This is a genomic window from Variovorax sp. 10N412 (assembly GCF_056394985.1).
On the sequence record NZ_JBFTIO010000002.1, the window covers coordinates 447,739 to 502,442 of the forward strand.

54 protein-coding genes and 2 tRNA genes (2 of these 56 only partly in view) are annotated in these 54,704 nt (G+C 66.9%); 27 read left to right on the plus strand and 29 right to left on the minus strand.

The genetic code is table 11. The features are described 5' to 3' along the window. The 3 genes from AC1DJH_RS07615 to AC1DJH_RS07625 all read left to right on the plus strand — a co-directional run. Nucleotides 1-1,153 carry the 3' portion of a TonB-dependent siderophore receptor gene (locus AC1DJH_RS07615; RefSeq protein ID WP_478185280.1) on the plus strand. The gene continues 974 nt to the left of window position 1, outside the view, so the window shows 1,153 of its 2,127 coding nt (coding positions 975-2,127); its start codon lies beyond the left edge, outside the window; it ends in the stop codon at nucleotides 1,151-1,153. 83 nt (nucleotides 1,154-1,236) lie between these two features. Continuing rightward, nucleotides 1,237-1,312: transfer RNA gene (locus AC1DJH_RS07620), tRNA-Asn, on the plus strand. Between the two features lie 153 nt (nucleotides 1,313-1,465). After that, nucleotides 1,466-1,541, plus strand: a tRNA-Asn gene (locus tag AC1DJH_RS07625). 87 nt (nucleotides 1,542-1,628) lie between these two features. On the opposite strand, the gene AC1DJH_RS07630 is transcribed toward AC1DJH_RS07625, so the two are convergent. Then, entirely contained in the window at nucleotides 1,629-1,946 is a 318-nt protein-coding gene (locus AC1DJH_RS07630; protein ID WP_472115093.1) for a YnfA family protein, read from the minus strand. A gap of 351 nt (nucleotides 1,947-2,297) precedes the next feature. On the opposite strand from AC1DJH_RS07630, the gene AC1DJH_RS07635 reads away from it, so the two are divergent. The 4 genes from AC1DJH_RS07635 to AC1DJH_RS07650 all read left to right on the plus strand — a co-directional run bounded on the left by AC1DJH_RS07635 (nucleotide 2,298) and on the right by AC1DJH_RS07650 (nucleotide 6,559). Beyond that, nucleotides 2,298-2,699, plus strand: a complete 402-nt coding sequence (locus AC1DJH_RS07635; RefSeq protein ID WP_478185281.1) for a GreA/GreB family elongation factor — start codon at nucleotides 2,298-2,300, stop codon at nucleotides 2,697-2,699. 161 nt (nucleotides 2,700-2,860) lie between these two features. After that, the gene (locus AC1DJH_RS07640) at nucleotides 2,861-3,748 is read left to right on the plus strand and encodes a CsgG/HfaB family protein (protein ID WP_478185282.1); all 888 of its coding nucleotides are present in this window, start codon (nucleotides 2,861-2,863) and stop codon (nucleotides 3,746-3,748) included. Nucleotides 3,749-3,960: 212 nt separating this feature from the next. Further along, nucleotides 3,961-4,665 (plus strand): response regulator, encoded by a 705-nt coding sequence (locus tag AC1DJH_RS07645; RefSeq protein WP_478185283.1) that lies wholly within the window; start codon nucleotides 3,961-3,963, stop codon nucleotides 4,663-4,665. A 1-nt stretch (nucleotide 4,666) separates the two neighbouring features. Beyond that, complete coding sequence (locus AC1DJH_RS07650; protein ID WP_478185284.1) at nucleotides 4,667-6,559, plus strand: sensor histidine kinase; 1,893 nt, start codon at nucleotides 4,667-4,669, stop codon at nucleotides 6,557-6,559. 20 nt (nucleotides 6,560-6,579) lie between these two features. On the opposite strand, the gene AC1DJH_RS07655 is transcribed toward AC1DJH_RS07650, so the two are convergent. The 5 genes from AC1DJH_RS07655 to AC1DJH_RS07675 all read right to left on the minus strand — a co-directional run bounded on the left by AC1DJH_RS07655 (nucleotide 6,580) and on the right by AC1DJH_RS07675 (nucleotide 11,411). Then, a complete protein-coding gene (locus tag AC1DJH_RS07655) occupies nucleotides 6,580-6,882 on the minus strand; it encodes a hypothetical protein (protein WP_435446310.1) in 303 nt (100 codons plus the stop codon). Between the two features lie 127 nt (nucleotides 6,883-7,009). Further along, the gene (locus tag AC1DJH_RS07660; RefSeq protein WP_478185285.1) at nucleotides 7,010-8,494 is read right to left on the minus strand and encodes a DegQ family serine endoprotease; all 1,485 of its coding nucleotides are present in this window, start codon (nucleotides 8,492-8,494) and stop codon (nucleotides 7,010-7,012) included. Between the two features lie 95 nt (nucleotides 8,495-8,589). Beyond that, nucleotides 8,590-9,921 (minus strand): ATP-binding protein, encoded by a 1,332-nt coding sequence (locus AC1DJH_RS07665; protein ID WP_435483883.1) that lies wholly within the window; start codon nucleotides 9,919-9,921, stop codon nucleotides 8,590-8,592. Further along, nucleotides 9,918-10,577, minus strand: coding sequence for a response regulator (locus tag AC1DJH_RS07670; protein WP_056518096.1), 660 nt, complete (start codon nucleotides 10,575-10,577; stop codon nucleotides 9,918-9,920). Before AC1DJH_RS07670 ends, AC1DJH_RS07665 begins: the two co-directional genes overlap by 4 nt. Nucleotides 10,578-10,640: 63 nt before the next feature. Beyond that, nucleotides 10,641-11,411 carry an IclR family transcriptional regulator domain-containing protein gene (locus AC1DJH_RS07675; protein ID WP_472115075.1) on the minus strand — a complete coding sequence of 257 codons (771 nt, stop codon included), beginning with the start codon at nucleotides 11,409-11,411 and terminating at the stop codon, nucleotides 10,641-10,643. A gap of 163 nt (nucleotides 11,412-11,574) precedes the next feature. On the opposite strand from AC1DJH_RS07675, the gene pobA reads away from it, so the two are divergent. Continuing rightward, the gene (gene pobA / locus AC1DJH_RS07680; protein WP_478185286.1) at nucleotides 11,575-12,756 is read left to right on the plus strand and encodes a 4-hydroxybenzoate 3-monooxygenase; all 1,182 of its coding nucleotides are present in this window, start codon (nucleotides 11,575-11,577) and stop codon (nucleotides 12,754-12,756) included. Here the strand turns inward: pobA and AC1DJH_RS07685 are convergent. Genes AC1DJH_RS07685 through AC1DJH_RS07695 form a run of 3 tightly spaced genes read right to left on the minus strand, consistent with a single transcriptional unit; the run spans nucleotide 12,753 to nucleotide 15,809 of the window. Further along, on the minus strand, nucleotides 12,753-13,175 hold the full coding sequence (locus AC1DJH_RS07685) for an SRPBCC family protein (protein WP_478185287.1): 423 nt from the start codon (nucleotides 13,173-13,175) through the stop codon (nucleotides 12,753-12,755). The genes pobA and AC1DJH_RS07685 overlap by 4 nt on opposite strands. A 13-nt stretch (nucleotides 13,176-13,188) precedes the next feature. Continuing rightward, nucleotides 13,189-13,443: a hypothetical protein gene (locus tag AC1DJH_RS07690; RefSeq protein WP_478185288.1), complete on the minus strand. Its 255-nt coding sequence runs from the start codon at nucleotides 13,441-13,443 to the stop codon at nucleotides 13,189-13,191. 35 nt (nucleotides 13,444-13,478) lie between these two features. Further along, nucleotides 13,479-15,809 carry a xanthine dehydrogenase family protein molybdopterin-binding subunit gene (locus AC1DJH_RS07695; RefSeq protein ID WP_478185289.1) on the minus strand — a complete coding sequence of 777 codons (2,331 nt, stop codon included), beginning with the start codon at nucleotides 15,807-15,809 and terminating at the stop codon, nucleotides 13,479-13,481. A 225-nt stretch (nucleotides 15,810-16,034) separates the two neighbouring features. On the opposite strand from AC1DJH_RS07695, the gene aat reads away from it, so the two are divergent. From aat to AC1DJH_RS07710, 3 genes are read left to right on the plus strand one after another with little or no spacing between them, the layout of a single operon-like run. Beyond that, nucleotides 16,035-16,802, plus strand: a complete 768-nt coding sequence (aat, locus tag AC1DJH_RS07700; protein ID WP_478185290.1) for a leucyl/phenylalanyl-tRNA--protein transferase — start codon at nucleotides 16,035-16,037, stop codon at nucleotides 16,800-16,802. Further along, nucleotides 16,799-17,548 carry an arginyltransferase gene (locus AC1DJH_RS07705; protein ID WP_478185291.1) on the plus strand — a complete coding sequence of 250 codons (750 nt, stop codon included), beginning with the start codon at nucleotides 16,799-16,801 and terminating at the stop codon, nucleotides 17,546-17,548. Before aat ends, AC1DJH_RS07705 begins: the two co-directional genes overlap by 4 nt. A 30-nt stretch (nucleotides 17,549-17,578) precedes the next feature. Beyond that, entirely contained in the window at nucleotides 17,579-18,409 is an 831-nt protein-coding gene (locus AC1DJH_RS07710) for an IclR family transcriptional regulator (protein ID WP_472115058.1), read from the plus strand. 81 nt (nucleotides 18,410-18,490) lie between these two features. On the opposite strand, the gene AC1DJH_RS07715 is transcribed toward AC1DJH_RS07710, so the two are convergent. From AC1DJH_RS07715 to AC1DJH_RS07750, 8 genes are all read right to left on the minus strand, one after another. After that, nucleotides 18,491-19,699, minus strand: coding sequence for a serine hydrolase (locus AC1DJH_RS07715; protein WP_472115055.1), 1,209 nt, complete (start codon nucleotides 19,697-19,699; stop codon nucleotides 18,491-18,493). 117 nt (nucleotides 19,700-19,816) lie between these two features. Beyond that, nucleotides 19,817-21,355 (minus strand): 2-isopropylmalate synthase, encoded by a 1,539-nt coding sequence (locus tag AC1DJH_RS07720; protein ID WP_478185292.1) that lies wholly within the window; start codon nucleotides 21,353-21,355, stop codon nucleotides 19,817-19,819. Between the two features lie 59 nt (nucleotides 21,356-21,414). Beyond that, nucleotides 21,415-23,118: a 2-isopropylmalate synthase gene (gene leuA / locus AC1DJH_RS07725; protein ID WP_478185293.1), complete on the minus strand. Its 1,704-nt coding sequence runs from the start codon at nucleotides 23,116-23,118 to the stop codon at nucleotides 21,415-21,417. A 206-nt stretch (nucleotides 23,119-23,324) separates the two neighbouring features. After that, nucleotides 23,325-24,149, minus strand: a complete 825-nt coding sequence (gene pssA / locus AC1DJH_RS07730; RefSeq protein WP_435438147.1) for a CDP-diacylglycerol--serine O-phosphatidyltransferase — start codon at nucleotides 24,147-24,149, stop codon at nucleotides 23,325-23,327. Between the two features lie 185 nt (nucleotides 24,150-24,334). After that, nucleotides 24,335-25,351 (minus strand): ketol-acid reductoisomerase, encoded by a 1,017-nt coding sequence (ilvC, locus tag AC1DJH_RS07735; protein ID WP_435438146.1) that lies wholly within the window; start codon nucleotides 25,349-25,351, stop codon nucleotides 24,335-24,337. 54 nt (nucleotides 25,352-25,405) lie between these two features. Further along, nucleotides 25,406-25,669 carry a DUF4282 domain-containing protein gene (locus AC1DJH_RS07740; protein WP_435446297.1) on the minus strand — a complete coding sequence of 88 codons (264 nt, stop codon included), beginning with the start codon at nucleotides 25,667-25,669 and terminating at the stop codon, nucleotides 25,406-25,408. A gap of 55 nt (nucleotides 25,670-25,724) precedes the next feature. Next, complete coding sequence (gene ilvN, locus AC1DJH_RS07745) at nucleotides 25,725-26,216, minus strand: acetolactate synthase small subunit (protein ID WP_435438144.1); 492 nt, start codon at nucleotides 26,214-26,216, stop codon at nucleotides 25,725-25,727. Between the two features lie 104 nt (nucleotides 26,217-26,320). Then, nucleotides 26,321-28,105, minus strand: a complete 1,785-nt coding sequence (locus AC1DJH_RS07750) for an acetolactate synthase 3 catalytic subunit (protein WP_435438143.1) — start codon at nucleotides 28,103-28,105, stop codon at nucleotides 26,321-26,323. Between the two features lie 280 nt (nucleotides 28,106-28,385). On the opposite strand from AC1DJH_RS07750, the gene AC1DJH_RS07755 reads away from it, so the two are divergent. From AC1DJH_RS07755 to AC1DJH_RS07780, 6 genes are read left to right on the plus strand one after another with little or no spacing between them, the layout of a single operon-like run. After that, a complete protein-coding gene (locus AC1DJH_RS07755) occupies nucleotides 28,386-28,952 on the plus strand; it encodes an RNA polymerase sigma factor (RefSeq protein WP_478185294.1) in 567 nt (188 codons plus the stop codon). Beyond that, the gene (locus AC1DJH_RS07760; RefSeq protein ID WP_478185295.1) at nucleotides 28,949-29,374 is read left to right on the plus strand and encodes a DUF3619 family protein; all 426 of its coding nucleotides are present in this window, start codon (nucleotides 28,949-28,951) and stop codon (nucleotides 29,372-29,374) included. The genes AC1DJH_RS07755 and AC1DJH_RS07760 overlap by 4 nt, the downstream gene beginning before the upstream one ends. A 17-nt stretch (nucleotides 29,375-29,391) precedes the next feature. Further along, nucleotides 29,392-30,216 carry a DUF3106 domain-containing protein gene (locus tag AC1DJH_RS07765; protein WP_478185296.1) on the plus strand — a complete coding sequence of 275 codons (825 nt, stop codon included), beginning with the start codon at nucleotides 29,392-29,394 and terminating at the stop codon, nucleotides 30,214-30,216. 12 nt (nucleotides 30,217-30,228) lie between these two features. Next, a complete protein-coding gene (locus tag AC1DJH_RS07770; protein WP_478185297.1) occupies nucleotides 30,229-30,801 on the plus strand; it encodes an RDD family protein in 573 nt (190 codons plus the stop codon). Then, nucleotides 30,798-31,205: a diacylglycerol kinase gene (locus AC1DJH_RS07775; RefSeq protein ID WP_478185298.1), complete on the plus strand. Its 408-nt coding sequence runs from the start codon at nucleotides 30,798-30,800 to the stop codon at nucleotides 31,203-31,205. The genes AC1DJH_RS07770 and AC1DJH_RS07775 overlap by 4 nt, the downstream gene beginning before the upstream one ends. 31 nt (nucleotides 31,206-31,236) lie before the next feature. Further along, on the plus strand, nucleotides 31,237-31,827 hold the full coding sequence (locus tag AC1DJH_RS07780; RefSeq protein WP_478185299.1) for an LOG family protein: 591 nt from the start codon (nucleotides 31,237-31,239) through the stop codon (nucleotides 31,825-31,827). Between the two features lie 47 nt (nucleotides 31,828-31,874). On the opposite strand, the gene AC1DJH_RS07785 is transcribed toward AC1DJH_RS07780, so the two are convergent. Beyond that, nucleotides 31,875-32,213 (minus strand): P-II family nitrogen regulator, encoded by a 339-nt coding sequence (locus AC1DJH_RS07785; protein ID WP_116907431.1) that lies wholly within the window; start codon nucleotides 32,211-32,213, stop codon nucleotides 31,875-31,877. Further along, on the minus strand, nucleotides 32,210-33,907 hold the full coding sequence (locus tag AC1DJH_RS07790) for an NAD+ synthase (protein ID WP_478185300.1): 1,698 nt from the start codon (nucleotides 33,905-33,907) through the stop codon (nucleotides 32,210-32,212). Before AC1DJH_RS07790 ends, AC1DJH_RS07785 begins: the two co-directional genes overlap by 4 nt. Nucleotides 33,908-33,926: 19 nt before the next feature. On the opposite strand from AC1DJH_RS07790, the gene AC1DJH_RS07795 reads away from it, so the two are divergent. Next, nucleotides 33,927-35,081, plus strand: coding sequence for a GNAT family N-acetyltransferase (locus tag AC1DJH_RS07795; protein WP_478185301.1), 1,155 nt, complete (start codon nucleotides 33,927-33,929; stop codon nucleotides 35,079-35,081). A 72-nt stretch (nucleotides 35,082-35,153) separates the two neighbouring features. Beyond that, nucleotides 35,154-35,906 (plus strand): hypothetical protein, encoded by a 753-nt coding sequence (locus AC1DJH_RS07800; protein ID WP_478185302.1) that lies wholly within the window; start codon nucleotides 35,154-35,156, stop codon nucleotides 35,904-35,906. 54 nt (nucleotides 35,907-35,960) lie between these two features. Here AC1DJH_RS07800 and ppa read toward each other — a convergent pair whose 3' ends face one another. After that, entirely contained in the window at nucleotides 35,961-36,488 is a 528-nt protein-coding gene (gene ppa / locus AC1DJH_RS07805) for an inorganic diphosphatase (RefSeq protein WP_116907427.1), read from the minus strand. 254 nt (nucleotides 36,489-36,742) lie between these two features. Between ppa and AC1DJH_RS07810 the strand changes: the two genes are divergently transcribed. The 7 genes from AC1DJH_RS07810 to AC1DJH_RS07840 are packed head-to-tail and all read left to right on the plus strand — an operon-like array spanning nucleotide 36,743 to nucleotide 46,743. Next, nucleotides 36,743-39,253, plus strand: coding sequence for a sodium-translocating pyrophosphatase (locus AC1DJH_RS07810; RefSeq protein WP_435483902.1), 2,511 nt, complete (start codon nucleotides 36,743-36,745; stop codon nucleotides 39,251-39,253). 48 nt (nucleotides 39,254-39,301) lie between these two features. Next, nucleotides 39,302-41,203: a YhgE/Pip family protein gene (locus AC1DJH_RS07815; protein ID WP_478185303.1), complete on the plus strand. Its 1,902-nt coding sequence runs from the start codon at nucleotides 39,302-39,304 to the stop codon at nucleotides 41,201-41,203. Between the two features lie 38 nt (nucleotides 41,204-41,241). Beyond that, nucleotides 41,242-41,964, plus strand: coding sequence for a MerR family transcriptional regulator (locus AC1DJH_RS07820; protein WP_435483904.1), 723 nt, complete (start codon nucleotides 41,242-41,244; stop codon nucleotides 41,962-41,964). Between the two features lie 4 nt (nucleotides 41,965-41,968). Then, nucleotides 41,969-43,402: a TolC family protein gene (locus tag AC1DJH_RS07825; RefSeq protein ID WP_478185304.1), complete on the plus strand. Its 1,434-nt coding sequence runs from the start codon at nucleotides 41,969-41,971 to the stop codon at nucleotides 43,400-43,402. Next, nucleotides 43,402-44,388, plus strand: a complete 987-nt coding sequence (locus tag AC1DJH_RS07830; RefSeq protein ID WP_435483906.1) for an HlyD family secretion protein — start codon at nucleotides 43,402-43,404, stop codon at nucleotides 44,386-44,388. Before AC1DJH_RS07825 ends, AC1DJH_RS07830 begins: the two co-directional genes overlap by 1 nt. A 22-nt stretch (nucleotides 44,389-44,410) precedes the next feature. After that, a complete protein-coding gene (locus AC1DJH_RS07835) occupies nucleotides 44,411-45,595 on the plus strand; it encodes an ABC transporter permease (RefSeq protein WP_478185305.1) in 1,185 nt (394 codons plus the stop codon). Next, on the plus strand, nucleotides 45,595-46,743 hold the full coding sequence (locus tag AC1DJH_RS07840) for an ABC transporter permease (RefSeq protein WP_478185306.1): 1,149 nt from the start codon (nucleotides 45,595-45,597) through the stop codon (nucleotides 46,741-46,743). Before AC1DJH_RS07835 ends, AC1DJH_RS07840 begins: the two co-directional genes overlap by 1 nt. On the opposite strand, the gene AC1DJH_RS07845 is transcribed toward AC1DJH_RS07840, so the two are convergent. Continuing rightward, on the minus strand, nucleotides 46,740-47,369 hold the full coding sequence (locus AC1DJH_RS07845; protein ID WP_478185307.1) for a TetR/AcrR family transcriptional regulator: 630 nt from the start codon (nucleotides 47,367-47,369) through the stop codon (nucleotides 46,740-46,742). The two genes, AC1DJH_RS07840 and AC1DJH_RS07845, sit on opposite strands and share 4 nt — an antisense overlap. Nucleotides 47,370-47,498: 129 nt before the next feature. Here AC1DJH_RS07845 and AC1DJH_RS07850 point away from each other — a divergent pair, with 129 nt between their 5' ends. After that, complete coding sequence (locus tag AC1DJH_RS07850) at nucleotides 47,499-48,344, plus strand: metal-dependent hydrolase (protein ID WP_478185308.1); 846 nt, start codon at nucleotides 47,499-47,501, stop codon at nucleotides 48,342-48,344. 21 nt (nucleotides 48,345-48,365) lie between these two features. On the opposite strand, the gene AC1DJH_RS07855 is transcribed toward AC1DJH_RS07850, so the two are convergent. The 8 genes from AC1DJH_RS07855 to AC1DJH_RS07890 form a co-directional block, all read right to left on the minus strand. Further along, complete coding sequence (locus tag AC1DJH_RS07855; protein ID WP_472115010.1) at nucleotides 48,366-48,953, minus strand: hypothetical protein; 588 nt, start codon at nucleotides 48,951-48,953, stop codon at nucleotides 48,366-48,368. 253 nt (nucleotides 48,954-49,206) lie between these two features. Further along, nucleotides 49,207-49,437 carry a hypothetical protein gene (locus AC1DJH_RS07860; protein WP_116907419.1) on the minus strand — a complete coding sequence of 77 codons (231 nt, stop codon included), beginning with the start codon at nucleotides 49,435-49,437 and terminating at the stop codon, nucleotides 49,207-49,209. After that, nucleotides 49,424-49,786, minus strand: coding sequence for a hypothetical protein (locus AC1DJH_RS07865; RefSeq protein ID WP_472115007.1), 363 nt, complete (start codon nucleotides 49,784-49,786; stop codon nucleotides 49,424-49,426). The genes AC1DJH_RS07860 and AC1DJH_RS07865 overlap by 14 nt, the downstream gene beginning before the upstream one ends. Nucleotides 49,787-49,812: 26 nt before the next feature. Continuing rightward, a complete protein-coding gene (locus tag AC1DJH_RS07870; RefSeq protein ID WP_435483912.1) occupies nucleotides 49,813-50,733 on the minus strand; it encodes a DUF6999 family protein in 921 nt (306 codons plus the stop codon). Further along, a complete protein-coding gene (locus AC1DJH_RS07875; RefSeq protein ID WP_478185309.1) occupies nucleotides 50,717-52,633 on the minus strand; it encodes an iron-containing redox enzyme family protein in 1,917 nt (638 codons plus the stop codon). The genes AC1DJH_RS07870 and AC1DJH_RS07875 overlap by 17 nt, the downstream gene beginning before the upstream one ends. A gap of 4 nt (nucleotides 52,634-52,637) precedes the next feature. Next, nucleotides 52,638-53,582, minus strand: a complete 945-nt coding sequence (locus AC1DJH_RS07880; RefSeq protein ID WP_478185310.1) for a fatty acid desaturase family protein — start codon at nucleotides 53,580-53,582, stop codon at nucleotides 52,638-52,640. Further along, entirely contained in the window at nucleotides 53,560-54,336 is a 777-nt protein-coding gene (locus AC1DJH_RS07885) for a sterol desaturase family protein (protein ID WP_435483915.1), read from the minus strand. The genes AC1DJH_RS07880 and AC1DJH_RS07885 overlap by 23 nt, the downstream gene beginning before the upstream one ends. 9 nt (nucleotides 54,337-54,345) lie before the next feature. Further along, a protein-coding gene (locus AC1DJH_RS07890) for a phospholipase D-like domain-containing protein (protein ID WP_478185311.1) crosses the window boundary here: on the minus strand, nucleotides 54,346-54,704 show its 3' portion. The gene runs 1,216 nt beyond the window's last position; only the last 359 of its 1,575 coding nucleotides appear in the window; its start codon lies beyond the right edge, outside the window; the stop codon is at nucleotides 54,346-54,348.

Genomic DNA, 54,704 nt, shown 5'->3' on the forward strand with positions numbered 1-54,704 from the left:
CTACGACCGCTACTGCTCCGACGGCACCTTCGACGTGTACGACTTTCGCAGCGACAACGAGCGCCGCACGCAGACGGCAGGCAGCCTGAACCTCAAGGGCAACGTGACGACGGGCAGCGTGAAGCACGAGCTGGGTTTCGGGCTGCTGCAAAGCCGTGTGCGCAACCGGTTCGAGAACCAGGCCTACAACTATGCGGGCACGGGCAACATCCGGGGCACCGCCATCGTGCCTGCGAACCCGGACGCCACCACGCCGCAAACCAACCGCGACGAGCGCTCGACCGAGCTGTCGGTGCAGGACGCGATCCGCTGGAACGACCGCTTCACCACTTGGCTCGGCGTGCGACATACGCGGCTGGACCGCAGCAGCATCGGCAACGACGGCTCCAGTCCGACGGGCTACAGGCAAGGCGTGACCACGCCCTGGCTGGCCGCCAGCTACACGGTGCAGCCGGGGCTGCTGGCGTATGCGAGCTGGGGCCAGGGTGTGGAGTCGCAGGTGGTGCCGAACCGGGCCGACCAGTACGGCAACGCGGGGCAGGCCTTGCCCGCGTTGCGCTCGCGCCAATGGGAGCTGGGGCTGAAGGGCGGCACCGACGCGTTCAACTGGCAGCTTGCGTACTTCGACATCTCGCGCCCGATGACCAACATCGACCAGTGCGGCGAATTCTGCGACGTGCGCAACGACGGGCGTGCGGTGCATCGCGGCCTGGAGGCCGGCGCGCAGTGGATGCAGGGGCCATGGCGCCTCGGCGGCAGCGTGACGCTGATCGATGCGAAGCGCCGCGACAGCACGGCGAACCCGGCGCTCAACGGCCAGTCGCCCACCAACGTGCCCAAGCAGGTGCTGCGTGCCCAAGCCGCCTACCGCGTGGCGGGGGTGCCGGGCCTGGAGCTCGCGGGGCAGCTGTCGTACGAAGGCCGGCGCAACGTGCTGCCGGACGGCTCGGTCACGCTGCCTTCATGGACGCGCGTCGATGCGGTGCTGCGCTACGACACCAGGCTGCGCGGCGTGAACACGACCTGGACGCTGGCCGTGGACAACCTGTTCGACCGTCGCTACTGGAAGGAATCGCCCTACCAGTTCAGCCACGTCTACCTGTTCCCGGGCGCGCCGCGCACGCTTCGCCTCGGGCTGACGGTGGCGCTTTGAACCTTGCGAGGATCGCAAATTTGGCGAGGCTTTGATCGGCGGTTGAGAAGGCCCAAAAAATCACGCTATAATCTAAGGCTTGTTCCTCGATAGCTCAGTTGGTAGAGCGCCGGACTGTTAATCCGTAGGTCCCTGGTTCGAGCCCAGGTCGAGGAGCCACAAAAAGCCGCAAGGCCACTGGATGCTCCGCTACTCGCAAGGTAGCGGGGCATTTTCATTTGCGTCGTCGCATCGAAGGTGTTGCACAACGTCAAAAAATCGAAGCGTCGAACTCAGAATCGGCAAATCCATTGCATATAATTTAAGGCTTGTTCCTCGATAGCTCAGTTGGTAGAGCGCCGGACTGTTAATCCGTAGGTCCCTGGTTCGAGCCCAGGTCGAGGAGCCAAAACAAAACCACCCCGGTGGTTCCTGAATGCCTCGCTAGCCCACAGGTAGCGAGGCATTTCCTTTTGGGGCGCGGCTTCCTGCACGCTCATCGCGGCTGGAACGCGATGAGCCCCATGCCAGCAAGGCACACCGCCACGCCGGCCGCATCCCACGCCGTCGGCCGGATGCCGTCCACCGCCCACAGCCACGCAATGGCCACGCCGATGTACACACCGCCGTACGCCGCATAGACACGCCCCGCCGCCGCGTCATGCAAGGTCAGCAGCCATGCGAAGACCGCGAGGCTGATGGCGCCGGGCACCAGCCACCACGCCGAACGATCCTGCTTGAGCCAGAGATAAGGTAGATAGCAGCCGATGATTTCCGCCAGGGCCGTCGCAACGTAGAGCAGAAGGGTTCGCATGCACGAATTGTGCGGGGCCGCACGGCGCTTACCGGCAAGGCACGTGAGGCCATTGCTTGGAGGCTTCATGCCCGCGCACCTACACTGGCCCGAATGTCCCTCTGGTCCACGTCCTGCAAACACCCTGCTCCACGTGCGGCGCTGCCCCTGGCAGCGGCCGTTCGCCGCGCGGGTGCCGCCGCAGCGGCGACCACGGAAGTCTTGCGACGCATCGGCGCACTTTCCTGAGCCCGGCGGTCCGCTACCTTCCTTCTTGATGCGCGAACCATTGACCGCCGGGCACCCGCCGCGCGGTCGCGACGCCGTTCATTCCCTCTTTCGGAACGGCGACGCTTTCAATTGGAGTGCTTCATGCTTGCAACCATCCACGGGGAGCGCACGCTCACCGAACTCGACTTCGTTCGCCTCGAAAAACTGACCGACCATGCGCTGCCTGCGGCGCTCGCCGAGCTGCTCGATGCCGCCGACGTGCTGCCCTCGCGCGAGATGCCCGCCGACGTCGTCACCATGAACTCGCAGGTCGAGATCGAAGACCCGTCCACGCGGCAACGCCAGAAGATCACCGTCTGCTACCCCGGCGACGCGCAGCCCGGCGCCGGATTCGTCTCGGTGCTGTCGCCCGTGGGCATCGGCCTGCTCGGCGTGAAGAGCGGCACGCTCGCCAAGTGGGACATGCCCAACGGCGCGCAAGGCGCGGTGCGCGTGGTCTCGGTGCTGTTCCAGCCGGAGGCCAGCGGCGACTACGCGGCGTGACTTTCGGCACTGGTGCGACGAACGCCCGGGTCGTATCGTGGCGCGGTCGCCGGTGGCGCGTCGAATCGGGAGGCCGTGCAGGCCATGGCAATTCCATCTTCGGTTTCGAGAAGCGACGCCCGCCGCGAGCGCAGCATTCTTTTCACTCGACAGATCCGGACATGGCTTTTTCCAAACTTTCTCTCGCAAGCGCACTCGCCGGCCTGCTGGCCCTTTCGGGCTGCCAGACCATGGACATGCAGATGGGCAACCCGTCGGCCAAGACCGTGGCCACCGGCAGCGCCGCAGGGGCTGCCACCTCCGGCGAAAGCAGCCAGCTCGAACGCTGCGACTCCCCGCTCGGCACGGTCTCCCTGATCGAGAACCAGAGCGCGGGCTGGTACACCATCCTCACCGGCGAATACAAGCTGCCGCCCACCGCCAACCTGTTGCGCCTGCTGGTGCAGCAGTCGAACTGCTTCGTGGTGGTCGAGCGCGGCGCGGCCGGCATGAACGCCATGACGCGCGAGCGCGCGCTGCAGCAGTCGGGCGAGATGCGCGGGGGCAGCAACTTCGGCCGCGGCCAGATGGTGGCGTCCGACTACGGACTGTCGCCCGAAATCGTCTTCAGCAACAGCGATGCGGGCGGCCTGGGCGGTGCGCTCGGCGGCCTGGTGGGCGGCGGACGTGGCCGCGCCATCGCGCAGCTCGGCGCCAGCATGCAAACCAAGGAAGCCAGCGCGCTGCTGACCCTCATCGACAACCGCTCGGGGGTGCAGGTGGCTGCCTCCGAGGGCAGCGCTTCGAAGACCGACTTCGCGGGCTTCGCCGGCCTGAGCGGCCTCTCGGCGGCCGGTGGCGTGGGCGGCTACACGCGCACGCCGCAGGGCAAGGTGATTGCCGCGGCGTTCATGGACGCCTTCAACCAGATGGTGCGGTCGCTGCGCAACTACAAGGCACAGACCGTGCGTGGCCAGGGCCTGGGCGGCGGCGGCCGCCTGGGGGTGGACGGCGGCGCCGCGCCGTCGCAGACCTCGGCTCCGGCCGCCACGACCCGCCGCCGCAAGTAAGCACCCAAGCTGCCGGCACCGCGCCCGCCCGGGACACCGGGCGGGCGTTTTCGTTGGCGCAGGGCACGACCCGCGGGAATCGGTAGTCCGCCTCCCCCGTATATAGGATGGGCAGTGCGCGGACCGGGCCCTACGCTTTGCGTCATCCCGCCACCCTCTCCGCCTCCAGGACCCCTTTCCATGCGCCTCGCCCTCACGTCCTGCATGCGCGCATGCAGCCTTCCCGCACCGGCGCGCGCATGACCGCGGAGACACAGGTTGCCCTGGTCGAAGACGACACCGGCATGCGCGAGCGCATCTCGCGCGTGGTCGATGCAGACCCCTCGCTGAGCCTGGCCTACAGCGCTTCCAACGCCAGCGAGATCCTCGCGTGGCTGGTCGACAACCCGGTCGACGTGCTGCTGGTCGACCTCGGCCTGCCCGACCATCCCGGCCTGAAGGTGATCAGCCAGTGCCGCCACATGCAGCCGGCCTGCGCGGTGATGGTGCTGTCGATCTTCGGTGACGAGGCCAACATGGTCCAGGCCTTCGAGGCCGGTGCCAGCGGCTACCTGCTGAAGGACGGCACCGAGGCCGACCTGGCCACCCACATCCGGCACCTGCGCGCGGGCGGCTCGCCGATGTCGCCGGTGATCGCGCGCAAGTTGCTGCGCCGCTGGCAGGCCCATTCGGGCCCTGCCACGCCGCTTCCGACGGCAGCCGCCAAGTCCGCCGTGGCGCCCGAGCGGCTGTCACCGCGGGAGTTCGAGGTGCTCGACCTGGTCTCTCGTGGTTTCACCTATGTCGAAGTCGGGGTGCAGATGGGAGTCTCGGCCTCGACGGTTCAAACCCATATCCGCAACATTTACGGCAAGCTGGATGTGCACAACAAATCGGAAGCCGTGTTCGAGGCGCGCAGCCTCGGCTGGCTTCCCTAGGGTGATCACGGGAGGCCTGGGCGGGCTGCTGCTCGCAGCGCTCTGGACACTGTGCGCGTGGGCCGTTCAACCCGCGCATGCCGACGAAGCCACGCCCGCCAGGCCCCCGGCCGACGCACTGGACGTGAAAGCAGCCGACGCCGTGCTCGAGCCCGACGGGCTGCCCCGCCAGACTCGCCGCGTGCAGTTGCCGTTTCGCTGGGACCACGAGTTTCCCGGCCTGGGCGGCAAGGCCACCTACCGCATCGACCTGCCAGCCACCGCCGTGCCGGGCAACGAGCCCGCGGCGCTGCTGATGTCGGGCGTGGGCAACCAGGTGAGCATCTCGTTCAACGACGCGCTCGTGGCCAGCTACGGCAAGTTGGGCGACCCAGGCCACGACGCGACCAAGAGCAACCTGCTGGTGCCCCTGCCAGCCGCCCTGCGTCGCGAAGGCCAGGCGCAGTCGCTGGTGCTGCGCACCACCATCCAGCGCCAGCGCGGCGCGGGGGTGGCCAGCATCCAGTACGGCACGCAGGCCACCCTGGCCGCGCTGTACCGCTCGCAGCAGAACTGGCGCAACACCTCGGCCATCGTGTACGCCGTCAGCCTGCTGCTGATGGGCGGCCTGGCGGGCGGGCTGTGGCTGCGCCAGCGCGATGCGCTCTACGGCTGCTTCGCGCTCGCCGCACTCTCCGGCGTGGCGCGCAACCTCGACCGTGTGTGGCCCGACGTACCGGTTCCCTGGCCGCTCTGGGGTGCGGTGGTGGCGGTCTGCTACGCCTGCCACATCGGGCTCATTGCGCGCTTCGTGCTGCTGGTGCTCGACCGCAATCCGCCGTGGCTGGTGCGGGCCGTCTACGCGGCGCTGGTGCTTTCGGTGATGCTGGCCTGCGCCTCCTTCGCCTTCGCGCTCCCGGCGTTGTGGACCACCGGCCTGGCCATCCTGCAGCTGACGAGCATCGTCTGCCTGCCCTACGTGGTGTACGGCGCGATGGTGGAGCGCCGACGCATCGCCGCGGTGCTGATGGCGGCGGGCACGCTCGCCATCCTGGCCGGCGCGCACGACCTGCTGCTGGTGCGCATGGCCCTCTTCGGCGGCGCCCACTACACGCTGACGGCGCACGCCATGTTCTTCTTCGTGATGATCCTGGCGGGACTGGTGGTCGAGCGCTACAGCCGCACGGTGGCCGACTACAGCGCGCTCAACACCAACCTCGCGGCGCGTGTCGCGGAACGCGAGGACCAGTTGCGCGCCGCCTTCGAAACGGTGCGCCAGCAGCAGCAGCAGCAGGCCGTGCTGCTGGAGCGCCAGCGCATCATGCGGGAGATCCACGATGGCGTGGGTTCGCAACTGGTGGGCCTGCTCAACCTGGTGACCCAGCCCACCTCCGACCGCGGCGTGGTCGAAGAACATGTGAAGCTCGCGCTCGACGAGATGCGCATGGCGGTCGACTCGCTGCAGCCCACGCACGACGACCTGCCCACGGTGCTGGCCACCTTGCGCTACCGCCTGCAGCCGCGGCTGGACGCCGCGGGCATCGAGCTGGTGTGGGACGTGGCCGTGATTCCCGAGCTGGCGCCGTTCGCCGCGCAGGCCGCACTGCAGCTGCAGCGCATCCTGCTGGAGGCCTTCACCAACGTGCTGAAGCATGCGGGCGCCACGCGCATCGTGATGCAGGCCAGTTGGAGCGGAGAGACGTCGCCGCCGCTGGTGCGCATCGTGCTCACCGACAACGGTCGCGGGCTTCCCACCGCCCCTGCGGCGCCTTCGGACCCGCGGCAGGCCGGCCATGGCATCGCCAACATGCGTGCGCGCGCTCAGTCCATCGGCGCGCGGCTGCACATCGAGACGGCGGACGAAACAACCGGCGGAACCCGCGTGCTGCTGGACTGGCCCTGCGCCCTGCCCTGACGCGCGGGTGGGGCGCGCCGTCAGCGCAGCGCGAACGCCAGCGTGACAGCGCCGAGCGCCAGCAATGCGAGCCCGGCGATGAAGACCATCTCGCCCCAGGCCTCCAGCCGTGCGCCGGCGCGTTGCGTGCGCATCGAGATGAAAGACAGCAGCGCGCTGGCCAGGAAGACCAGCGCGTCGACGGCCAGCAGGCGGTCGATCAGCAGCCGCATGTCGTCGCGCGGACCGAGGTGCCCGATGGACATCACCGTCATGCACACGCCGATCATGGTGGCCGACGTGGGCAGGATGTGTGCCGAGAGGCTTTTTGCGGACGACGTCATGTCAAGTGGCATTCGGCCTGGACTTTTCGAGAAACACCGAGGAACCGCTTTGCCGGGCCTCGGGTGTTGCCCCCGGCAGGGGGGAGGAGAAGCGACACGGCGTGCGCGAAGCCTGGGGGCGAGCCCGCTAGCCGATTCGCACCGGCACGAAGATCTTGTCTTCGCCGCGCTGGATCAGCAGCGCCACCGACTTGTTGGTCGCCTTGGCCACCACCTCGCGCACCTGCTCCACGCTCTGCGCCGGCGTGCCGTTGATGGCCAGCAGCACGTCGCCCGCCTGCACGCCCGCCTGCGCCGAGGGGCCCGCGGCGTCTTCGATCAGCAGCCCGGTGTCGATCGAGGTCTCGCGCTTTTCCTGCGGCTGCAACGGGCGCAATGCCAGGCCCAGCTTGCCTTGCCCGGCCGCTGCATCGGCCTTGGCGACCTGCGCGGGCTTGTCGCTCGCGTCGCCGAGCTTGGCCTGCAGCTCCTGGCGTTCGCCCTGGCGCCACACCTCGAGCGTGACCTTCTTGCCCGGCGCCTGCTGGCCGATCACCGCGGGCAGGTCGCCCGAGGACACGATGCGCTGGCCGTCCACGCTGCGGATCACGTCGCCCGCCTTCAGGCCGGCCTTGTCGCCGGGGCCGCCCTTCTCGATGTTGGAGACCAGCGCGCCTTCGGGCTTGTCGAGCTTGAACGACTCGGCAAAGGCCTGGTTCACCTCCTGCACGGCCACGCCAAGACGCGCATGCGTGGCCTTGCCGGTGGCGACGATCTGGTCCTTCACCTGAATGGCCACGTCGATCGGAATGGCGAACGACAGGCCCTGGTAGCCACCGCTGCGGCTGTAGATCTGCGAGTTGATGCCCACCACCTCGCCGCGCGTGTTGAGCAGCGGGCCGCCGGAGTTGCCGGGGTTCACGGCCACGTCGGTCTGGATGAAAGGCACATAGCTGTCGTCGGGCAGCGTGCGGCCCTTGGCGCTCACCACGCCGGCCGTCACGGTGTTCTCGAAGCCGAAGGGCGAGCCGATGGCCAGCACCCATTCGCCGACCTTCAGGTCCTTGGTGTTGCCCAGGGCCAGCACCGGCAGGTTCTTGGCGTCGATCTTCAGCACCGCGATGTCGGTCTTGGCGTCGGCGCCCAGCACCTTGGCGCGGAACTCGCGGCGGTCGGTCAGCTTGACGGTGACTTCCTTGGCGTCCTTCACCACATGGGCGTTGGTGATGATGATGCCGGCGGGGTCGACGATGAAACCCGAGCCCTGCGCATGCACCGGCACGTCGCGTTGCTGCTGCTTGCCTTGCGGACCCATCTGGCCCTGGAAGCGGCGGAAGAACTGGAACATCGGATCTTCAGGGTCCACGCCCTGGATCTCGGCGGCGGCTTCGTCGTCCGACGCCTTCATGGTGCCGGTGACGCTGATGTTGACCACGGCAGGGCCGTCGCGCGTGGTGATGGTGGAGAAGTCGGGCAGCGTGACCATGGCCGCGGGCGCGCTCACGGTGGCATTGGTGGCCGGTGCGCCCACGGCACGGGCGCTGGTATAGGCGCCGGCACCGACGGCACCGATCACACCCGCGCTCGCCAGTGCAATCACCAAGGCGCGGGGCGAAGTCAGACGGGAGTTCATTTGTCGGTTCCTTTCAATGCGTATCAACGCAAACACGATGAAAGGAATGTCGTCGCGCAGGCTTAAGCGCCGCTTAAACGCCGATCAAACGTCGATCAAGCGGCCGAAGGCGCAAAGACGATGCGCACGCGCAGCCCACCGAGGCTGGGCGATTCGTCGAGCGCCACCGTGGCGCCGTGCAACTCGGCGATCGACTTCACGATGGCCAGGCCCAGGCCGCTGCCGGGCGCCTGCGTTTCTCCGGAGCGGTAGAAGCGGTCGAGCACGCGTTCGCGCTCCGCCGGCGGCAGGCCCGGACCACTGTCGTCGACGGTGAGTTCCACCGCGTCGTTGCGCTGAGTGATGGCTATGTCGACGCGGCCTTCGACGGGCGTGTACTTGACCGCGTTCTCCAGCAGGTTGCGCAGCAGCATGCGCAGCGCCTCCGACTGGCCGTCGACCACGGCGGCATCGGCGTGCGTGATGCCGATGTCGATGCCGCGCGCCTGGGCCGCCGCCACGGCGTCGGACACGGCAAGGCGCGCCACCTCCGACAGGTCGACCGGCTCGGGCTTCGCGCCCGCCGCCATGCTGGCCTCGTGGCGCGCCAGCGCGAGCATCTGCTCGACCAGCCGCGTGGCGCGGTCGATGCCCGCCACGAGGCGGCTCACGGCCAGGTCCCGCGATGCGCCGTCGGGTGCGCGCTGCAGGCCCTGCACCTGGAGCTTCAATGCGGCCAGCGGCGAGCGCAGCTCGTGCGCGGCATCGGCCACGAAGTGCTTCTGCGCATCGAAGGCGTGGCGCACGCGGTCGAACAGCAGGTTCAGCTCCTGCACCAGCGGGCGCACCTCTTCCGGCAGGCCCTCTTCGCTGACCGGCGACAGGTCGTCGGCCTGACGCGACGCCACCTGCTTGCGCACGCGCGCCACCGGCGCGAGCGAGCGGCTCACCACCCACCACACGACCAGCATCAGCAACGGCGCCATCAGCGCCACCGGCGCGATGGTGCGCAAGGCCAGCGTGCCGGCCATGTGGCGGCGCGCGGCCATGTCCTGCGCCACCTGGATCACCAGCCCGCGCGTCTGCATCGAGAACACGCGGTAGGTGGTGCCGCGCGCATGCACGTCGGCAAAGCCCAACACCGCGAGCTGCGGCAGCGCGGCCTCTTCCGCCGACTCGAAGATGCGCGTGCCGTCGGCCGTCCATACCTGCACCACGAAGTCGAAGTTCTGCTCGCCGGTGCCGATGCCCCCGACCGCCGCGCTCGGCGGCAGGCCCGCGCGCAGCGACAGCGCCATCTGCTGCATGTGGTAATCGAAGATGTCGTCGGCCTCGGTGAGCACCGTGCGGTACGCCACCAGCGCCTGCGCGCCAGCGGCCAGCACGATGGCCGCGAGCAGGAAACCCAGCAGCCGCGCGCGCAGCGAACCCGTCAGGCTGCGCCTCACAGTTTGGGCACCATGTAGCCGACGCCGCGCACATTGCGGATCAGTTCCGCCCCGAGCTTCTTGCGCAGCCCGTGCACGTAGACCTCGACCGCGTTGCTGCTGATCTCGTCCTTCCAGCTGTAGAGCTTTTCTTCGAGCTGGGCACGCGACAGCACCATGCCGGGCCGCGCCAGCAAAGGCTCCAGCACGGCCCACTCGCGCGCCGACAGCACCACCGGCTGGCCGGCCACCGTGACCTCGCGCGTGGCCGGGTTGATGCTCACGCCCATGTGCTCATACACCGGCTCGGCACGCCCCGCCGCGCGGCGCAGCAAGGCGCGGATGCGGGCCAGCAACTCGTCGAGATCGTAGGGCTTGAGCACGTAGTCGTCGGCGCCGGCGTCGAGGCCTTCGATGCGCTGCTGCACCGAGTCGCGTGCCGTCGCGATGAGCACGGGCATGCGCTGCTTGCGCGCGCGCAGGTTGCGCAGCACCTCCAGGCCGTCGCGGCGCGGCACGCCCAGGTCGAGCATCACCAGGTCGTACTGCTGGGTGCGCAAGGCCGACTCGGCGGCCTCGCCGTCTTTCACCCAGTCCACCGCGTACTGCTCGGCACGCAGCAGGTCGAGCACGGCTTCGCCGATCATCACGTCGTCTTCGAGGAGCAGGAGTCGCATGGTGGGTGTGTCCCTGGTTCGGATGCGGAGGGTTCGAGGCGGGCGCCGCGCGGAAAGTTCAGCTCACAGCAAGGAGCGCACTTCGCGCGCGGCTTCGAACAGCAGCGGCAGCATGTCGCGCTGCAGCGCTTCTTCCTGGTAGCGCGTGCCCGACAGCACCACGTTCAGCGCGGCCACCGTGTGGCCCTGCATGTCGCGCAGCGGCACCGCCAGCGCCTGCACGCCGAGTTCGTGCTCTTCGCTGGCGAAGCAGTGGTCGTCCTTGCGTGCGCGCGCGACCAGCTGGCGCAGGCCGCGCGCCTGCGTCACCGTCTGCGGCGTGAGCCGCGCCAGGTGGCGGCCCTTGAGCCATTGCGTGAACTGCGTGGGAGGCATCGCGGCCAGCAGCACACGGCCCGTGGAGGTGGCATGCGCCGGCAAGCGTGCACCCAGGTGCAGGCCGTAGGCCAGCACGCGCGTCGGCGTGCCGTAGCTGCCGCTGCGCGCCACGATGACCACCTCTTCCCCGTCGAGCACCACGGCGGAAAACGATTCGCCCGTCTGCGCGGCCAGCCGGTTCAGCGTGGGCTGCAGCGCGCGCGGCAGCCGCGACGACGCAAGGTAGCTGCCCGAGAAGCGCAGCACCTTGGGCGCCATCCAGAAATAGCTGCCGTCGGTCTCCAGGTAGCCCAGGTGCGCCAGCGTCAGCAGGTGGCGGCGGGCCGCGGCGCGCGTGAGGCCGGCGCGCTCGGCGGCCAGCGTGGCGTTGAGGCGCTGGCGCTCGGTGTCGAAGCTTTCGAGCACGGCCATGCCCTTGGCGATGCCTTCGATGAAATCGGCTTTGGCGATGGTCATGCGTCGGTGGTTCGTCTGGAGTTCGCGGGTGAACGGTGCCCGGATGGAAGTGTTGCGCGATCATCGCGCACGCGTTCGCATGATCGCACACAGCCTCCGCGCCCGCCGCCACAGAACCGCCCCCGCGCCCTACGCTCGACGAAACCATCTCGGAGACACGAACATGCGCACCCAGGTCGCGATCATCGGCGCCGGCCCCGCAGGCCTTCTGCTCGGGCAGCTTCTGCACAAGGCCGGCATCGACAACGTCATCGTCGAGCGCCAGAGCGGCGATTACGTGCTGGGCCGCATCCGCGCCGGCGTGCTCGAACAGGTCACGATGGACCTGCTGGCGCGTGCCGGCGTCGACGCCCGCGCCAAGTCCGAAGGCCTGCCGCACGGCGGCATCGAGCTGCTGTTCAAGGGCGCGCGCCACCGCATCGACATGCACGGCCTCACGGGCGGCAAGCAGGTGACGGTGTACGGCCAGACCGAGGTGACGCGCGACCTGATGGAAGCGCGCACGGCCGAGGGCCTCACCACCATCTACAGCGCGGCGAACGTCAGCCTGCACGACTTCGACTCGGCCAAGCCGCGCGTGCGCTACGAGAAGGACGGCCAGGCGCACGAGCTCGAATGCGACTTCATCGCCGGCTGCGACGGCTACCACGGCGTGAGCCGCGCGAGCGTGCCGGCCGGCGCCATCCAGACCTACGAGAAGGTCTACCCCTTCGGCTGGCTGGGCGTGCTGGCCGACGTGCCGCCGGTGTCGCACGAGCTCATCTACGCCAACACCGAGCGCGGCTTTGCCCTGTGCAGCATGCGCAGCGCCACACGGTCGCGCTACTACGTGCAGGTGCCAACCGACGAACGCGTGGAAAACTGGAGCGACGACGCCTTCTGGAACGAGCTGCGCGCGCGACTCGACCCCGAGGCGCGCGAGCAGCTGGTCACCGGTCCCTCGATCGAAAAGAGCATTGCGCCGCTGCGCAGCTTCGTGGCGGAGCCGATGCGCTTCGGCGCGCTGTTCCTGGCCGGCGACGCGGCGCACATCGTGCCGCCGACCGGCGCCAAGGGGTTGAACCTGGCGACGGCCGACGTGGGCTACCTCTCGCGTGCGCTCGAAATCTTCTACGCGGAGAAGTCGGCCTCGGCGCTGGACCGCTACTCCGACCTGTGCCTGCGCCGCGTGTGGAAGGCCGAGCGCTTCTCGTGGTGGTTCACCTCCCTGATGCACCGCTTTCCGGAAACGGGCGCCTTCGGCCAGAAGATCCAGGAGGCCGAGCTCGACTACCTGGTGCATTCGCACGCGGCCTCCACGTCGCTGGCAGAGAACTACGTCGGGCTGCCGCTGGAAGACTTCTAGGCCACCGCGCGGGCCGGGCCCGTGCGCCCTTCCAGCGCGGCCTTCATGGCCGCGCCGCCCTGCACCATCATCGGCTCGATGTAGGCCGCCATGGCGTCGGGCAGCACGTCGGTGATCCAGACGAAGCGCGAGCGCCCCTCGCCTTCCTCGAACACCTGCGCCGACGCGTGATGATGAGCGGCCCTGCCGCCGGTCACTGTATAGGCCAGCCGGCGATGCGCGTCGTCGAGCCCGACCATCGCCTCGCGCGCAACGAGGCCGTTGGCGAAGGTGAGGATGCGGGCACCTTCTGCATCGAGGCTGCAGGCGGCGACAAAGCCCGGTGCGAGCCGTGTGTGCACCGCACCGAAGTCGCGCAGCGCATCCCACACCTGGGCCGCATCGGCCTCGACGACGAATTCCTTGTACACGGTGGCCATGATCAACCTCGCTTCAAAGTGACGGTGCCCAGCCCGACGGGTGGGCCAGGCGGGCATCGTCGAGCAACGCGGCGATGCGGTCTTGGAAAATCCTGCGGTCACCCCGGGCGGCCTTGCCGCGCGTGCGGTAGCCGAAGCCGCCCCTGCGCACGTACGACACCGAGTAGCCCTCGTGCATCTCGGTGAAGGGCCTTGCATCGGGGCCCGCGTCGCAGCGGTAGCTGGCCACGCGAATCGGCTCGGTCTTCAGTTCGGAGGTGACGCGCATGGCCTTCGCCCTTCGGCACGCGCGCCGTGGGCCCGTCAGTCGACCGTTTGCATCGCCTGCCACACGCGCGCAGGGCTCAGCGGCATGTGCAGGCGCGGCGCGCGCGTGGCCAGGCCGTTGCGCGCGAACGCATCGGCCACCGCATTCACGATGGCCGGCGTGGCGCCGATGGTGCCGAGCTCGCCCACGCCCTTCACGCCCAGCGGGTTGTTCTTGCATGGCGTCGACTCGTCCATTTCCATGTGGAACATGGTGTCGACGATGTCGGCGCGCGGGGCGGCGTAGTCCATCAGGCTGCCGGTGACGGGCTGGCCGGTCTCGTGGTCGTACACCACCTGCTCGTAGAGCGCCTGGCCGATGCCCTGGACCGCGCCGCCTTCGAGCTGGCCGCGCACGATCATCGGGTTGATGACGCGGCCCACGTCGTTGACCGAGCTGTAGGCCACCACGCTGATCTCGCCGGTGGGTGGATCGATCTCGATCTCGCAGATGTGGCAGCCGTTGGGCCAGGTCGGCCCGGCCACGGTGCTGGTGGATTCGACGAAGATCTCACGCTCTGCCTGCTTGCCGGCCAGCGTGAACAGGTCGAGTTCGAGGTCGGTGCCGGCCACGGTGAACACGCCGCGGCTGTAGGTGATGTCGTCGATGGCGGCTTCGAACTCCTGCGCGGCGAGTTCGCGTGCCTTGTCGATGGTGCGCTCCGCGCCGATGCGCACCGCCGAGCCGCCCGTGAACAGCGAGCGCGATCCGGCGCTCCCGAAGCCGTCGCCGCGGTCGGTGTCGCCGAGCACCACGCGCACCTTGTCGATGGGCACGCCGAAGGCATCGACCGCCAGCTGGGCGAGCGACGTGGCAATGCCCTGCCCCATGGCGTTGACGGCGGAAAACACCTCGATCACGCCGTCGGCCTGCACGGAAACCGTGACGCGCTCTTCGAACACGTTGCCACCCGTCCACTCGAGGAACGTGGCGATGCCCAGGCCGCGGTGCTTGCCATTGCGCGACGACTCGGCCGCCCGGGCCTCGAAGCCCTGCCAGTCGGCCAGCGTGAGCGCCTGGTCCATCACCGATTCGAAGTTGCCCGTGTCGTAGGTCTGCGCCATCGGGTTCTTGTACGGCATCTGCTCGGGACGGATGAAGTTGCGCCGGCGCAGCACGATGCGGTCGATGCCGGTCTGGCGCGCGGCCTCGTCCATCAGGCGCTCGATGGTGAAGATGGCCTCGGGCCGGCCCGCGCCGCGGTAGGCGCCGGTGGGCGCCGTGTTGGTGAGCACCGCCTTGAAATGGAAATCGATGGTCTGGATGTCGTAGACGCTGGTCTGCACCCAGGGCCCGATGAGCAGCTGGATCGCAACGCCGGTGCCGGTGGCGTAGGCGCCGACGTTGGCGAGCGTCTTGATGCGCAGTGCCAGGATCTTGCCCTGGGCGTCGAGCGCCATCTCGGCCCGCGCCTCGATGTCGCGGCCGTGCGCACTCGAAAGAAACTCTTCGCTGCGGTCGGCCACCCATTTCACGGGTCGCTCGACCTGCAGCGCCGCGAAGGCGACCGCGATGTCCTCGGGGTAAGCGCCAGTCTTCATGCCGAAGCCGCCGCCGACGTCGCCCACCACCACGCGCACCTTTTCCTTGGGCAAGCCGATGGCCGCGCAGACGGAATCGCGAACGCCCGAGGGCATCTGCGTGCTCATGCGGATCGTGAGGCGGCCGGTTTCGCCCTCGCGCCAGGCGAGCACGGAACGCGGCTCGATGGTCAGGGCGACCACGCGCTGGTTGTTCACGTCGAGCGCGACCACGTGGGCGGCCTTGGCAAAGGCGGCTGTGGCGTCCTGGCTGTTGCCGTGGCGCATTTCGGCGGCGATGTTGCCGGCGGCCTCTTCGCACAGCATGGGTGCGCCTTCGGCAGTGGCACTCGCGAGGTCGACCACCATGGGCAGGTCTTCGTAGTCCACCATGATGGCTTCGGCCGCGTCGCGCGCCTGCTGCACCGTGTCTGCCACCACCGCCGCCACCGCCTCGCCGACGAAGCGGGTGCGCTCATGCGCCAAGGCGTAGCGCGGCGGGCTGGCGCTGTCGCCGCCGTCGGCGCGCTTGAAGCCCGCGGCACCCGGCATGGGCTTGACGCCGGCCTGGGCCATGTCCGCGCCGGTGATCACGCGCAGCACGCCGGGCATGGCCGCGGCGCCGCTGGTGTCGACGGAAAGGATGCGTGCGTGCGGGTACGGGGACCGAAGAAATACGAGGTGCGCCTGGTTCGGCAGCGTGACGTCGTCGGTGTAGCGTCCGGCGCCCGACAGCAGGCTTTCGTCTTCGAGGCGGCGTACCGCCTGGCCGCTGCCGAAGCGGGTGGGGTTGGGTTCAGTGGTCAACGTGGTCCTCTTGTGCCGATCCCCACGCAAAGCATCGATGCTTGGCGGATCCGCTGTGGTAGCGCGAATGCAAGCTGAGCACTATATGGTTTTCAACGGTATTTGTGGGTGTGTCATCCCGATGGTTGCATCGCTCCTGCTCTGCGTCTGTCGGACAGACCCGGTGCCTACGCAATTTTCCCGACATCGGATTCGGTTTTCCGGAAGCCGTGTATACCTCCACCCATGCGACAACTTCCCTGGCTCGAACCCGGCGATGCGCTCCCCGACCCCGCATCGGCCTGGGGCGTGGCCGACCCCGTGCCTGGACTTCTGGCGGCAGGCGGCTCGCTCGACGTCGATACTTTGATGCAGGCCTACAGCCACTGCGTGTTTCCGTGGTTCAGCGAGGACCAGCCCATCCTGTGGTGGAGCCCCGACCCGCGCATGGTGCTGCGGGTGGACGACTTCAAGCTGCACCGCTCGCTTCGAAAGACGCTGCTGCGCTTTGCGCAGGCGCCGGGCTGCGAAGTGCGGATCGACCATGACTTCGGCGCCATCATCCAGGCCTGTTCGCGCTCGCCGCGGGTCGGCCAGTCGGGCACTTGGATCGTGCCGGACATGGTGCAGGCCTATACGAATTTGCACCTCGCAGGCCACGCCCACAGCGTCGAGACGTGGATCGACGGCGAATTGGCCGGCGGGCTCTACTGCGTGGCGCTGGGCCGCGCGGTGTTCGGCGAGTCCATGTTCACGCGCCGGCCCGACGCTTCGAAGATCGCGCTGGCCGCGCTGGTCGCCCTGTGCCGCCGCGCGGGCGTGCAGATGATCGACTGCCAGCAGAACACGGCGCACCTCGCGAGCCTCGGCGCCCTTGAGGTGGCGCGCAAAAACTTCGTCGCGCACGTGGCTCTGGCGCGACAACAGGAGGGGCCGCGGTGGCAATTCGACCCCGTATACTGGCTCGACCTCCTTTCCGCGCGACCTCCTTCCTCTCCCGATGTGACGACGTGACGCACCTCAAGGACCTTCCGCTTCACACCCTGCAGTTCTACGCCACGGCGCCGTATCCCTGCAGCTACCTGCCGGATCGCCAGGCCCGGTCGCAGGTGGCCACGCCCAGCCACCTGATCCACAACGACGCCTACTCCGACCTGGTGCTCAGCGGCTTCCGGCGCAGCGGCATGTTCACCTACCGGCCCTATTGCGACGGTTGCCGTGCATGCATCCCGCTGAGGGTGCTGGCCAACAGCTTCCACCCCACGCGCAGCCAGCGGCGGGCGCTGAAGCAGCATGCAGACCTGCAGGCGCGCGTGCTCAAGCTGTGCTTCATGCCAGAGCACTACCAGCTCTACCTGCGCTACCAGAACGGTCGGCATTCGGGCGGCGGCATGGACCACGACAGCATCGACCAGTACACCCAGTTCCTGCTGCAGAGCCGGGTCAACTCCCGTCTGGTCGAGTTTCGCGAAACGCTGCCGGACGGCAGCGCGGGTGCACTGAAGATGGTGTCGATCCTTGACGTGCTGAACGACGGCATCTCGGCGGTCTACACGTTCTACGAACCCGACACGAGTGCAGGCTACGGTACGTACAGCGTGCTCTGGCAGATCGAGCAGGCGCGCAAGCTCGGGCTGCCGCACGTGTACCTCGGCTACTGGATCGAACACAGCCCGAAGATGAACTACAAGGCGCGCTTCTCCCCGCACGAAGTGCTGGTTGACGGACATTGGCAGGCGCCCGCTGATTTCACAAGGTAAAATGGCGACCGGTCTTCACCGCAAAGCGCCATGAGAAAAAACCAATCAGACATTCCCGCCGTTCCAGTGATCCAGGTGATCGAGCGCATGTTCTCGCTGATCGATGTCCTGGCGTCCCGCGAAGAGGCGATGTCGCTGAAGGAGATCAGCGAAAAGACCGGGCTTCATCCTTCGACCACGCACCGCATCCTCAATGACCTCGCGGTCGGGCGTTTCGTAGACCGGCCAGAGGCCGGCAGCTACCGGCTGGGCATGCGCCTGCTGGAACTGGGCAACCTGGTGAAGGGCCGGCTCAACGTGCGCGACGCCGCGCTGGGCCCTATGCGCGAGCTGCACAAGCTCACGCAGCAACCCGTCAACCTGAGCATGCGCCAAGGCGACGAGATCGTGTACATCGAGCGTTCCTACAGCGAGCGCTCGGGCATGCAGGTGGTGCGCGCCATCGGTGGACGCGCCGCCCTGCACCTGACCTCGACCGGCAAACTCTTTTTGGCGGCCGACGACCCGCAACGCGTGCGCAGCTACGCGACACGCACGGGCCTGGCCGGCCATACCCGCAACAGCATCACCCAACTGCCGGCGCTCGAGCGCGAGCTGTCGAAGGCGCGCCAGTACGGCATTGCCCGCGACAACGAAGAGCTGGAACTGGGCGTGCGCTGCATGGCCGCCGGCATCTACGACGACCAGGGCAAGCTGGTGGCAGGCCTGTCCATTTCCGCCCCGGCCGACCGGCTGGACGAAGGCTGGCTGCCGAAGCTGCAAGCGACGGCCAACGAGATATCGGGCGCGCTGGGGTTCAAGGACGGGATGGCCGCAACGCCAGCGGCTTCGACGACCAGCACGCCGGCGACCGGCACCTGACCCGCTTCGCGGAAGCATCTGCCCAAAAACAGACAGGCCCTGAGAAGGGCCTGTTTGCGTTGGGGGTCTATCGACTGCGTATCAGCCGGCCACCTGGTAGGCAGAGACGGCGCGCGAAGCGGCCGGCGAGCCGGCGGCATGCGTGGCCTCTACCCAGCGGCGAACCCGCTCCGCGTCCGCAATGCGGCTGTACTTGCCGGCCGAATCCAGGAACACCATGATCAGCTTGCGGCCGGCCACGCGGGCCTGCATCACGAGGCACTGGCCGGCTTCGGAGATATAGCCGGTCTTCTGCACACCGATTTCCCAGTCCGGGCTTTTCACCAGGCGATTGGTGGTGTTGAACTGCAGCACGCGGTTGCCGACTTCGACCTGGTATTCAGGCGAGGTGGACAGCGAACGCACCGTGGCGTCTGAATAGGCCGCATTGACCAGCAGGGCCAGGTCTTGCGCGCTCGACTGGTTGCGGCTGGACAGGCCGGTAGGCTCCGCGTAGCGCGTGTCCTTCATGCCGAGCATCTTGGCCTTGGCATTCATGATGCTCACGAAGGTCGAAAGGCCACCCGGGTAGGTGCGGCCCAGCGCGTGCGCGGCGCGGTTTTCGCTCGACATCAGCGCCAGGTGCAGCAGTTCGCCGCGCGACAGCGTGGTGCCGACCGTCAGGCGCGAGCTGCTGCGCTTTTCGGTGTCGACGTCGTCCTGCGTGATGGTGATCAGCTCTTCGTTGGGCAGATGGGCCTCGCTGATGAGCAAACCGGTCATGAGCTTGGTGAGCGACGCGATCGGCAGCACGGCGTGGTCGTTCTTGCTGAACAGCACTTCATGCGTGTCCTGGTCGATGACCAGGGCGACGCTCGACTTCAGGTCGAGCACGTCTTCGGTGCCGTGCAGGCCGGCCATCTGTCCGAAGGACTGGCGCGGTGGCGCTTCGACGCGCACCACCGAGCGGCGCTGCACGGCGACCACGGTCTTGCCGTTCTTTCGCTGCAGCGTGGCCACCACGTTGCGGCCGCCACGAACGACCTTGTCGGCCTTTTCGGCCCGACCGCGCTGTGCGACGACGGGCGCTGCGCCACGTGCCGTCTTGGACGATGCGTTGCGCTTGACTTCGACCGGCACCGGCCCCTTCGCCTTCTTGGCGACGGTGGTCTTGGCGGCGGCGGGCTTTTCTTTCTTCGCGGCCTGGGCGCCGGGCAGCAAAAACGCCGTGGCGCACAGCGCGACGGCGAGGAATCGGAAGGCGGGTAGAAACCGCTGGCTGGAAACTCGGCGGAGGCGGGCTTCAGGCATTAATAAATCTCCAGCGGCGACAAACAAGGACCGCAGTGTATCGAAATCAAAAAAGGCACGCAATATCAGTTACTTGCATCCTCTTCTTCAATCGAATAGCAAGGATCGCCTGAAAACCTAACCTTGTGCCGCAACTCTCTCAGCTTGGCTCTGTAACTTATTGAGGGCACTCAAATAAGCCTTTGCCGACGCCACCACGATGTCGGGGTCTGCGCCCACACCGTTCACCACCCGCCCTGCATTTTGTAACCGGACTGTAACTTCTCCTTGGCTTTCCGTCGAGCCGCTGATGGCGTTTACAGAGTAAAGAACCATCTCGGCGCCGCTCTTGACGAGCGACTCGATCGCCTTCAGGGAAGCATCGACCGGGCCATTCCCGTCGGATTCGCCGGTGACTTCCTTGCCCTGGACGGTGAACACTACCTTCGCCTGGGGGCGCTCGCCGGTTTCGCTGTGCTGGGAGAGAGAGACGAAAGCAAACTGCTCACCAACGTTCGACACCTCTTCCGCGCTGACGAGCGCGAGGATGTCTTCGTCGAAAATTTCCGACTTGCGGTCGGCCAGTTCCTTGAACCGCAGGAAGGCGGCGTTGATGTCGCCCTCGCTCGACATGGAAACGCCCAGTTCCAGCAAGCGCTGCTTGAAGGCATTGCGGCCGCTGAGCTTGCCCAGCACGATCTTGTTGGCGGCCCAACCCACGTCTTCGGCGCGCATGATCTCGTAGGTGTCGCGGGCCTTGAGCACGCCGTCCTGGTGAATGCCGGAGGCGTGCGCAAAGGCATTGGCGCCCACCACGGCCTTGTTGGGCTGCACCACGAAGCCGGTGGTCTGGCTCACCATGCGGCTCGCGGCCACGATGTGCTGGGTGTCGATGTTGAGGTCGAGCCCGAAGTAGTCCCTGCGGGTCTTGACCGCCATGACCACTTCCTCGAGCGAGCAATTGCCCGCGCGCTCTCCCAGGCCGTTGATGGTGCATTCCACCTGTCGCGCGCCGCCGATCTTCACGCCAGCCAGCGAGTTGGCCACGGCCATGCCGAGGTCGTTGTGGCAGTGCACCGACCAGATCGCCTTGTCGCTGTTGGGAATGCGCTCGCGCAGCATCTTGATGAAGTTGCCGTAGAGCTCTGGAACGGCGTAGCCCACGGTATCGGGCACGTTGATGGTGGTGGCGCCTTCGTTGATGACGGTTTCCAGCACGCGGCACAGGAAGTCCGGGTCGCTGCGGTAGCCATCTTCGGGGCTGAACTCCACGTCACCCATCTGGTTGCGCGCAAAGCGCACGGCCAGCCTGGCCTGCTCGTGCACCTCGTCGGGCGTCATGCGCAGCTTCTTTTCCATGTGAAGCGCGGAGGTCGCAATGAAGGTGTGAATGCGTCCGCGGGCCGCACCCTTCAGGGCTTCAGCGGCGCGTGCAATGTCGCGGTCGTTGGCGCGCGAGAGGCCGCACACCGTCGAGTCCTTGATGAGGTTCGCAATGGCCTTCACAGCCTCGAAGTCGCCGTTCGAACTGGCGGGAAAGCCGGCTTCGATGACGTCGACCTTCAGCCGCTCCAGCAACTTTGCAATGCGCATCTTCTCGTCGCGCGTCATCGAGGCGCCTGGCGATTGCTCGCCGTCGCGCAAGGTGGTGTCGAAAATAATGAGTTGGTCGGTCATCGTGGATCTCCTTTGTTCGTTCCCACCTCGCGCTCCCGGCTCAAGTCGCAGCGGGAGCGTCAGGCGACTTCAACCGTCGATTGTGCGCTGTGGGTGCCCCGGCCTCGCGCACGCTGCACGCCCGAGACAATCGCCTTCAGCGACGCCGAGATGACGTTGGCGTCGATGCCCACGCCGAACAGCGTCTGGCTTTCATCCACCCGCAGCTCCAGGTAGGCCACGGACTTCGCATCAGCGCCAGCGCCGATGGCGTGCTGGTGGTAATCCATCACGCGCACCGTGTGGCCGGTGGCCTTGCTCAGCGCCTGCGTGAAGGCATCGATGGGGCCGTTGCCGCGGCCTTCGATGGCGCGCACTTCACCGTCCCATGGCAGGTCGCCGCGCAGCACCACGGCGGCGTTGGCGCCCTCGCCTTCTTCCTCGATCACGCGATGTTGCAGCGACTGCGCGGTCTCGAAGCCGTATTCGCGCACGAACAGCTGCCACAGGTCGGCGGCGGTGAGTTCCTTGCCGGCGACGTCCATCACGCCTTGCACGGTCTGCATGAACTCCATCTGCAGACGGCGCGGCATCTCGATGCCGTATTCGCTTTCGAGCAGATAGGCCATGCCGCCCTTGCCCGATTGACTGTTCACGCGGATCACGGCTTCATAGCTGCGGCCCACGTCCTTGGGGTCGATGGGGAGGTAGGGCATGTCCCAGATGTCGCCTTCCTTGCGTGCCGCGAAGGCCTTCTTGATCGCGTCCTGGTGCGAACCCGAGAACGAGGTGTAGACAAGGTCGCCGACGTACGGGTGGCGAGGATGAACGGGAATCTGGTTGCAATGCTCCACCGTGGCGCGGATCTCGTCGATGTTCGAGAAGTCGAGCTCGGGCGAAACGCCCTGGGTGTACAGGTTCAGCGCCACGTTCACGAGGTCGAGGTTGCCGGTTCGCTCACCGTTGCCGAACAGGCAGCCTTCAATGCGCTCTGCGCCGGCCATCAGGGCCAGTTCGCCGGCTGCGGTGCCGGTGCCGCGGTCGTTGTGCGGATGCACGCACAACACGATGGAATCGCGGCGCGCAAGGTTGCGGTGCATCCACTCGATCATGTCCGCGAAGATGTTCGGCGTGGAATGCTCCACCGTGGTGGGCAGGTTCACGATGCACTTGCGCTCGGGTGTCGGCGCCCAGACGTCGGTGACCGCATCGACCACGCGCTTGGAGAACACGACGTCGGTGCCCGAGAACATCTCGGGCGAGTACTGGAAGGTCCAGTGCGTGTTCGGCTGCTTCGCCGCGAAGTCGTTGAACATGCGCGCATGGCTGCTGGCGAGCTCGACGATCTGGTCTTCGTCCATGCCGAGCACCACGCGCCGCATCACCGGCGCCACCGCGTTGTAGAGGTGCACGATGGCGCGCGGGGCGCCTTGCAGCGATTCGAAGGTGCGTGCAATGAGGTGGTCGCGCGCCTGCGTCAGCACCTGGATCGTCACGTCGTCGGGAATCCGGTCTTCTTCGATGAGCTTGCGCACGAAGTCGAATTCGACCTGCGAGGCCGAGGGGAAGCCCACTTCGATTTCCTTGAAGCCGATGGCCACGAGGGTTTCGAACATGCGCATCTTGCGCGCGATGTCCATGGGCTCGACCAGCGCCTGGTTGCCGTCACGCAGGTCCGTCGACAGCCAGATGGGCGCCTTGGTCAGCACGGCATCGGGCCAGGTGCGGTCCTTGAGGCCGATCGGGGCGAATGCGCGGTATTTGCTTTGAGGTTGCTTGAGCATGTCGATTCTCTGAGTGGTTGGAATTCAACCAGCAACCCCAAATACAAACGGCCCGTTGCTGGTGCGAACGGGCCGTGGTGATGGGATTAGCGCGTGCGCTACCGTCTCCGCCCGTGAGGGAGGGCTAGTAGGGCCAGCAGCGAAATCTTGGTCATGAGGGTTGCGAATGTAGCACAGCCGGCGCGAGCCTGGGAAGGCCCGGCGTCTCAGTTGTGCAGTCCCCGCTCGTCAGGCTCTTCGGTGGAAGTGCTGATCACGCTCGCCGGTTGGCCCTTGGCCTTGCGCCAGCCATAGACCACGTAGCCGCTGAGGCCGTAGATGACGAACAGGCCGAACAGCACGGTAGGCGGATGGATGTTGATGACGGCAATGCCCAGCGCGATCAGCACGATCGCGGCAAAGGGCACGCTCTTCTTCATCTGGATGTCCTTGAAACTGTAGAAGGGCGCGTTCGTGACCATCGTGAGGCCCGCGTACAGCGTGAATGCAAAGGTGACCCATGTGATCTGCGTCCACGAGAGATACAGCACTTCGCCGCCGCGCTTGCCCCATTCGTCCACAAGCCAGATGAATCCGGCCACCAACGCCGCGGCAGCGGGCGACGGCAGGCCCTGGAACCAGCGCTTGTCGACCACGCCGGTGTTCACGTTGAAGCGCGCCAGCCGCAATGCGGCGCACGCGCAATACACGAACGCGGCGATCCAGCCCCAGCGCCCCAGTCCCTTGAGCGACCACTCGTAAGCAATGAGCGCCGGCGCGGCACCGAAGGACACCATGTCGGACAGCGAATCCATCTGCTCGCCGAACGCGCTTTGCGTGTTGGTCATGCGCGCGACGCGCCCGTCGAGGCTGTCGAGAATCATCGCGGCGAACACGCCGAGTGCGGCGAGGTCGAAGCGCGCATTCATGGCCATCACGACCGAATAAAAACCGCCGAACAACGCGGCGAGCGTGAACAGGTTCGGCAGGATGTAGATGCCCTTGCGCCGTTTGCGCGGCTGCACCACGTCGGGAACGGTATCGTCATGCATTGAAATTGCCTCCGTCCCTCGTGGGCACTGAGCGGTCAGCTATCCAATCGATAGCATCTTGGTCTGTGAGTCGCATGGCTTGCAGTGTAGTTCAGGCGACCTCTTGGACCCCTTCAAACAAAAGGGCCACCGCGACGGGTGGCCCTTGGGGAAAGCGCCCCGGGGAGCGCGTTTCGACGTGAAGATCAGTTGCGGGTCTGGTCGACCAGCTTGTTCTTCTTGATCCAAGGCATCATTGCGCGCAGCTTCTCGCCGACGACTTCGATCTGATGCTCCGAATTCAGGCGACGGCGGCTGATGAGCGCCGGCTGGCCGGCAGCCGCTTCGAGCACGAAGCTCTTGGCATATTCGCCGGTCTGGATGTCCTTGAGCACTTGCTTCATGACCTTCTTGGTCTCGTCGGTCACGATGCGCGGGCCCGTGACGTACTCGCCGTACTCGGCGTTGTTCGAGATCGAGTAGTTCATGTTGGCGATGCCGCCTTCATAGATCAGGTCGACGATCAGCTTGAGCTCGTGCAGGCATTCGAAGTACGCCATTTCGGGCGCGTAGCCGGCTTCCACCAGCGTTTCGAAACCAGCCTTGATCAGTTCGACCGTGCCACCGCACAGAACCGCTTGTTCGCCGAACAGGTCGGTCTCGGTTTCTTCACGGAAGTTGGTCTCGATGATGCCGGCCTTGCCGCCGCCGTTGGCCGTGGCGTAGCTCAGCGCGAGGTCACGCGCCTTGCCGGTCTTGTCCTGGTGCACGGCCACGAGGTGGGGCACGCCGCCGCCTTGGGTGTACGTGCTGCGCACGGTGTGGCCCGGGGCCTTGGGAGCGACCATCCACACGTCGAGGTCGGCGCGCGGCTGCACGAAACCGTAGTGCACGTTGAAGCCGTGCGCGAAGACGAGCGAAGCGCCTTCCTTGATGTGCGGGGCCACGTCGTTCTTGTAGACGTTGGCGATCTGCTCGTCGGGCAGCAGGATCATGACCACGTCGGCCGCCTTCACGGCGTCGGCGACTTCGGCGACCTGCAGGCCGGCCTTGCCGACCTTGTCCCACGAAGCTCCGCCCTTGCGCAGGCCGACCACGACCTTGACGCCGCTGTCGTTCAGGTTCTGCGCATGCGCGTGACCTTGCGACCCATAACCGATGATTGCGACCGTCTTGCCCTTGATGAGGCTGAGGTCGGCGTCCTTGTCGTAGTAAACCTTCATGATGCGTCTTTCCTATTTAGTCTCGATGCACCCCCTGTACGGGGGTGCGTTCACTCACAGTTGACCGGAAGAATTCCGGTCCTTCATTTGCTGGTTGATGGACACGAGGTTGTCGTGAATGCGGAACAGCAGGATCAGCAATTCGCTATAGACGCGAACCATGATCGCGCCGAACACAAGAACGCCGATGGCCATCAGGATGCGCCCCTGGAACAATGACACGACGGTCATCACGAGCACACCCAGCAGTCCGAGGAAATACAGTATCCGGATGATGATGGGCGTCACCATCTTGTCGAATCCCAGCAAGTCTTGCATTCACCTTCTCCTCATGTATTGATAAACGATGGAACTGAGGGATTTGCACCCCCCTTTACACGCGCAGAATGCGCTCGCCGCGCCCGATGCCGCTGGCACCGGTGCGGACAGTCTCGAGGATAGCGCTACGCTCGATCGCTTCCAGAAAAGCGTCGTTCTTGCCGTGGTCGCCGGTGAGTTCGATGGTGTAGCTCTTGTCGGTCACGTCGATGATGCGGCCACGGAAGATTTCCGCCATGCGCATCATTTCCTCGCGCTCCTTGCCGACGGCGCGTACCTTCACCATCATGAGCTCGCGCTCGGTGTAGGCACCTTCGGTCAGGTCGACGACCTTCACCACTTCGATGAGGCGGTTCAGGTGCTTGGTGATCTGCTCGATCACTTCGTCGGAACCGTTCGTGACGATGGTCATGCGCGAGAGGCTCGGATCCTCCGTGGGCGCCACCGTCAGCGATTCGATGTTGTAGCCGCGGGCCGAAAAAAGGCCCACCACGCGGGAAAGAGCACCGGGCTCGTTTTCCAGCAGCACTGCAATGATGTGTTTCATGTTTGCGTGACTCCTCTTTTCGCCGCCCTCCCCCACGCACGGTAATGCGCAGGCTCGGCGGGCAATAGATTCGTCAGTGAATAGTTAAGCGAATGCGCCGCTGATCAGAGATCTTCGGAGCCCAACAGCATTTCGGTGATGCCCATGCCGGCCTTCACCATCGGGAACACGTTCTCGGTCGGGTCGGTACGGAAGTCCATGAACACCGTGCGGTCCTTGAGCTTGCGTGCTTCGCGCAGCGCGGGCTCCACGTCTTGTGGACGCTCGATCAGCATGCCGACGTGACCATAGGCCTCGGCAAGCTTCACGAAGTTGGGTAGCGCGTCCATGTAGCTGTGGCTGTAGCGGCCGGAGTATTCGATCTCCTGCCACTGGCGCACCATGCCGAGGTAGCGGTTGTTGAGCGAGCAGATCTTGATCGGCGTGTTGTATTGCAGGCAGGTGGAGAGTTCCTGGATGCACATCTGCACCGAGCCTTCGCCGGTGATGGTGAACACTTCCGAGTCGGGCTTGGCGAGCTTGATGCCCATGGCGTAGGGAATGCCCACGCCCATGGTGCCCAGGCCACCGGAATTGATCCAGCGGCGCGGCTCGTCGAAACGGTAGTACTGGGCCGCCCACATCTGGTGCTGACCCACGTCCGACGTGATGTACGCGTCGGCGTCCTTGGTCATGTTCCAGAGCGTTTCGACCACGTACTGCGGCTTGATGACGTCCTTGTTGTCGCGGTCGTACTTGAGGCAGTCGCGAGAGCGCCAAGCCTCGATGGTCTTCCACCACTCTGCCAATGCACCGGCGTCGGGCTTGGTGGTGCTCTCGCGGATCATCGAGATGAGCTCTGTGAGCACGTCCTTCACGTCGCCGACGATCGGGATGTCGACCTTCACGCGCTTGGAGATGCTCGACGGGTCGATGTCGACGTGGATGATCTTGCGTTCGTTCTGCGCGAAGTGCTTGGGGTTACCGATGACGCGGTCGTCGAAGCGCGCGCCCACGGCCAGCAGCACGTCGCAGTTCTGCATTGCGTTGTTGGCCTCGATGGTGCCGTGCATGCCCAGCATGCCCAGGAACTTGCGGTCGCTCGCCGGGTAGGCGCCCAGGCCCATCAGCGTGTTGGTGACCGGGTAGCCGAGCATGTCGACCAGCGTGCGCAGTTCGTTGCACGCATTGCCCAGGAGCACGCCGCCGCCGGTGTAGATGTAGGGGCGCTTGGCCGCCAGCAGCAGTTGCAGCGCCTTGCGGATCTGCCCGCCATGACCCTTGCGCACGGGGTTGTACGAGCGCATCTCGACCTTGTCGGGATAGCCGGCGTAAGGCGTCTTCTTGAAGGAAACGTCCTTGGGGACGTCGACCACCACTGGGCCCGGACGGCCGCTGCGTGCGATGTGGAAGGCCTTCTTCATCGTCATGGCCAGATCCTTCGGATCCTTGACGAGGAAGTTGTGCTTGACGATGGGGCGCGTAATGCCGACCGTGTCGCATTCCTGGAAGGCGTCGAGGCCGATGGCTGCCGTGGGCACCTGTCCCGAGATGATCACCATCGGGATCGAATCCATGTACGCCGTGGCAATGCCGGTGACCGCGTTGGTCAGGCCGGGACCCGACGTGACCAGCGCCACGCCGACTTCACCGGTAGCGCGCGCATAACCGTCCGCCGCATGCACTGCGGCCTGCTCGTGGCGCACCAGCACATGCTGGATGGTGTCTTGCTTGTAGAACGCGTCGTAGATGTACAGAACCGCGCCGCCGGGATAGCCCCAGATGTACTTGACGCCTTCGGCCTGCAGTGCCTTGACCAGCACTTCAGCGCCCATGAGTTCTTGCGTGATGTTGCCGGCGCCTGAGGACGCAGCGGCTGCGGAAGCGATTTCCGCCTTGGACATTTCCATGATCAACCTTTGTTTATTTCGGGAACGAAATACCTTGGGTGCCCCTTGCCAACCCTTGTGAGGTCGCGCCAGGACTTGAGGCCAAAGCCATGGGCGGACTGATGTTCCGCCGGACCGTGACCCGTTTGCCTTTTGACTTGCAGCGCGGATTATGGCATTTCCGGCCGTTCAGATTCGCTTCAGCTGGCTTGTAAAGCGACAAAGGCATAATTCGCGGCGACAAACACCCGCGATCGCCAGACCTTCCTCCTATGCGGCGCGCTCTGCGCCCCACTCTCGCTTGGCCACTGAACAAGAACTCTCCGACTTCCTGAAAAGCGTCGAACGACGCGCTTTCAAGCGCTCGGTCTATCACGTGCGGGACGAAGAAGCGGCGCTCGATATCGTGCAGGACAGCATGATGAAGCTGGCGCTGCACTACGGCGACAAGCCGCCGGAGGAGCTGCCAATGCTGTTCCAGCGCATCCTGTCGAACTGCACGCTCGACTGGTTCCGCCGCCAGAAAACCCGTCGCGCCCTGTTCTCCAACCTCAGCGACTTCGATTCGGTCGACGACGACGGAGATTTCGACCTGCTGGAGAACTTCGTCTCGCCGACCGACTCTAGGGAAACGGAGAGCGCCGAAGACACCACGCGCCGCGCCCAGGTCTTCCACGAGATCGAAGAACAGATCGCGGCTTTGCCGGGCCGTCAACGCGAGGCTTTCCTGATGCGTTACTGGGAGGAAATGGACGTCGCAGAGACGGCCGCCGCGATGGGCTGCTCCGAAGGCAGCGTCAAAACCCATTGCTCGCGAGCCGTTCACGCTCTGAGCAAGGCGCTCAAAGCCAAGGGAATATCGCTATGAATACGAAGGTATCAACCACATCATCCGCTGCTTCCGAGGACCGGTTCGGCGAGCGCTTGACGGCTCGTTTGTCTGTCGGCAACCGTGAGCTGCCGCACGACATCGGCGAGCGGCTGCGCGTGGCGCGCGCACAGGCCGTGGCTGCGCGCAAGCTCCCCCCGCAACTGCGAACCGCCCCGGTGGCGGTGCAGTCGGGCCACACGGTCACGCTGGGTGGCAGCTGGTGGACCCGCATCGCTTCGGCGGTGCCTCTGATCGCGCTCGTGGCCGGCCTCATCACCATCAGCGTGATGCAGGACGACGACCGTGCCAGCGAGCTGGCCGAAGTGGATTCCGCGCTACTCACCGGCGACCTCCCACCTGCCGCCTATACCGACCCCGGTTTCGCCCAATTCCTTAAGGCCGACAGCGCCTCCGACTGAAATCTTTCACCGACCGAATGCGACGCCGTTCCTCCCCCAGCGCGAACCCGCCACGCCTGACGCGCCCGCTTCCGGCGGGCGCGGTCGTTTGGGCTGGTGCGCTTGCAGTCGCAGCCTTCGGCCTGACGCTTGCCCACGCCCAGCCTCGCACCGAGGCGGCCGCCAAATCTGCGAACGGCCCGGCAGCGGCAGCCTCCAGCCCGAAGGCTGTCTCCACGACCAAGCCCCTCTGGAGCGAACTCACCGCCGAGCAGCAACAGGCACTGAAGCCTTTAAGCGCGCACTGGAACACGCTGAACGCCGGGCAAAAGAAAAAGTGGCTGGCGCTGTCGCGCAATTTTTCCAGCATGTCGGCGGACGACCAGACCACCCTGCACAGCCGCATGATCGAATGGGCCGCGCTGAGCAACCAGCAGCGCACCCAGGCCCGGCTGAACTTCGCCGAAGTCAAGCGCATTCCGGCTGACGAGCGCAAGGCCAAATGGGAGCAATACCAAGCCTTGAGCCAGGAAGAAAAGCGCAAGCTCGCCGAACTCGCGCCAGCCAAGCCACGCGGTGCGGCCGTTCCGGTGCGACCGGTTTCGGCGCAGAAACTCGTACCAGTGCCTGCCCTCACACCCGGCGGCCAGCACACGCCCCGCATCCTGCTGGCGCCGCCAGCACCTGTTGGCGCGCCTGCCACGATCATGGTGGCATCGCCGCCGGAACGCGCGCCGGTGGCCGCAACACCCGCTGTGTCTGTCGTACCTGTCGCACCCGCAGCGTCCAAGGCGACCCTGCCGCCGGTTCCGGCCGAAGCCCAGGTGCCCGCGCCGGCCGACCCCCCCTCCTCGTCTCCCTGACGCAAGGCTTCGATGGTTTCCAGTTCTCCCGAGGCGTCGCGCCCCGACCCGGTTTCGCCCATCACGCCCGTCACGACTGCAACCGCCGCTCCTGTTTCGATAGTCCCCGGCCTCTGGCGCCGGATGGCTTGCTGGCTCTACGAAGGCATGCTGCTTTTCGCCGTGGTCTTCGTCTCGGGCTGGCTGTTCAGCACGCTCGGCCAGATGCGTGACGCCATGGATTCGCGGCGCCATCTGTTCCAGGCTTTCCTTTTCGTGGTTTTCGGCGTGTACTTCGTCTGGTTCTGGACCAAGGGCCAGACCCTCGCCATGAAAACCTGGAACATCCGCATCGTCGACGTGCACGGCCGTCCTGTCACGCAGCGCCGTGCCCTGGCGCGCTACCTGCTGAGCTGGATCTGGTTCCTGCCGCCGCTGGCCGCCATGGCACCGTTCAAGCTGTCAGGGGGCGAATCGACTGTACTGATCGTCGGCTGGATCGCCGTCTGGGCCCTGCTTGCACGCTTTCACCCCGAACGCCAGTTCTGGCACGACGCCTGGGCCGGTACCCGGCTCGTCACCTCCCCACCGATGAGCCGCCAATGAGTGCCCTGCCCAAACTTCCCGACCCCGCCGTGAATCCGCAGAAGGCGCGCAAGGGCTTCGAGCGCGTCTTTCACGCCACGCTGATCTCGTTGCAGGGCCTGCGCGCCGGCTGGAGCGAGCCGGCTTTCCGCCAGGAAGCGATCCTGTCGATCGTGATGATCCCGGTGTCTTTCTGGCTCGGTCGCAGTTGGGTCGAGGTCGCGCTGCTCGCCGGCAGCGCGGTGCTGGTCATGATCGTCGAGCTGCTCAACACCGCCGTGGAAGCCGCCATCGACCGCATCGGCCCCGAGTGGCACGACCTGTCCAAGCGCGCCAAGGACATGGGCAGCGCGGCCGTGCTGCTGTCGCTCGCGCTGTGCGGGGGCATCTGGGCAACGGCACTGTGGCAACGATTCGTGTCATGAGAAGGCCTGCCGGCTGCGGCATGATGGCGGCATGAATCCTGAATTTTCGATCTGTGTGTATTGCGGCTCGCGCCCCGGCGAGCGCCCCGAGTTTTCCCAGGCCGCGCAAGCGGTCGGCCAGTGGATCGGCCAGCACCGCGGCCAACTGGTCTACGGCGGCGGCCGCACCGGCCTGATGGGCACGGTGGCCGAGGCCACCCGCCTGGCTGGCGGCCGCGTCGTCGGCATCATCCCCAAGGCCTTGGTCGACAAGGAACTGGCCAACCCGCTGTGCGACGAGCTGCATGTGGTCGACACCATGCACGAGCGCAAGGCCATGATGGGCGAGCGCGCCGATGCCTTCGTGGCCCTGGCGGGCGGCATCGGCACCTTCGAGGAGCTGTTCGAGATCTGGACCTGGCGCCAGCTCGGCTACCACGACAAGCCGACCGGCATCCTCAACACCGCCGGCTACTACGACGGCCTGCTGGGCTTCCTGGCGCACAGCGTGCGCGAGGGCTTCATGGGCGATTGGCAGATGCAGCTGATTCGCACCGGCACGGACGCGACCGAACTGCTCACGGCGCTGCGTGCCGAAGTGCCGCTGCATCCGCGCGAAGACAGGTTGTCGGAAAACCTCTGACGCCCCTTTCAAGAAAAAAAGCCCCCGTCCCCGGGGGCTTTTTTCGTTCAGACGGCGTTCTCGTTCTCTTCGCCGGTGCGAATGCGCACGATGCGATCCACGCTGGTGACGAAGATCTTGCCGTCGCCGATCTTGCCGGTGCGCGCGGAACTGACGATGGCCTCGATGCAGCGCTCCACATCGGCCTCGTTCACGACCACCTCGACCTTCATCTTCGGCAGGAAGTCGACCACGTACTCGGCGCCGCGGTAGAGCTCGGTGTGCCCCTTCTGGCGGCCGAAGCCCTTGACCTCGGTCACGGTCAGGCCGGTGACGCCCACTTCGGCCAAGGCCTCGCGCACGTCCTCGAGCTTGAAGGGTTTGACGATGGCGGTGATCTGCTTCATGGTTTTCGTGCTCCGGCGGTTTCGTTGAATTTGCTGGTGATAGGGTAACGCCAATCCTTGCCGAAGCTTCGGTGGGTGACCCGGATGCCTACCGGCGCCTGGCGCCGCTTGTATTCGTTGATCCTGATGAGCCGTGCAACCCGCTCGACCACCGCGCGGTCGTAACCCGCTGCAATGATCTCGTCGATGCCCTCGTCGTCCTGCATGTAGCGTGCCAGGATTCCGTCGAGGATGTCGTAGGGCGGCAGGCTGTCCTGGTCGGTCTGCTCGGGCCGCAACTCGGCGCTGGGGGGCCGGGTGATGATCCGCTCGGGGATCGGCGCCGCGCCGGTGCCATACGGGTCGTGGGCATTGCGCCAGCGGGCCAGGGCGAACACCGTGGTCTTCAGCAGGTCCTTGATGACCGCGAAACCGCCCGCCATGTCGCCGTAGAGCGTGCAATATCCGGTCGCCATTTCGCTCTTGTTGCCGGTGGTGAGCACGATGGCGCCGAACTTGTTCGACAGCCCCATCAGCAAAGTGCCGCGGATGCGGGCCTGGATGTTCTCCTCGGCCGTGTCCTCGGGCCGGCCCTCGAACTCATCGGCCAGCGCGCCCTTGAAGGACTCGAAGGTGTCCTTGATGGAAATCTCGTCGTAGCGCACGCCCAGCCGGGCCGCCATGTCGCGCGCGTCGATCCAGCTGATGTCCGCGGTGTAGGGGGACGGCATCATCACCGCGCGCACCTTGTCCTTGCCCAGTGCATCGACCGCGATGGCAAGCACCAACGCGGAATCGATCCCGCCCGAAAGCCCCAGGATGGCGCCCGGAAAACCGTTCTTGCCGATGTAGTCGCGCACGCCCAGCACCAGCGCGTCCCAAAGCTGTGCCTGCGCGTCGCGCGGGGCCGCCACGGCGCCGGGCTGCGCCACGAACCCGACGCCACCCTGCGCCGTGCGCTCCAGTTGCGCGAAAAGCAGCTTCTCCTGGAAGCTCTCGGCCTGCATGGCCGCGGTGCCATCGGCCTGCAGCGCGAAAGATGCGCCGTCGAACACCACCTCGTCCTGTCCGCCGACCAGGTGCGCATAGACGAGCGGCAACCCCACGGCCCGCGCGCGGTCGGCCATGCGCGCCACGCGCTCGCCTTCCTTGCCCACGTGGTACGGCGAGGCATTGATCACCGCCAGCACCTCGGCCCCGCCCTTGCGGGCGAGTTCGGCCGGCTCGTCGAACCAGGCGTCCTCGCAGATCAGCAGGCCGACCGACACGCCGCCCGCCTCGAACACGCAGGTGCCCTGACCCGGCGTGAAGTAGCGGCGCTCGTCGAACACCTGGTAGTTCGGCAGCTCGCGCTTGGCATAGGTCTCGAGGATGCGGCCTTCCTTGATGACGCTGGCCGCGTTGTGGCGCAGCTGCACGGCCACCGATCGGCTGCGCAGGCTGCCACCGGTCGGATGCCCCACCACCACGACCATGTCTTTGAGGTCGGCCAAAGCGGCAGCAATGCCTTTCACGGCATCATCACAGGCTTCGGTGAAGGCGGGACGGAGGAACAGGTCCTCCGCTGCATAGCCGGCAATCGAGAGTTCGGGCGTCAACAAGAGGCGCGCGCCCTGGGCATGGGCCTGGCGCGCGGCGTCGACGATCTTTTTTGCATTGCCGGCGAGGTCGCCCACCACAAAATTGAGTTGCGCGATGGCGAGCTTGAGCGTCATACAGAAGGAAGAAAAAGGCTTGAACGATTATGTCATTCGGGTTCTGTCGTCGCCGTCGGACGTGAGCCCGCAAGCCTGGAATGCGCTGCTCGCCGCCGAGGCCGAGCCCTCGCCTTTCATGCGCCACGAATACCTTGCGGCGCTGAACGACAGCCGCAGCGCCACGCCCGAGAGCGGGTGGACGCCGCAGTTCGTCACGCTGTGGCACGGCGAAGAACTGCATGCCGCGTGCCCGTTCTACATCAAGGACCATTCCTACGGCGAGTACGTGTTCGACTGGGCCTGGGCCAACGCCTACGAGCAGCACGGCCTGGCCTACTACCCGAAGGCCGTGGTCGCGGTGCCCTTCACGCCCGTGCCCGGCACGCGGCTGCTGGCTCGCGACGCGGCCAGCCGCACGTTGCTGGTGCAAGGCCTGGTGGCACTGTGCAAGCAGGAACAACTGTCGTCGCTGCACCTGCTGTTCGGCGCCCAGGCCGACATCGCCGCCTGCACCGAGGCCGGCCTCATGCTGCGCAACACCGTGCAGTTTCACTGGACCAACGCGCAGTACGCCGATTTCGACGCCTTCCTGGCCAGCCTCTCGCACGACAAGCGCAAGAAGATTCGCCAGGAGCGCCGCAAGGTGGCCGACGCCGGCGTGAGCTTTCGCTGGTCGCGCGGGGCCGACATCGCCAAGGCTGACTGGGACTTCTTCTACCGCTGCTACGAGCGCACCTACCGCGAGCACGGCAACCCGCCCTACCTCACGCGCGACTTCTTCCGGCGCATGGCCGACACCCTGCCCGAGGCCTGGCTGCTGTTCGTGGCCGAACGCGACGGCAAGCCCATGGCGGCGAGCCTGATCGCACTGTCGACCCAGCCCGATGCCCCGCTGGTCGCCTACGGCCGCTACTGGGGTGCGCTGGAGCGGGTCGATTGCCTGCACTTCGAGGCCTGCTATTACCAGCCGCTGGCCTGGTGCATCGCGCACGGTGCACAGCGCTTCGAGGGCGGCGCCCAGGGCGAGCACAAGATGGCACGCGCGCTGATGCCGGTGAAGACCACCAGCGCGCACTGGCTGGCGCATCCGTCGTTTGCCGATGCGGTCGAGCGCTTCCTGGAGCGCGAGGGCGCGGGCATCGAGAACTACATGGACCACCTGGGCGAACGCAGCCCGTTCAAGTCCGCCTGATTCCGGCCCTGGCTGTGCCATTCGGGGCTGCTATAAAAGCGCCCGAATCCACAACAACACAGAGGGAAAACGATGCCATTCGTCGGACTGGGCCTGCACGTCATCATTGCGCTGTTCTTTGCCATCCACGCCATGCGGCATGGCAAGCAGCTGTTCTGGCTCATCATTCTTTTCAGTTTTCCGCTGCTGGGCAGCATCGTGTACTTCGTGGTCGAGTACCTGCCCGCCTCGCGCATCCAGAACACCGCCGGCAAGGTGGCCAGCGCAGCGATCGGCTTCATCGACCCCGAGCGCGAGTACCGTGCCGCAGCCGACGCCTACGACCTGGCGCCCACCGCGCAGAACAAGCTGCGCCTCGCCAAGGCCGCGCTCGACCGGGGCCAGGCCGGCGATGCCGTCGGGCACTACCGCGATGCGCTCAAGGGCCCGCTGGCCTCCGACCCCGAGCTGCAGTTCGGCCTTGCCAGCGCCCTGCTCGCCGCGGGCGGCCCGGTTGCGGGACGCGAAGCGCTGCAGGCCCTTGATGCACTGCGTGCCACGCGCGACGACTACCGCCGGGACGAAGTCGCGGTGCTCACCGCACGTGCGCTGGCCGCCGACGGACGGCAGCAGGAGGCACGCGAAGCCTTCGAGAGCGCGCTGAGCCAGTACAACACGGTCGAAACCCGCGCCCGCTACATCGCATGGCTGGCTGAACAAGGGGACAGCACCGGCGCGCAACGCCAGTGGGACGACCTCCAGCAGGCGGCACGCCACTGGAACTCGCACGCGCGATCGGTCAATCGCGAGTGGATGCGGCTGGCCGGGGACGCAGTCCGGGCCTGAAGCCGCCGGTCCAGGGGCATGGCGCCCCGGACGCTGCCTCACGGCAGCAACAACTTACTTCTGGTAGGCCGCGATGCCGTCCAGGATTTCCTTCTTGGCGGACTCGATGCCTTCCCAGCCCAGCACCTTGACCCACTTGCCGGCTTCCAGGTCCTTGTAGTGCTCGAAGAAGTGGCTGATGGCCTTCAGGCGCATCGGGTTCACGTCGTCGACCGACTTCCAGTGGCTGTAGATCGGCAGCACCTTGTCGGTGGGCACGGCCAGCACCTTGCCGTCGACGCCGGCTTCGTCTTCCATCATCAGGATGCCCAGGGGACGGCAAGGCACCACCACGCCCGGCAGCAGCGGGTACGGCGCGATCACCAGCACGTCGACCGGATCGCCGTCGCCCGACAGGGTCTGTGGCACGTAGCCGTAGTTGGCGGGGTAGTACATGGCCGTCGTCATGAAGCGGTCGACGAAGATCGCGCCCGACTCCTTGTCGACTTCGTACTTGATCGGGTCGGCGTTCATCGGGATTTCGATCACGACGTTGAAGGCATCGGGAACGTTCTTGCCGGGGGAAACTTTGTCGAAGGACATGACGTTTTTCGAGTAGTTGAAAAGTATGAGAAGGATGGGGACAAACCCGGAGTTTACTTTCCGTGTCACCGGACGGTCGCACGCGCGCTCGTTTTTGCCTGTAAATTGCAACCGTTGGCCAATCGGCTCCGCACCCTCGGTGCAGCGAGCTTCGAGGAAGCAACGCGGCGGAAAACATGTCCCGTACGCGTTGCACGCAGGGTCCATGGTGTCCGTCTCCACAAGTCTTAAACGAACGAATGGAGAAGCAAAGCATGATCGGCAACACCCCCTTGATACTGGCCATCGTCTGCGGCCTCGTGGCCGTGGCCTATGGGTTCTGGGCCCGAAGTTGGATTCTCGCGAAGGACCCCGGCAACGCCCGCATGCAGGAGATTGCAGCGGCCATCCAGGCCGGCGCCTCGGCCTACCTCGCCAAGCAGTACACGACCATCGCGGTGGTCGGCGTCGTCCTGGCGGTGCTCATCGCACTTTTCCTCGACCTGACCACGGCGGTCGGCTTCGTCGTCGGCGCGGTGCTCTCGGGCGCCTGCGGCTTCATCGGCATGAACGTGTCGGTGCGCGCCAATGTGCGCACGGCGCAGGCGGCAACGCAGGGTATCGGCCCGGCATTGGACGTCGCGTTTCGTGGCGGCGCCATCACCGGCATGCTGGTGGTCGGGCTCGGCCTGCTGGGCGTGACGGGCTTCTACTGGTTCCTGGCCGGTAGCGCGCCCAAGGCCGACCACACCCTGGCAGCCATCCTCAACCCGCTGATCGGCTTTGCCTTCGGCTCCTCGTTGATCTCGATCTTCGCGCGCCTGGGCGGCGGCATCTTCACCAAGGGCGCCGACGTCGGTGCCGACCTGGTGGGCAAGGTGGAGGCCGGCATTCCGGAGGACGACCCGCGCAACCCGGCGGTGATCGCCGACAACGTGGGCGACAACGTCGGCGACTGCGCCGGCATGGCGGCCGACCTGTTCGAGACCTACGCGGTGACGCTGATCGCCACCATGGTGCTGGGCGCGCTGATGGTCACCACCGCGCCGGACCACGCCGTGCTGTACCCGCTGGCGCTGGGCGGCGTGTCGATCATCGCGTCGATCATCGGCTGCTTCTTCGTGAAGGCATCGCCGGGCATGGTGAACGTGATGCCGGCGCTCTACAAGGGGCTGGCGGTGGCGGGCGTGCTGTCGCTGATCGCGTTCTGGTTCGTCACGAGCTGGATCATCCCGGACAACGCCATTGCCCCGAGCGGCAGCCAGCTCAAGCTGTTCGGCGCCTGCTTCGTGGGCCTGGCGCTCACCGCCGCGCTGGTGTGGGTCACCGAGTACTACACCGGCACGCAGTACAAGCCCGTGCAGCACATCGCGCAGGCCTCGACCACCGGCCACGGCACCAACATCATCGCGGGCCTGGGCGTGTCGATGCGCTCCACGGCCTGGCCGGTGATCTTCGTGTGCATCGCGATCCTGGCTTCTTACTCGCTGGCCGGCCTGTTCGGCATCGCGGTGGCCGCCACGTCGATGCTGAGCATGGCGGGCATCGTGGTCGCGCTCGACGCCTACGGCCCCATCACCGACAACGCCGGCGGCATTGCCGAGATGAGCGAGCTGCCCGACAGCGTGCGCGCCGTGACCGATCCGCTGGACGCGGTCGGCAACACCACCAAGGCGGTGACCAAGGGCTACGCCATCGGTTCGGCCGGCCTCGCCTCGCTGGTGCTCTTTGCCGACTACACCCACAAGCTGGAGAGCTTCGGGCTGAACATCAGCTTCAACCTGAGCGACCCGATGGTGATCGTCGGCCTCTTCATCGGCGGGCTGATTCCCTACCTGTTCGGCGCGATGGCGATGGAAGCCGTGGGCCGCGCGGCCGGTGCGGTGGTGGAAGAAGTGCGCAGGCAGTTCCGCGAGATCCCCGGGATCATGGAAGGCACCGGCAAGCCGGAGTACGGCAAGGCCGTGGGCATGCTGACCGGCGCGGCCATCAAGGAAATGATGATCCCGTCGCTGCTGCCAGTGGTGGTGCCGATCGTCGTGGGCCTCGTGCTCGGGCCTAAGGCGCTGGGCGGGCTGCTGATGGGCACCATCGTCACGGGCCTGTTTGTCGCCATCTCGATGTGCACCGGCGGCGGCGCGTGGGACAACGCCAAGAAGTACATCGAGGACGGCCACCACGGCGGCAAGGGCTCCGAGGCGCACAAGGCGGCCGTCACCGGCGACACCGTGGGCGACCCCTACAAGGACACCGCCGGCCCGGCCGTGAACCCGCTGATCAAGATCATCAACATCGTGGCGCTGCTCATCGTGCCGCTGGTGGTGAAATTCCACGCCGGCGATGCGGCGGCGGTGCCGGCCAAGGTGGAAATGCCACCGGCCGTGAGCGCTCCGGCGGCGACCGCGCCGGCCACGCCGGCTGCGGCGGTCGCTTCGGGTGCCGTCGCAGCGGTCGAAGCCGCCGCGGTGAAGGTCGAGAACGGCGTCGTGAAGTTCTACTTCGCAAGCGCCAGCTCGGAGGTGGCGCCTAACGCCAAGGAGGCGCTCGCCGACGTCATCAAGGCGGTGCAGAGCGGCAGCACGGTGCTGGTGAGCGGCTACCACGACGCCAGCGGCGACCCGGCCAAGAACGCCGAGCTGGCCAAGCAGCGCGCCATGGCCGTGAGCGACGCGCTCAAGGCGGCCGGCGCGCCCGAAGACAAGATCGAGCTCGCCAAGCCCGCGCAGTCGCAGGCCGACGGGCCGCCCTCCGAGGCGCGCCGCGTCGAAGTCAAGGTCAAGTCCTGACGTGCGTTCCCGGGCCGATCGCCATGGCGCTGCGTACACACTAGCGCCATGCACTACCTCCACGCACTGTTCGCCGGCACCTGGGCCATTGCACGGGCCGAACTGGCCATCGTGCGGCGCTTTCCGCGCATCCTGCTGGCCGTGGTGGCAGTCGGCGTGGTGCCTGCGCTCTATGCGCTGATCTATCTCACGAGCGTGTGGGACCCGGCGGGCCACACCGCCGACCTGCCGGCAGCCATCGTGAACCAGGACCGGGGCGTGACCTACATGGCGCACTCCGTGAACGTGGGCGACGAGCTCACGCGCACCCTGCTCGAAAAACGCGCCTTCGGCTTTCGCACCATGACCGACCCCGAGGCCGCGCGCGCCGAAGTGCGCCGCGGCACGCTCGCCTTCGTGCTGCTGATTCCGGGCGACTTCAGCGCCAATGCGGTGCCCGGCACGCAGCGCGGCGCAGGCCGGTTGGTCGTCTACACCTCCGAAGGCAACAACTACAGCTCGGCCGGCCTGGCCCGGCGCTTCGCGGGCGAGTTGGGCCACCAGGTCAACGAGATGCTCAACGAGCAGCGCTGGGAGCTGGTGCTGAACGCGGCCTCCGGCTCGCAGCAACGGCTGGAACAGCTCAAGCAGGCGCTGCTGCAGTTGCGCGACGGCAGCCAGGCGCTGGCCACGGGCGCCATCCAGTACAGCGCGGCCGCCCAGCAGGTGGGCAGCGGGTTCAAGCAGGTCAACGGCGCCATCCGCACCATCCAGTCGAAGCTGCCGGCCGATGCGGACCTGCGCGCGCTCAAGTCCGGCGCGCAGCAGCTCACGGCGGGGCAGCGCGAACTCGGCAGCGGGCTCGCGCAGATCGGCGATGGCCTGGACCAGTTGAATGCAGGCGCCGGCCAACTGGGTGACGGCGCACGCAAGATGCAGAAGGAATCGGCCGACATTCCCTTCGTGGGCGACCGGCTCGCGCGGGGCGCCGGGGACCTGGCAACCGGTGCGGACAAGCTGCGCGGCGGGCTCGGCCAGGCCCAGGCCGCGATGACCAAGGCAGAGGACGGCAGCCAGAAGCTGGTGGCCGGCGCTGCGGCGCTCGAAGGCGGCGTGGGCAAGCTCACCGACGGCATGGGCGCGCTGTCTGCCGGCATCCGCACACTGGGCGGCAAGCTGCCCGAAGACCGCAAGCTCGATGAGTTCGTCCAGGGCGGCGCGCAACTGTCCCAGGGCGCGCAGCGTCTGTTGACCGGGGTGCGCACCATCGAGGCTGCCCTGCCCGCCTCCATCACCCGTATCCAGGGCAGTGCCTCGGGGCTGGCCGACTCGGTCGAGCCGAAGGTCGAGGTGGTCGCCCCGGTGGCCAACAACGGCAGCGCCTTCGTGCCCAACATGGTGTCGGTGGCGCTGTGGATCGGCGCGGTGATGGCCGGCTACCTGTTCAACATCCGCATCGTGCTGACCGACCACACCCACTACCCGAAGCTGGCGAAGACGCTCGGCAAGATCACCATGCCGGCGCTCGTCGTGCTGCTGCAGGTGGCGCTGGTGCTGGCCACGCTGCTGGGCGTGCTGCAGGTGCAGGCGCCGCGCGTGGGCGCGCTGGCACTCACCATGGTGCTGGCCTCGCTGGTGTTCCTGGTGGTGCTGTTCGCCATCCTCCATGTGTTCGGCGACTTCGGCCGCATCCTGACGGTGCTGCTGCTCACGCTGCAGCTGTCGGCCGGCGGCGGCGTGCTGCCGGTGGAGCTGTCGGCCGGCTTCTTCCGCGACGTGCACAGCTGGCTGCCCTTCAGCTGGGTGGTGCAGGCGTTTCGCGCGGTCATGTTCGGCGCCTTCGACAACGGATGGGCGTATGCCTGCGGGGTGGTGGTGCTGTCCGGCACGGTGGCGGTGGGGCTGATGGCGATCTTCGGCAAGTGGAACGACGTGCTGCTGGCCGACTACAAGCCGACGATCCAGGTTTGATATATGTGACATTCACGATGTAACATTCGTACCGTCACATGAATTCCGCCCCTGCCCTCGCTGCTGCCCAGGACCTCTCCATCGAGGCCCTGGCGGCGCACACGGGCGTGACGGTGCGCAACATCCGCGCCTACAGCACGGCAGGGTTGCTGCCACCGCCCCGGCTTCGGGGGCGCCTGGGCCTGTACGACGACGAGCACGCGCAGCGCCTGGCGCTGATCCGCGAGCTGCGCGACCAGGGCTTCGGCATCGAGGCCATCCGCCGCATCTTTGCGCGCGCGCCGGCCTCGTCCTGGCCCGACCTGGTCGCCGTGGCGCGCTCGGTCTCCGGCAGCCTGTTCGCCGAAGAAACGCCGGTGGTGGTGTCGGCCAAGGCGCTCGCCGCCAAGTGGAAAGGCCAGATGACGCCCGCCCTGCTCGCACGCGCCACCAGGGCCGGCCTGATGCGCGAACTGCCCGACGGCAAGATCCAGATGCTCAGCCCCGCGCTGGGCCAGGTCGCAGAGCAACTCGCCGCGCTCGGCCTGCCGCTGGAGCAGGTGATCGGCATGCAGGAGACCATGGCGCGCACGCTGCGCACCGTGGCGCGCCACTGGCTGCGCACGCTGGCCGACAGCCTGCTGAGCGGCGACGCCATCGATGCCGACCGCCTGGCCCAACTGCTCGAGAAAGCGCGCCCGCTCGCCACCGGCGCGGTGCAGGCCGCGTTTCCCGTGATCCTGCAGCAGGAGCTCGACACCCTGCTGCGCAAGGCAGCCTGAAACGATGCAACGACCTCGCCACGCCCTCTTCCCTTCCCTGCTCCTGCTGCCGGCCCTGATCGGGCTCGGTACCTCGGCCTTCGCACAGGTGCCGCCCCGCGCGGACACCCTCTCACTGAGCTTCGACGCAGCCCGCGCCCGCATGGTCGACCGCTCCGACAAGCTGGCCGCAGCGCGCGCGGCCGTCGAATCGAAAGAGCTGCAGGGCGAAGGCGTCAAGGGCCTGGGCGGCCCGGTGGTCAGCATCTCGGGCCTGGCCTACGCGTACAACGCCAACCTGAACCTCGACCTCGATCCGCTCAACCAGAAGCTGGGGCAGATCGGTTCCTCGCTGCCCTCGTCGGTCCAGAGCTTCATCTCGCGCGTGCCCATTCCGCAACTGCCCAACAGCTACACGCTGAACCGGCACGACACGGGCACCAACACCTCGATCTCGGCCGTGTGGCCGCTGTACGTGGGCGGCGCGACCGACGCGGTGCGCGGCTTCGTGTCGGCACAGACGCGCGAGGCGCAGGCCGATGCCGAACAGGCCGGCCACGAGGTCGACACCCTGCTGGTGCAGCGCTACTTCGGCGCGCAGCTCGCGCAGCGCGCGGCCACGCTGCGCGCGCAGGCCGAGCGCACCATCGCGCAACACGATTCGGCCGCGCAGAAGATGCTCGCGGCCGGCGTGATCTCGCGCGTGGAGCGGCTGCAGGCCAGCGCCGCCTACGAAGAAGCGCGCCGCAACGCGCGCAAGGCAGAGGACGACGCGGCGCTGGCCGCCGTGGCGCTCGCCCGCACGGTGCGCGCGGACGGCAGCGTGGCGCCGCAGACGCCGCTCTTCATCCTCAGCACGCCGGTGGAGCCGCTGGGCTACTTCATCGATTCGGCGCTCACGCGCCACCCCGGCCTGGGCAAGGTCGCGGCCAAGAAGTCGCAGGCCGAGCAGTTGCACGAAGGCGAGGAGGCGTTGCGCCGCCCGCAGGTCATTGCCTTCGGCACGCGCGAACTCAAGAGCGGCAACGCCGACTGGGTGGCCGGCATCGGCGTGCGCTGGACGCTGTACGACTCGGTCGACCGCAGCGCCCTGTCGGCCTCCTCGCTCAAGCAGATCGAACAGGCCGAGCGCACCGACGCGCAGGCGCGCAGCGACATCTCGCTGCTGGTCGAGCGCAACTGGCGCGCGCTGGAAAACGCACGCCGCCAGTACCTGGAGATGAAGGCCTCGGTCGAACTCGCGCAAGAGGTGGTCAGGCTGCGCGTCTCGGGACTTCGCGAAGGCACGAGCACCACGCTCGACCTGATCGACGCCGAAACCAACCAGGCCAAGGTGCTGACCGAACGCGCGCAGGCCGCCAACGACTATGTGCAGGCGCTGGCCCAGTTGCTCGAGAGCGCGGGCATTTCCGACAGGTTTTCCGACTACATCGCGCGTGCAGACGTGAAGGTGAATTGATGATGAGTGCCAAGACCCGACAACTGATCGCCATCCTTGCCGCCCTGCTCGTGCTGGCGGTGCTCGTCTGGGGTTTCTGGCGCGCGTCGCAGCCCGCGCCCGAGGTGTTCCAGGGCCAGATGGAAGCACGCGAGACCGACGTGGCCGGCAAGGTCACGGCGCGCGTGGCCGATGTGCTGGTGAAGGAAGGCGATCGCATCCAGGCCGGTGCGGTGCTGGTGCGCATGGACAGCCCCGAAGTGCGCGCCAAGCTCGCGCAGGCCACCGCCGCCGAGCAGGCCGCGCAGGCCGTGGCCGACAAGGCGCAGAACGGCGCGCGGCCACAGGAGCTCGAGATGGCGCGCATGCAATGGCAGCGGGCGGAAACCGCGGCGCAGCTCGCGCAGACCTCGTTCCGCCGTGTCGACGGGCTGGCGCGCGAAGGCCTGGTGGCCGACCAGAAGCGCGACGAGGCCGAAGCCAACTGGAAGGCTTCGCGTGACGCCGCCATTGCCGCCAGGGCGCAGTACGACATGGCGCGCAGCGGCGCCCGGCCCGAAGACAAGGCCGCGGCCAATGCGCAGGCGCGCCAGGTCGCCGGCGTGGTCGCCGAAGCGCAGGCCGCCAAGGCCGAGACCGAGCTGCGCAGCCCCGTCGGCGGCGAGGTGGCCAAGGTGCTGGCCAAGGTCGGCGAGCTGTCTCCGCAGGGCGTGGCCGTGGTGACGGTGGTCGACCTCAACGACCAGTGGCTGGTGCTCAACGTGCGCGAAGACCGGCTCGCCCGGTTCGCGACGGGCAACGAGTTCGACGCGCGCCTGCCCGCGCTGGCCGAAGACAAGCGCACGGCGCGCTTCAAGGTCTACTACAGCGCCGTGCTGCCCGACTTCGCGACCTGGCGCGCCACGCGCGGCGGCGCCGGCTTCGACGTGCGCACCTTCGAGGTTCGTGCACGGCCGCTCAAACCCGTCGAGGGCGCGCGGCCCGGCATGAGCGTGCTGGTGGACTGACCCGGCACGGAGCGCAGATCCGATGAGCCTCCGCGGCTTTTCCGCAGCCAGCGCACGGCGCGAGTTCGCGCTGCTGCGCACGCGCCCCTGGGACCTGGCCATGGTCTCGTGGGTGCCGCTGCTCGCGGTGTTGCTGATCTGGTGGATCTTCTCGGCCGGGCTGCCCGAGCGGCTGCCGATCGGCGTGCTCGACCAGGACCGCTCCTCGCTGTCGCGCCAGCTGGTGCGCTTTCTGGACGCCACGCCCGGCCTGCGCGTGGTGCAGCACTACGGCGACGAAGGAGAGATGGCGCGCGCGCTGACCAGCGGCGCGGTCGACGCGGCGGTGCAGCTGCCGCGCACGCTGAGCCGCGACGTCAAGCAGGGCCGCACCGGCCAGGTCGTGTTGCTGCACAACGCGCAGCTCGGCACGCATTCGAGCCTGATCCAGCGCGACGTGCGCACGGCCGTGGCCACCGTGTCGGGCGGCGTCGAGCTCACGGTGCGCAACAAGCGCGGCGAATCGATGACGGCCGCGCGCGTGAGCATGGAGCCGATCAAGGCGAGCATGGTGGCGCTGTTCAACACCTCGACCGACTACGAGCAGTTCCTGGGCGCGGCGTTGATTCCCGCGCTGCTGCACATCCTGGCGATGACGGCCGGCGCGTGGGCCGTGGGCCGCGAGCTGCGCGACCGCAGCATCGGCGAATGGCTGGGCGCCGCGCCGCGCTGGCACGAGGCGCTGGCTGCGCTGGCGGGCAAGCTGGCGCTGCCGTTCGCGAGCCTGAGCGCGGTGGCCATCGCCGCGATGCTGTGGATCACGGCGGGGCGTGGGTGGCACCCGGTGGGCTCGCTCGGTTGGACGTTGTTTGCGCTGGTGGTTTTCCTGGCGCTGTCGATCGCGCTGGGCGCGTTCGTGTCGGGCCTCACGCGCTCCCTGCGCACCGCGCTGTCGGCCACGGGCTTCATCACTGCGCCGGCCTTCGCGTTCGGCGGCGTGGGCTTCCCGCTGGTCGCGATGCCGTTTTTCGCGCAGGCATGGGCCAACCTGCTGCCTTACACGCACTACATCCGGGTGCAGATGGAGCAGTTGCAGATGGGTGCGCCGTTGGCCTACTCGGCGGCCACGCCGCTGTGGATGGTGCTGGGCACCGCCGTGCTGCTGTCGGCGACGGCCGGCGCGCTGGCGCGCGCCGCCAGGGCGCCTGACAGCTGGGGTGGCCGCTGATGACGAAGGACCGTTCGCACTTCGGCGCGGCATGGCGCGATACCGCCGTGGCCGTGCTGCGCGACAAGGGCGTGCTGCTGATCATGCTGCTCGCGCCTGTCATCTACGGCTTCTTCTACCCGTGGCCGTACGGCACGCAGGCCGTCACGCGCGTGCCGGTGGCCGTGGTCGACCAGGACCACAGTGCGCTGTCGCGCCAGATCGCGCGCTTCGCGATGGCCAATCCGCGCCTCGACGTGCGCATGGTCACCGCCGACGTGCACGAGGCGCAGCAGGCGCTGTGGCGCGGCGAGATCGAGGGCTATGCGCTGCTGCCAGCCGACCTCAGGCGCGAGGTGCTGCGCGGCACCTCGGCCGTGGTCACCATCGAAGGCAACGGGGCGTATGCCTTGCTCAACAAGGCCGTGCTGTACGGATTCTCGGAGGCGGTGGGCACGGTGTCGGCGGGTGTCGAGATCCGCAAGCTGCAGGCAGGCGGACAGAGCGCGATACAGGCCGCACGCAGCCGCAGCCCGCTCAACACGCAACTCGTCGCGCTGTTCAACCCGACCGAAGGCTATGGCAGCTACGTGGTGCCGGCGGTGGCGCTGCTGATCCTGCAGCAGACGCTGCTGATGGGCGCGGCCATGCTGGCCGGTACCTGGGCCGAGGCCGGGCGGCTGCGCGCCTCGATGGGCGCCTGGCTGGGGCGGCTGGGCGCGCTCTCGGGGTTCGGCTTGCTGAGCGGGCTTTTCTACTTCGGCTGGGTGTTCTTCCTGCAGGACTATCCGCGCGGCGGCAATCCATGGGGTGCGCTGGTGCTGCTGGCCTTCTACGTGCCGGCGATCTGCACCGCCGGCCTGCTGCTGGGCTGCTGGTTCCGCGACCGCGAGCGAGCTTTGCAGGTGCTGCTGTTCACCGCCCTGCCGATGGCTTTTCTCTCGGGCTTCTCCTGGCCCGTCGAAGCATTGCCGGGGCCGCTGCAGGTGCTGCGCTGGATCTTTCCCAGCACGGCCGGCATCCAGGCCTCGCTGCGGCTCAACCAGATGGGTGCGCCGCTGCACGACGTGCTGCCTTACCTCGGCGGGCTGCTGGTGCTGACCTTGGCCGGACTGCTGACCCTGTGGCTGGCAGCCACGCCACGCGCCGTCGAACGCAAGCGCGTCTAACGCTGGCTCTCGGCCGCCACCGCGCGCACCAGCCGCGTGGCCGGCGCCACCAGCTCGCGCAGGTCGCCCGCGCGGTCCTGCTCGATGGCCTGCAGCACCAGTTCGTTGATGCCGCCGACCACCGTCATCGCCATCTCTGCGGTCAGGTGCGCCGCTGGCTCCTGGGGGCTGCCGCTGCTGTTGATCGCGACCTGGATGAAGCTGGCGATCTCGTCGTTCACCCGGCGCCGCACCACGAGGCCCGGCATGCCCAGGCCCAGGATCTCGACGAACAGCGTGCGCAGCAGCACCGGGTCTTGCGCCAGGTACTCGAAATAGGCCGCCATGGCCCGCTCCACCTGGGTGTGCCAGGGCTGCACCGGGTCGAAGGCCTCGCTCACCGCCTGCAAGGCAAGCCGGCTCGCCGTTTCGTAGAGCGCGATCAGGCACTCGGTCTTGGTGCTGAAGTGCTCGTAGAAGGTACGGCGCGACACCGCGGCCTCGCGCACGATGTCGGCGATGGTCGTCTCCGCGTAGCCCTTCGCGGCCACGGCGTGCGCCATGCCCTGCAGCAGGCGCGCGTAGTGCTCGCTCCCCGGCGCGTCGCCAGACCTGGAAGACGCTGGTTTTTCAATGGTTTCGCTCATGAACCGTACATTTTCCTACGCTTCGGTACTTGACAGTACCGATTCACGATTGCAACATGAAGGCAAGCGGTACGAAGCTGTACCAACTTTCCAGCCCACGCATTCCGGGCTTTTTTCCGAGGTTTTTGCATGACCGAACTCGTTGTCCGCCGTCTTCTGATCGACCTGCAGTCGCCCTTCTCCCGAAACTGGTGTGGCGGCGATGCATTCTCGACCGCTTTCTTCAACGCCCTGTCGATGAGCTTCCCCTTCGGCGAGCAGTTCTTCATCGACGCGGTGCGCAACACCGTGGCCACGCTGCCATCCGAGGCGCAGGACAAGCACCGTGCAGAGGTGCGCGGCTTCATCGGCCAGGAGGCCACGCACCGGCGCATTCATTCACTGTTCAACAACCACCTCGAAAGCCAGGGGCTGGTGGACGGCTGGACGGCGCGTGCCAGCAAGCGCCTGACGCTGATGGAGAACACCGATCCGCGCCACGCGCTGGCGGTCACGGCGGCCACCGAGCACTTCACTGCGATGTTCGCCGAATGGCTGCTGGCCCATCCGCAGATTCTCGAGGGCGCCGAGCCCAGGCTGCGCACCATGTGGCTGTGGCACAGCGCGGAGGAACTGGAGCACAAGAGCGTGGCCTTCGACATCTACAAGGCCGCGGGCGGCTCCGACGCGTGGCGCAACCGCTGGTTCCGCCGCGTGACGATGATGTTCCTGGGCGACCTGATGCGCCAGACCGTCGACAACCTGCGCCACGAGAAACAGCTGTGGAAATGGTCGACGTGGAAGAGCGCAGCGCGCATCCTGCTGAGCCGCGACGGCCTGCTGCGCGGCAACGTCGCAGGCTGGCGCAGCTACCTGCGGTCGGACTTCCATCCGGCGCAGCAGGACAGTGTCCTGTCGGAGCGCTGGCTGGCGGACAACCGCGCGCAGTACATGCCTGTGGGCGCAGCGCCCGAAGCGGCCGCGGCCGCTTCCTAGCGCCGGCCGACCAGCCAGGATTCAGTAGAAGCTGGCGCGGTGCGGCGCGCCGTTGCCGGGCTGCGGTTGCTCGGGGCGCAGCGAAAGGTCGTGCAGCGTGTCGAAGTCGGACGGGGCGTCCGGCACGCGCATCACGGCTTCCAGTTCGTGCATCGACGTGACCCAACGGCCGGCTGGCGATTCGGCCGGCTCGTCGTTGGCGAACACGCCGTCGCGGATGTAGAGGGTTTCGCCTTCGGGGCGCTCGGCATGCAACTCGATCAGGCGCGCAATCGCGAAGTTGTAGGTGACGAGCTTCTCGCGCGTCTTGCGGTCCTTGCCGCCGCAGTTGAACGAGCCCTCGGCGGCAATGACGATGCAGGAGCCGTCCACGCCCCCGTCCATCTCGATCTCGCTGCCCGAGCGCCAGATGGCGTTGGGCAGGCGCACCCTCACCTTGTCGATCACCAGATCGCGTTGCTTGTTGAGGCTGCCCAGCGGTGGAACCAGCGAACGCAACTGGCGCAGGCGCTCGGCAAAGTTGTCGTCCATCAGGAACTCGACATGGTGAGTGGCGCTGCCAGACGAGCGCTTGACCACCTGCATGATGACGTGGCGCGGTTTAGCCATGGCGGCACCCCTTTGCAAGCGTTGGACCCCATGTCCCGCGCGAAGAGTCATTGGCGTGGCTGCAATTCATTGGAATCGACTACAAATTAGAACTTTGGAGTAAATGCAATTACTTGCATCATTTGTTTCCAACTGTATAGCGATTGCAGCCACTGTGGAAGCCATCCGTGACTTTCTGCACACGGGAATGTCTCCTAAATGTCTTCCTAACGTGCTAGCAGGTAACCCCGTCAGTGGCGTGTTTCCAACGCCCCTATTCGAGGGATTCGTCGAGCGCCTTGCACGACGGCGCGCAAACGGTCTGGGACTTGCCCAGTACCTGGCGCGTGCGCAGCTGCGAGCGCACCCGGTGCTTGCCGCACATGAAGCACGACATGGTCGCGCCGCTGAACGACGCGGAGGCACGAAACGGCGAACCCGGTGCCTTGGTCTTGTAGCGCAGGCCGTCCGCCACCACTGCCGTCTTCACTTCACCCTTCGCCATGCGTCTTTTCCTTGCTGTTCGGTTCGGCACGGCGCATGGCGCGTGCAATGGCTTCACGGGCGCTGAGTTCAGCAGCCAGCGAAGCGTCTAGTGCCGAGCGGCAAAGCCCGGCGTGCTGGTAATTGAGGTTTTCGTACACCTCGGCCGCGGCCGGAAAGGCGTCGAGCAGTCGGCCGAGTTCGGCTCCCTGTTCGACGTCCTCGAACTCGTGCACCAGGTGCTCGACAACGGAGCGGTACTGCGCTGCGCCGACGGGCACGGCACTGTGCTCGAGTTTTTCCAGCAGATGAGCCAGTACATGGGTCACTGCCAGATCGGTCTTGGGAGACGGATTATCGGTGGTGTTCATGAGTTCCATCTGGGGGCAGCATACGCCTATGCAAGTGGCTGCTCGTAGAGGGTCGTCTCCGGCGCCCCCGCCTGCTGCAGGTTCTGCGCCGCCTGCATGCGCTGGAGCAGGCTGTGGAGCATCTCGGTCGACAGCCCATGGATCACCAGCCGGTGCCCCGCCCGCAGGGTCGACAGCGGCACCAGCGGATGCTTGTTGTTGACCAGGATCAGGTGTTCCGGCGCATTCAGGATGGTCGCGGTGTAAATGCCGATGGTTTCATCCAGTTGCAAGGAGTTCGCCGCACGCCAGAAGTCGTTGTCCGTCAGCATCAGCTGGTACAGCGGCGTGAACAGCTCGATGGCGCTTTGCAGGTCGAGGAAATTGAGCTTTCCCTGGGGCATGTCCTCCAGCCGCAGCCCGGGCTCCTTGATCATCGAGAAGTCGACGTTCTCGGCCTTGCACAGCGCCAGCCCCTTGTCGCGCAACGCGGTGTTCAGCCGGATCACGAAGTTGAACAGGTTCAGGTCGTGCTTCAGGAACATCTCGTCCTTCAACGCGTCGATGTCCGCCGGCTCCAGCGGATGGGTTCCGACGGGCGCCGGTGAATTGCGCCCGATGAAGGCCAGCACCTGCGAGCCCAGGTGAAAGTGCCGCAGGATCAGCCAGTTGGCCTCGGGCGAGACGAAGCGCTTCAGCCCCCACGCCAGAAACCGATGCAGCAGCATCGAGTGCGACCAGTTGCGCGGCACGAACACCTTCACGACCTGGATCAGGATGATCGTCAGCCGCGCCAGCGGCCGCAGGAACGGCAGCAGGTACTGGCGCGAGCCCGAGCTCGAATCGGCCAGCCACGCCGACTTCACGTTGTCAGGCAGCGGCGTGCTCTGGTCGAGGTACAGCGCCAGCCAGGGGCTGGGGTCGCGCTCGTCGTGGGCCTGGGTCAGGAAGTCAGGTGTTCGGTCCATGGGGCATTCGCTCGGTGATGTGCTGGAACTGCATCAGGTACAGCGCGGCCGTGTGGCGCGCGGTGTCGGTGATCTGGCGGGCGGCGCGCGCCTGCCCTTCCACGGCCATCACCATCTCGACCGCGGTGAGCCAGCGGCTCAGGTGGTGCTCGTCGTTGTGGCCGTGGTATTCGAGGAAGCGGAAGGCGTCGGGCGGCAGCTTCAGGCTGGCCTTGAGCAACGGCAGCAGCGCCGGCACGATGCGCTGGCCCGTGCCCTCGATGATGTAGATCGCGCCCAGCAGTCCGATCGGGTCGCGCGTGGCGGCCAGGCCGTGCAGGTAGGCGTTGAGCGCCTCGCCGCCGGGGTTGCGGCGCAGGTCCTCGATGCGCTCGACCTTGCCACCGGCCCGACGGTAGTCGCTGAAGAGAATGTTGAAGTCGTTCTGCTCCTCGCCCGCATGCACGCCGATCAACGAGGCCAGCATCTGGTAAGGCTCGCTCAGCGAGGCAGCGCCTTCGCGCATCCACAAGCTGCCTTCGCGCACCTGCGGCACCCACTGCTCCATCCAGTTCAGGTAGTCGGGCACGGCGAAGCGGCGCTCGCGGATCTGCCGCACGAGCGGCGTGCGCCACACGCGCGAACGGTAGTCGTGCCAGATGGCGGCCAGCTCGGTCAGCAGGGCGCCCAGGCCTTCGGGCGCGGCGGCCGGGTCGTGCGGGGGCGCAATCACCAGGTCGTCGTCGGGCACTGCCGCCGCGCGGGGCGCCACCGCCACGGGCGCGGCATCCACAGCCTCGACCTCGAGCAGCATGTAGGCGGCCATGAAGCGCCCCGACTCCGGCACGTAGCAGAAGATCTGCTCGCCCGGCTTCAAAGTCCTGGTGTGCAGGAACTCGGCCAGCATGACGAGGATCGACGCCGCGCCGGTGTTGCCGCGCCATGCCAGGTTGCTCCACCAGCGTTCCCGCGGAATCGACAGGTCGGCCTTGGCCATCAGGTCTTCGACCACCGGAATGAATTTTTCCGACGAGTAGTGGCAAAGAAAGTGATCCACCCGCTTCGGATCGACCCAGCCGTCACGCACCAGCCCCGCGTATTCATGGATGCCGATGTCGAACAGGTGCGGCAGCAGCCGGATGTCCTGCCGCAGCGACAAGGCGCCCGCCGCTTCGGCCTCGGCCCAGGAGCCGAAGTCGAGGTGACCGCGCGCGCGGTCTTCGGTCAGGCCCAGTTGCATGCACACCGGGTAGTCGCCTGAAAACGCGCGCTGGTGCACCCATTTCAGCTTCAGCCGCAGCCCCGGCGCGCCGGCCAGCGCGGGCGTGCCGTCGGACAGCAGCAAGGCTCCCGCACCATCGGAGAGCATCCAGCGCAGGAAATGCGAGTCGAAGTCGGCTTCGTAGCCGCGTGCCGCGAAACGCGAGCGCTTGAACAGGCGCGACGGCATCTCGCTCGCCACCGCCATGGCCGTGCGGTGCGCGCCCAGCTCGATGCCCTGCGCCGCCGTCTGGATCGCCGACACGCCCGCCGCGCAGATGCCGTGCACCGAGTGCGTCTCCATCGGCTGCGCCGCCAGTTCGCCCTGGATCATGTTGGCGAAGCCCGGCATCAGCGTGTCGCCGCCCGAGGAGCCGCTGGCCAGCAGCGACACGCGCGACAGCTCGGCCCCGCCGCGCCGCAGGCAGTCGCGAATGGCGCCGGCCGCCAGTTGCGCGTTGGTGTGCTGCGTGACGCCTTCCGCATCGATGGCGTAATGCCGCGTGAGGATGCCGTTCTCCGCCAGGATGCGCCGCTTGATGCGCTCCGACATGCGGTTCAGCGGCGCGATGTACGCGTCCATGCGGTCGTTGGGAATGGGTTCGCCCGGCATGAAATAGCCGGCGCTCTCGAGGTAGACGCGTTGGAATGAAACGGGCATGGGTTCAGGAGATAGGTGAATCGGGAGGCATCAGCGGGCGGCTGCGAAAACGCGGCCACACGGTCCCCAGCACGAACACGCGCACCATGTACGGCACCAGCCCGCCCTCGTTGAGCACGGGCGCGACCTGCGCGCGGTAGCGCGTGCGATGCAGGTGCGTGAGCTCGGACCAATGGGCATGCGGGTTCTCGTGGTGTGCGGTGTGCAGGCCGATGTTGAACAGCAAGGGGTTCACCAGCCCCTCGAAATTGCGGGCGTAGTTCAGCTGGCTACCCGGGGTATCGCCGGGCGCCTCCTTGCGTGATGTCTTTCGGCCGTCCGCGTGGGCGTGCTGCAGGTAGTTGGTCGCCAGCAGCCAGTGCAGGCCGTGCAGCTGCGGCACGATCACGAAGACCAGCGCGCGGCGCCAGTCGAGCGCCAGCAGCACCGCCCAGCTTCCCAGCCACAGCGCGTACTGCGCCATGCAGTAGCGCCACGCGCCGCGCCGGTGCAGCCTCAACCGCGCGAGCCACTCGACAAACACCGGCACCAGCACCCACACCGCCTGGATCGGGTGCAGCAGGTAACCCCACAGGTGGTTGGTGTCGCCGCCGAAGCGGTAGGTGCGCGCCACGTCCTTCGGACCGTGTCGATGGCGATGGTGGTTGGCCACGTGCGCGGGCCAGAACACGAAGGTCGGATGGCCCTGCAGCAGCGTGATCCAGAAGTCGGTGAAGCGGTTCATGCGCCGGCCGCGCCACATGCGAAGGTGCACATGGTTGTGATGGATCACGCCGACGCCGAGCGTGAGGAACAGCATCAGCGCATACAGCACGAGGTCGAAGCCGTGCACCCACTGCCAGGCCGCCAGCGCAGGCAAGGCCACGAGGTAGGCCAGGCTCTGCCAGTCCCGCCCGTGGCGCAGCCTCGGCAAGCGATGGCGCGCGTCAGGCGATCGTGGTCGCGCCATGCTTCTTGTGGAAAGCCTGGAAAAGCGGCTCGGCCGCGTCGGCCGCGATGCGGGTGCGGAACAGCCGGTCCATGAAGGTGAACTGAAAACCGTAGTTGCCGTTGTGCACGGCATGGTGCAGGTGGTGCCGGCGGCTCGCCGCGAACCAGTGGCTGTACGACACGCGCGTGAAGAAGTCGTAGTTCGAATGCCCGACGCAATTGAAGAACAGGCTGAACACCGGCACCGCAGCCAGCGCCCAGAAGCTGAAGTCGTGCACCACCATCGGCAGCAGGATCACGTTGCCGAGCATCAGCGCCTCGACGGGATGAAAGCTGTAGGTCGCCCAGGGCGTGGTCACGAACGAGCGGTGGTGCGGCCCGTGAAAACGCCGCAGCCAGCGCGTGTGCAGCAGCCGGTGGTTGACCCAGAAATGCACGTCGTTCCAGACCGCGAGCACAAGGATTTCAAGCGCGACCTGCCGCCAGCCCGCATCGCCGTCGAGCCGCGCCCAGCCCAGCTGCAGCAAGCCCCACGGAAACACCATGCCCAGCCCGAAGATCAGCACCGACACGCCCGACTGCCCCAGCTCGCGCCGCAGTTGCCCCGGCTGCAACGGCCGCGGATCGAGCACGCGCCCGATGCCCAGCGCCGGCAGCACGCGCTTCGTCAAAAGCCAGGTGAGCCCGCCGAAACCGAGATAGATGCCGCCGAAAAAAAGGACGCCCCACAGCATGACCTGCGGGGCGGACAACGAGGAGAAAGTCTGCGCCATCCCCCGAGGCTACAACAGCATCTCGGGAACGATGGGTGCAATGAGCATGTTGTAGAAGCGCTGGAAGAAACCCGACTCCGGCTCGTAGGTCAGGATGACCTCTTTCTCGCCGTCGTTGGTGAGCCACTGCAGCGTGCCGGTGTCCTTGGCCAGGCGCAGCCGGTAGGAGTTCTGCAGCTTGCTGATGTTGATGATGCGCAGCATCTCGCGCGCCAGCTGCGGGCTGTCGACCACCAGCCCCATCTCGGTGTTCTGGCTGGCCGAGCGCGGGTCGAGGTTCATCGAGCCGATGAAGATGCGCTTCTTGTCGATGGCGGCGGTCTTGGCGTGCAGCCGGCCGAGCGACTTGCCGAACATGCCGAAGCGCT

Excerpts from the sequence above, each read along its gene's own strand:
- AC1DJH_RS07670 (WP_056518096.1), bottom strand. The coding sequence starts at position 10,577 with ATGCGACTCCTGCTCCTCGAAGACGACGTGATGATCGGCGAAGCCGTG.
- AC1DJH_RS07830 (WP_435483906.1), top strand. The coding sequence starts at position 43,402 with ATGATGAGTGCCAAGACCCGACAACTGATCGCCATCCTTGCCGCCCTG.
- AC1DJH_RS07880 (WP_478185310.1), bottom strand. The coding sequence starts at position 53,582 with ATGGCGCGACCACGATCGCCTGACGCGCGCCATCGCTTGCCGAGGCTG.
- AC1DJH_RS07710 (WP_472115058.1), top strand. The coding sequence starts at position 17,579 with ATGAGAAAAAACCAATCAGACATTCCCGCCGTTCCAGTGATCCAGGTG.
- AC1DJH_RS07640 (WP_478185282.1), top strand. The coding sequence starts at position 2,861 with ATGGCTTTTTCCAAACTTTCTCTCGCAAGCGCACTCGCCGGCCTGCTG.
- AC1DJH_RS07825 (WP_478185304.1), top strand. The coding sequence starts at position 41,969 with ATGCAACGACCTCGCCACGCCCTCTTCCCTTCCCTGCTCCTGCTGCCG.
- AC1DJH_RS07790 (WP_478185300.1), bottom strand. The coding sequence starts at position 33,907 with ATGACGCTCAAGCTCGCCATCGCGCAACTCAATTTTGTGGTGGGCGAC.
- AC1DJH_RS07885 (WP_435483915.1), bottom strand. The coding sequence starts at position 54,336 with ATGGCGCAGACTTTCTCCTCGTTGTCCGCCCCGCAGGTCATGCTGTGG.
- AC1DJH_RS07780 (WP_478185299.1), top strand. The coding sequence starts at position 31,237 with ATGAATCCTGAATTTTCGATCTGTGTGTATTGCGGCTCGCGCCCCGGC.
- AC1DJH_RS07760 (WP_478185295.1), top strand. The coding sequence starts at position 28,949 with ATGAATACGAAGGTATCAACCACATCATCCGCTGCTTCCGAGGACCGG.
- AC1DJH_RS07655 (WP_435446310.1), bottom strand. The coding sequence starts at position 6,882 with ATGACGTCGTCCGCAAAAAGCCTCTCGGCACACATCCTGCCCACGTCG.
- AC1DJH_RS07865 (WP_472115007.1), bottom strand. The coding sequence starts at position 49,786 with ATGAACACCACCGATAATCCGTCTCCCAAGACCGATCTGGCAGTGACC.
- AC1DJH_RS07690 (WP_478185288.1), bottom strand. The coding sequence starts at position 13,443 with ATGCGCGTCACCTCCGAACTGAAGACCGAGCCGATTCGCGTGGCCAGC.
- AC1DJH_RS07685 (WP_478185287.1), bottom strand. The coding sequence starts at position 13,175 with ATGGCCACCGTGTACAAGGAATTCGTCGTCGAGGCCGATGCGGCCCAG.
- AC1DJH_RS07870 (WP_435483912.1), bottom strand. The coding sequence starts at position 50,733 with ATGGACCGAACACCTGACTTCCTGACCCAGGCCCACGACGAGCGCGAC.
- AC1DJH_RS07645 (WP_478185283.1), top strand. The coding sequence starts at position 3,961 with ATGCAGCCTTCCCGCACCGGCGCGCGCATGACCGCGGAGACACAGGTT.
- aat (WP_478185290.1), top strand. The coding sequence starts at position 16,035 with ATGCGACAACTTCCCTGGCTCGAACCCGGCGATGCGCTCCCCGACCCC.
- AC1DJH_RS07660 (WP_478185285.1), bottom strand. The coding sequence starts at position 8,494 with ATGAACTCCCGTCTGACTTCGCCCCGCGCCTTGGTGATTGCACTGGCG.
- pssA (WP_435438147.1), bottom strand. The coding sequence starts at position 24,149 with ATGCATGACGATACCGTTCCCGACGTGGTGCAGCCGCGCAAACGGCGC.
- AC1DJH_RS07715 (WP_472115055.1), bottom strand. The coding sequence starts at position 19,699 with ATGCCTGAAGCCCGCCTCCGCCGAGTTTCCAGCCAGCGGTTTCTACCC.
- AC1DJH_RS07815 (WP_478185303.1), top strand. The coding sequence starts at position 39,302 with ATGCACTACCTCCACGCACTGTTCGCCGGCACCTGGGCCATTGCACGG.
- AC1DJH_RS07635 (WP_478185281.1), top strand. The coding sequence starts at position 2,298 with ATGCTTGCAACCATCCACGGGGAGCGCACGCTCACCGAACTCGACTTC.
- AC1DJH_RS07845 (WP_478185307.1), bottom strand. The coding sequence starts at position 47,369 with ATGAGCGAAACCATTGAAAAACCAGCGTCTTCCAGGTCTGGCGACGCG.
- leuA (WP_478185293.1), bottom strand. The coding sequence starts at position 23,118 with ATGCTCAAGCAACCTCAAAGCAAATACCGCGCATTCGCCCCGATCGGC.
- AC1DJH_RS07765 (WP_478185296.1), top strand. The coding sequence starts at position 29,392 with ATGCGACGCCGTTCCTCCCCCAGCGCGAACCCGCCACGCCTGACGCGC.
- AC1DJH_RS07785 (WP_116907431.1), bottom strand. The coding sequence starts at position 32,213 with ATGAAGCAGATCACCGCCATCGTCAAACCCTTCAAGCTCGAGGACGTG.
- pobA (WP_478185286.1), top strand. The coding sequence starts at position 11,575 with ATGCGCACCCAGGTCGCGATCATCGGCGCCGGCCCCGCAGGCCTTCTG.
- AC1DJH_RS07835 (WP_478185305.1), top strand. The coding sequence starts at position 44,411 with ATGAGCCTCCGCGGCTTTTCCGCAGCCAGCGCACGGCGCGAGTTCGCG.
- AC1DJH_RS07775 (WP_478185298.1), top strand. The coding sequence starts at position 30,798 with ATGAGTGCCCTGCCCAAACTTCCCGACCCCGCCGTGAATCCGCAGAAG.
- ilvN (WP_435438144.1), bottom strand. The coding sequence starts at position 26,216 with ATGAAACACATCATTGCAGTGCTGCTGGAAAACGAGCCCGGTGCTCTT.
- ppa (WP_116907427.1), bottom strand. The coding sequence starts at position 36,488 with ATGTCCTTCGACAAAGTTTCCCCCGGCAAGAACGTTCCCGATGCCTTC.
- AC1DJH_RS07720 (WP_478185292.1), bottom strand. The coding sequence starts at position 21,355 with ATGACCGACCAACTCATTATTTTCGACACCACCTTGCGCGACGGCGAG.
- AC1DJH_RS07770 (WP_478185297.1), top strand. The coding sequence starts at position 30,229 with ATGGTTTCCAGTTCTCCCGAGGCGTCGCGCCCCGACCCGGTTTCGCCC.
- AC1DJH_RS07630 (WP_472115093.1), bottom strand. The coding sequence starts at position 1,946 with ATGCGAACCCTTCTGCTCTACGTTGCGACGGCCCTGGCGGAAATCATC.
- AC1DJH_RS07875 (WP_478185309.1), bottom strand. The coding sequence starts at position 52,633 with ATGCCCGTTTCATTCCAACGCGTCTACCTCGAGAGCGCCGGCTATTTC.
- AC1DJH_RS07820 (WP_435483904.1), top strand. The coding sequence starts at position 41,242 with ATGAATTCCGCCCCTGCCCTCGCTGCTGCCCAGGACCTCTCCATCGAG.
- AC1DJH_RS07810 (WP_435483902.1), top strand. The coding sequence starts at position 36,743 with ATGATCGGCAACACCCCCTTGATACTGGCCATCGTCTGCGGCCTCGTG.
- AC1DJH_RS07800 (WP_478185302.1), top strand. The coding sequence starts at position 35,154 with ATGCCATTCGTCGGACTGGGCCTGCACGTCATCATTGCGCTGTTCTTT.
- AC1DJH_RS07750 (WP_435438143.1), bottom strand. The coding sequence starts at position 28,105 with ATGGAAATGTCCAAGGCGGAAATCGCTTCCGCAGCCGCTGCGTCCTCA.
- AC1DJH_RS07740 (WP_435446297.1), bottom strand. The coding sequence starts at position 25,669 with ATGCAAGACTTGCTGGGATTCGACAAGATGGTGACGCCCATCATCATC.
- AC1DJH_RS07855 (WP_472115010.1), bottom strand. The coding sequence starts at position 48,953 with ATGGCTAAACCGCGCCACGTCATCATGCAGGTGGTCAAGCGCTCGTCT.
- AC1DJH_RS07675 (WP_472115075.1), bottom strand. The coding sequence starts at position 11,411 with ATGACCATCGCCAAAGCCGATTTCATCGAAGGCATCGCCAAGGGCATG.
- ilvC (WP_435438146.1), bottom strand. The coding sequence starts at position 25,351 with ATGAAGGTTTACTACGACAAGGACGCCGACCTCAGCCTCATCAAGGGC.
- AC1DJH_RS07840 (WP_478185306.1), top strand. The coding sequence starts at position 45,595 with ATGACGAAGGACCGTTCGCACTTCGGCGCGGCATGGCGCGATACCGCC.
- AC1DJH_RS07850 (WP_478185308.1), top strand. The coding sequence starts at position 47,499 with ATGACCGAACTCGTTGTCCGCCGTCTTCTGATCGACCTGCAGTCGCCC.
- AC1DJH_RS07860 (WP_116907419.1), bottom strand. The coding sequence starts at position 49,437 with ATGGCGAAGGGTGAAGTGAAGACGGCAGTGGTGGCGGACGGCCTGCGC.